General features: G+C 37.4%; 64 protein-coding genes (1 of these 64 only partly in view). 24 read left to right on the forward strand and 40 right to left on the reverse strand.

Annotation, left to right across the window (positions count from 1 at the left end; genetic code table 11):
• Nucleotides 1-435: 435 nt before the first annotated feature.
• The gene (locus GN303_RS05150; protein WP_110438113.1) at nt 436-1,434 is read right to left on the reverse strand and encodes a Gfo/Idh/MocA family protein; all 999 of its coding nucleotides are present in this window, start codon (nt 1,432-1,434) and stop codon (nt 436-438) included.
• Between the two features lie 242 nt (nt 1,435-1,676).
• Here GN303_RS05150 and secD point away from each other — a divergent pair, with 242 nt between their 5' ends.
• Nucleotides 1,677-3,230 (forward strand): protein translocase subunit SecD, encoded by a 1,554-nt coding sequence (secD, locus tag GN303_RS05155; RefSeq protein ID WP_110438114.1) that lies wholly within the window; start codon nt 1,677-1,679, stop codon nt 3,228-3,230.
• Between the two features lie 10 nt (nt 3,231-3,240).
• Nucleotides 3,241-4,179 carry a protein translocase subunit SecF gene (gene secF, locus GN303_RS05160; protein ID WP_110438115.1) on the forward strand — a complete coding sequence of 313 codons (939 nt, stop codon included), beginning with the start codon at nt 3,241-3,243 and terminating at the stop codon, nt 4,177-4,179.
• Between the two features lie 38 nt (nt 4,180-4,217).
• On the opposite strand, the gene GN303_RS05165 is transcribed toward secF, so the two are convergent.
• Nucleotides 4,218-4,550, reverse strand: a complete 333-nt coding sequence (locus tag GN303_RS05165; RefSeq protein ID WP_110438116.1) for a hypothetical protein — start codon at nt 4,548-4,550, stop codon at nt 4,218-4,220.
• Nucleotides 4,551-4,601: 51 nt separating this feature from the next.
• On the reverse strand, nt 4,602-5,072 hold the full coding sequence (gene mscL, locus GN303_RS05170; RefSeq protein ID WP_230880500.1) for a large-conductance mechanosensitive channel protein MscL: 471 nt from the start codon (nt 5,070-5,072) through the stop codon (nt 4,602-4,604).
• A gap of 198 nt (nt 5,073-5,270) precedes the next feature.
• Between mscL and rpmE the strand changes: the two genes are divergently transcribed.
• The 4 genes from rpmE (at nt 5,271) to GN303_RS05190 (ending at nt 8,009) form a co-directional block, all read left to right on the forward strand.
• A complete protein-coding gene (rpmE, locus tag GN303_RS05175) occupies nt 5,271-5,498 on the forward strand; it encodes a 50S ribosomal protein L31 (RefSeq protein WP_110438117.1) in 228 nt (75 codons plus the stop codon).
• A 176-nt stretch (nt 5,499-5,674) separates the two neighbouring features.
• Complete coding sequence (locus tag GN303_RS05180; protein WP_110438118.1) at nt 5,675-6,343, forward strand: DUF1013 domain-containing protein; 669 nt, start codon at nt 5,675-5,677, stop codon at nt 6,341-6,343.
• Between the two features lie 2 nt (nt 6,344-6,345).
• Complete coding sequence (gene purE / locus GN303_RS05185; RefSeq protein WP_110438119.1) at nt 6,346-6,855, forward strand: 5-(carboxyamino)imidazole ribonucleotide mutase; 510 nt, start codon at nt 6,346-6,348, stop codon at nt 6,853-6,855.
• Between the two features lie 26 nt (nt 6,856-6,881).
• Nucleotides 6,882-8,009: a 5-(carboxyamino)imidazole ribonucleotide synthase gene (locus tag GN303_RS05190; protein WP_110438120.1), complete on the forward strand. Its 1,128-nt coding sequence runs from the start codon at nt 6,882-6,884 to the stop codon at nt 8,007-8,009.
• On the opposite strand, the gene GN303_RS05195 is transcribed toward GN303_RS05190, so the two are convergent.
• Nucleotides 7,972-8,634, reverse strand: coding sequence for a JAB domain-containing protein (locus GN303_RS05195; protein WP_197037442.1), 663 nt, complete (start codon nt 8,632-8,634; stop codon nt 7,972-7,974). The two genes, GN303_RS05190 and GN303_RS05195, sit on opposite strands and share 38 nt — an antisense overlap.
• A 154-nt stretch (nt 8,635-8,788) precedes the next feature.
• On the opposite strand from GN303_RS05195, the gene argH reads away from it, so the two are divergent.
• Together argH and GN303_RS08830 are read left to right on the forward strand one after the other, a co-directional pair.
• Nucleotides 8,789-10,189 (forward strand): argininosuccinate lyase, encoded by a 1,401-nt coding sequence (gene argH / locus GN303_RS05200; RefSeq protein ID WP_231504001.1) that lies wholly within the window; start codon nt 8,789-8,791, stop codon nt 10,187-10,189.
• Nucleotides 10,186-10,335, forward strand: a complete 150-nt coding sequence (locus GN303_RS08830) for a hypothetical protein (RefSeq protein WP_196424512.1) — start codon at nt 10,186-10,188, stop codon at nt 10,333-10,335. The genes argH and GN303_RS08830 overlap by 4 nt, the downstream gene beginning before the upstream one ends.
• A gap of 4 nt (nt 10,336-10,339) precedes the next feature.
• Here GN303_RS08830 and GN303_RS05205 read toward each other — a convergent pair whose 3' ends face one another.
• A complete protein-coding gene (locus tag GN303_RS05205) occupies nt 10,340-11,092 on the reverse strand; it encodes a trypsin-like serine peptidase (RefSeq protein WP_158523851.1) in 753 nt (250 codons plus the stop codon).
• A gap of 132 nt (nt 11,093-11,224) precedes the next feature.
• Between GN303_RS05205 and lysA the strand changes: the two genes are divergently transcribed.
• Nucleotides 11,225-12,550 (forward strand): diaminopimelate decarboxylase, encoded by a 1,326-nt coding sequence (gene lysA / locus GN303_RS05210; RefSeq protein WP_110438123.1) that lies wholly within the window; start codon nt 11,225-11,227, stop codon nt 12,548-12,550.
• Between the two features lie 181 nt (nt 12,551-12,731).
• Here the strand turns inward: lysA and GN303_RS05215 are convergent, their stop codons facing one another.
• A complete protein-coding gene (locus GN303_RS05215; protein WP_110438124.1) occupies nt 12,732-13,415 on the reverse strand; it encodes a Fe2+-dependent dioxygenase in 684 nt (227 codons plus the stop codon).
• Nucleotides 13,416-13,441: 26 nt separating this feature from the next.
• Nucleotides 13,442-15,742, reverse strand: a complete 2,301-nt coding sequence (locus tag GN303_RS05220) for a TonB-dependent receptor (protein WP_231504002.1) — start codon at nt 15,740-15,742, stop codon at nt 13,442-13,444.
• 282 nt (nt 15,743-16,024) lie between these two features.
• Here GN303_RS05220 and GN303_RS05225 point away from each other — a divergent pair, with 282 nt between their 5' ends.
• From GN303_RS05225 to hpf, 7 genes are all read left to right on the forward strand, one after another.
• A complete protein-coding gene (locus tag GN303_RS05225; protein ID WP_110438125.1) occupies nt 16,025-16,441 on the forward strand; it encodes an EVE domain-containing protein in 417 nt (138 codons plus the stop codon).
• A 48-nt stretch (nt 16,442-16,489) separates the two neighbouring features.
• Nucleotides 16,490-17,152: a ribonuclease D gene (locus GN303_RS05230; RefSeq protein WP_110438126.1), complete on the forward strand. Its 663-nt coding sequence runs from the start codon at nt 16,490-16,492 to the stop codon at nt 17,150-17,152.
• Nucleotides 17,153-17,240: 88 nt separating this feature from the next.
• Nucleotides 17,241-18,233: a KpsF/GutQ family sugar-phosphate isomerase gene (locus GN303_RS05235; protein ID WP_110438127.1), complete on the forward strand. Its 993-nt coding sequence runs from the start codon at nt 17,241-17,243 to the stop codon at nt 18,231-18,233.
• The gene (lptC, locus tag GN303_RS05240) at nt 18,230-19,003 is read left to right on the forward strand and encodes an LPS export ABC transporter periplasmic protein LptC (RefSeq protein WP_231504003.1); all 774 of its coding nucleotides are present in this window, start codon (nt 18,230-18,232) and stop codon (nt 19,001-19,003) included. Before GN303_RS05235 ends, lptC begins: the two co-directional genes overlap by 4 nt.
• A 5-nt stretch (nt 19,004-19,008) precedes the next feature.
• The gene (locus tag GN303_RS05245; RefSeq protein ID WP_110438129.1) at nt 19,009-19,971 is read left to right on the forward strand and encodes an LptA/OstA family protein; all 963 of its coding nucleotides are present in this window, start codon (nt 19,009-19,011) and stop codon (nt 19,969-19,971) included.
• Between the two features lie 33 nt (nt 19,972-20,004).
• Nucleotides 20,005-20,784, forward strand: a complete 780-nt coding sequence (lptB, locus tag GN303_RS05250) for an LPS export ABC transporter ATP-binding protein (protein ID WP_110438130.1) — start codon at nt 20,005-20,007, stop codon at nt 20,782-20,784.
• A 143-nt stretch (nt 20,785-20,927) separates the two neighbouring features.
• The gene (gene hpf, locus GN303_RS05255) at nt 20,928-21,503 is read left to right on the forward strand and encodes a ribosome hibernation-promoting factor, HPF/YfiA family (RefSeq protein ID WP_110438131.1); all 576 of its coding nucleotides are present in this window, start codon (nt 20,928-20,930) and stop codon (nt 21,501-21,503) included.
• A 59-nt stretch (nt 21,504-21,562) separates the two neighbouring features.
• Here the strand turns inward: hpf and GN303_RS05260 are convergent, their stop codons facing one another.
• Together GN303_RS05260 and GN303_RS05265 are read right to left on the reverse strand one after the other, a co-directional pair.
• A complete protein-coding gene (locus tag GN303_RS05260; RefSeq protein WP_110438132.1) occupies nt 21,563-21,829 on the reverse strand; it encodes a DUF1150 family protein in 267 nt (88 codons plus the stop codon).
• 62 nt (nt 21,830-21,891) lie between these two features.
• Nucleotides 21,892-22,410, reverse strand: coding sequence for an Hsp20 family protein (locus tag GN303_RS05265; RefSeq protein ID WP_110438133.1), 519 nt, complete (start codon nt 22,408-22,410; stop codon nt 21,892-21,894).
• A gap of 212 nt (nt 22,411-22,622) precedes the next feature.
• Here GN303_RS05265 and def point away from each other — a divergent pair, with 212 nt between their 5' ends.
• Genes def through truA form a run of 3 tightly spaced genes read left to right on the forward strand, consistent with a single transcriptional unit; the run spans nt 22,623 to nt 24,877 of the window.
• Nucleotides 22,623-23,147: a peptide deformylase gene (def, locus tag GN303_RS05270; RefSeq protein ID WP_110438134.1), complete on the forward strand. Its 525-nt coding sequence runs from the start codon at nt 22,623-22,625 to the stop codon at nt 23,145-23,147.
• 21 nt (nt 23,148-23,168) lie between these two features.
• The gene (gene fmt, locus GN303_RS05275; protein WP_110438135.1) at nt 23,169-24,098 is read left to right on the forward strand and encodes a methionyl-tRNA formyltransferase; all 930 of its coding nucleotides are present in this window, start codon (nt 23,169-23,171) and stop codon (nt 24,096-24,098) included.
• Nucleotides 24,098-24,877 carry a tRNA pseudouridine(38-40) synthase TruA gene (gene truA, locus GN303_RS05280; protein ID WP_110438136.1) on the forward strand — a complete coding sequence of 260 codons (780 nt, stop codon included), beginning with the start codon at nt 24,098-24,100 and terminating at the stop codon, nt 24,875-24,877. Before fmt ends, truA begins: the two co-directional genes overlap by 1 nt.
• Here truA and GN303_RS05285 read toward each other — a convergent pair.
• Genes GN303_RS05285 through rpmH form a run of 9 tightly spaced genes read right to left on the reverse strand, consistent with a single transcriptional unit; the run spans nt 24,871 to nt 31,763 of the window.
• A complete protein-coding gene (locus tag GN303_RS05285; RefSeq protein WP_110438137.1) occupies nt 24,871-25,518 on the reverse strand; it encodes a hypothetical protein in 648 nt (215 codons plus the stop codon). The genes truA and GN303_RS05285 overlap by 7 nt on opposite strands.
• On the reverse strand, nt 25,515-26,648 hold the full coding sequence (dapE, locus tag GN303_RS05290; protein WP_110438138.1) for a succinyl-diaminopimelate desuccinylase: 1,134 nt from the start codon (nt 26,646-26,648) through the stop codon (nt 25,515-25,517). The genes GN303_RS05285 and dapE overlap by 4 nt, the downstream gene beginning before the upstream one ends.
• Before the next feature lie 28 nt (nt 26,649-26,676).
• Nucleotides 26,677-27,525, reverse strand: a complete 849-nt coding sequence (dapD, locus tag GN303_RS05295; protein WP_110438139.1) for a 2,3,4,5-tetrahydropyridine-2,6-dicarboxylate N-succinyltransferase — start codon at nt 27,523-27,525, stop codon at nt 26,677-26,679.
• Nucleotides 27,526-27,562: 37 nt separating this feature from the next.
• On the reverse strand, nt 27,563-28,495 hold the full coding sequence (gene argB / locus GN303_RS05300; protein ID WP_110438140.1) for an acetylglutamate kinase: 933 nt from the start codon (nt 28,493-28,495) through the stop codon (nt 27,563-27,565).
• A 24-nt stretch (nt 28,496-28,519) separates the two neighbouring features.
• Nucleotides 28,520-29,179, reverse strand: a complete 660-nt coding sequence (yihA, locus tag GN303_RS05305; protein WP_110438141.1) for a ribosome biogenesis GTP-binding protein YihA/YsxC — start codon at nt 29,177-29,179, stop codon at nt 28,520-28,522.
• A gap of 6 nt (nt 29,180-29,185) precedes the next feature.
• The gene (yidC, locus tag GN303_RS05310) at nt 29,186-30,955 is read right to left on the reverse strand and encodes a membrane protein insertase YidC (protein ID WP_110438142.1); all 1,770 of its coding nucleotides are present in this window, start codon (nt 30,953-30,955) and stop codon (nt 29,186-29,188) included.
• 26 nt (nt 30,956-30,981) lie between these two features.
• Entirely contained in the window at nt 30,982-31,215 is a 234-nt protein-coding gene (gene yidD / locus GN303_RS05315) for a membrane protein insertion efficiency factor YidD (protein WP_110438143.1), read from the reverse strand.
• Nucleotides 31,216-31,572 (reverse strand): ribonuclease P protein component, encoded by a 357-nt coding sequence (rnpA, locus tag GN303_RS05320; RefSeq protein ID WP_110438592.1) that lies wholly within the window; start codon nt 31,570-31,572, stop codon nt 31,216-31,218.
• Between the two features lie 56 nt (nt 31,573-31,628).
• A complete protein-coding gene (gene rpmH / locus GN303_RS05325; protein ID WP_110438144.1) occupies nt 31,629-31,763 on the reverse strand; it encodes a 50S ribosomal protein L34 in 135 nt (44 codons plus the stop codon).
• A 373-nt stretch (nt 31,764-32,136) separates the two neighbouring features.
• On the opposite strand from rpmH, the gene GN303_RS05330 reads away from it, so the two are divergent.
• Nucleotides 32,137-32,367 carry a hypothetical protein gene (locus GN303_RS05330; protein WP_146206642.1) on the forward strand — a complete coding sequence of 77 codons (231 nt, stop codon included), beginning with the start codon at nt 32,137-32,139 and terminating at the stop codon, nt 32,365-32,367.
• Here the strand turns inward: GN303_RS05330 and gloA are convergent.
• The 20 genes from gloA to folK all read right to left on the reverse strand — a co-directional run bounded on the left by gloA (nt 32,364) and on the right by folK (nt 51,534).
• Nucleotides 32,364-32,753, reverse strand: coding sequence for a lactoylglutathione lyase (gloA, locus tag GN303_RS05335; protein ID WP_110438146.1), 390 nt, complete (start codon nt 32,751-32,753; stop codon nt 32,364-32,366). The two genes, GN303_RS05330 and gloA, sit on opposite strands and share 4 nt — an antisense overlap.
• The gene (locus GN303_RS05340; protein ID WP_110438147.1) at nt 32,754-33,617 is read right to left on the reverse strand and encodes an LpxI family protein; all 864 of its coding nucleotides are present in this window, start codon (nt 33,615-33,617) and stop codon (nt 32,754-32,756) included.
• A gap of 7 nt (nt 33,618-33,624) precedes the next feature.
• Nucleotides 33,625-34,500 (reverse strand): acyl-ACP--UDP-N-acetylglucosamine O-acyltransferase, encoded by an 876-nt coding sequence (gene lpxA, locus GN303_RS05345; RefSeq protein ID WP_110438148.1) that lies wholly within the window; start codon nt 34,498-34,500, stop codon nt 33,625-33,627.
• Nucleotides 34,501-34,585: 85 nt separating this feature from the next.
• A complete protein-coding gene (gene fabZ, locus GN303_RS05350) occupies nt 34,586-35,041 on the reverse strand; it encodes a 3-hydroxyacyl-ACP dehydratase FabZ (RefSeq protein ID WP_255412353.1) in 456 nt (151 codons plus the stop codon).
• Between the two features lie 98 nt (nt 35,042-35,139).
• On the reverse strand, nt 35,140-36,207 hold the full coding sequence (gene lpxD / locus GN303_RS05355; protein ID WP_110438150.1) for a UDP-3-O-(3-hydroxymyristoyl)glucosamine N-acyltransferase: 1,068 nt from the start codon (nt 36,205-36,207) through the stop codon (nt 35,140-35,142).
• 26 nt (nt 36,208-36,233) lie between these two features.
• Complete coding sequence (locus tag GN303_RS05360; RefSeq protein WP_110438593.1) at nt 36,234-37,085, reverse strand: OmpH family outer membrane protein; 852 nt, start codon at nt 37,083-37,085, stop codon at nt 36,234-36,236.
• Nucleotides 37,086-37,136: 51 nt separating this feature from the next.
• Nucleotides 37,137-39,560, reverse strand: a complete 2,424-nt coding sequence (bamA, locus tag GN303_RS05365; protein ID WP_110438151.1) for an outer membrane protein assembly factor BamA — start codon at nt 39,558-39,560, stop codon at nt 37,137-37,139.
• Nucleotides 39,561-39,759: 199 nt separating this feature from the next.
• On the reverse strand, nt 39,760-40,866 hold the full coding sequence (rseP, locus tag GN303_RS05370) for an RIP metalloprotease RseP (protein WP_110438152.1): 1,107 nt from the start codon (nt 40,864-40,866) through the stop codon (nt 39,760-39,762).
• A gap of 25 nt (nt 40,867-40,891) precedes the next feature.
• Nucleotides 40,892-42,049 carry a 1-deoxy-D-xylulose-5-phosphate reductoisomerase gene (gene dxr / locus GN303_RS05375; protein WP_110438153.1) on the reverse strand — a complete coding sequence of 386 codons (1,158 nt, stop codon included), beginning with the start codon at nt 42,047-42,049 and terminating at the stop codon, nt 40,892-40,894.
• Between the two features lie 44 nt (nt 42,050-42,093).
• On the reverse strand, nt 42,094-42,972 hold the full coding sequence (locus tag GN303_RS05380; RefSeq protein ID WP_158523852.1) for a phosphatidate cytidylyltransferase: 879 nt from the start codon (nt 42,970-42,972) through the stop codon (nt 42,094-42,096).
• Nucleotides 42,965-43,738, reverse strand: coding sequence for an isoprenyl transferase (locus GN303_RS05385; RefSeq protein ID WP_110438155.1), 774 nt, complete (start codon nt 43,736-43,738; stop codon nt 42,965-42,967). Before GN303_RS05385 ends, GN303_RS05380 begins: the two co-directional genes overlap by 8 nt.
• A 25-nt stretch (nt 43,739-43,763) precedes the next feature.
• A complete protein-coding gene (gene frr / locus GN303_RS05390; RefSeq protein WP_231504077.1) occupies nt 43,764-44,285 on the reverse strand; it encodes a ribosome recycling factor in 522 nt (173 codons plus the stop codon).
• Nucleotides 44,286-44,371: 86 nt separating this feature from the next.
• Nucleotides 44,372-45,115, reverse strand: a complete 744-nt coding sequence (pyrH, locus tag GN303_RS05395) for a UMP kinase (protein WP_110438157.1) — start codon at nt 45,113-45,115, stop codon at nt 44,372-44,374.
• Between the two features lie 115 nt (nt 45,116-45,230).
• Nucleotides 45,231-46,115: a GTPase Era gene (gene era, locus GN303_RS05400; RefSeq protein ID WP_110438158.1), complete on the reverse strand. Its 885-nt coding sequence runs from the start codon at nt 46,113-46,115 to the stop codon at nt 45,231-45,233.
• Entirely contained in the window at nt 46,115-46,867 is a 753-nt protein-coding gene (rnc, locus tag GN303_RS05405) for a ribonuclease III (protein WP_110438159.1), read from the reverse strand. The genes era and rnc overlap by 1 nt, the downstream gene beginning before the upstream one ends.
• Nucleotides 46,864-47,724, reverse strand: coding sequence for a signal peptidase I (gene lepB / locus GN303_RS05410; protein WP_110438160.1), 861 nt, complete (start codon nt 47,722-47,724; stop codon nt 46,864-46,866). Before lepB ends, rnc begins: the two co-directional genes overlap by 4 nt.
• A gap of 70 nt (nt 47,725-47,794) precedes the next feature.
• Entirely contained in the window at nt 47,795-48,217 is a 423-nt protein-coding gene (acpS, locus tag GN303_RS05415) for a holo-ACP synthase (protein ID WP_110438161.1), read from the reverse strand.
• 16 nt (nt 48,218-48,233) lie between these two features.
• Nucleotides 48,234-50,501 (reverse strand): RelA/SpoT family protein, encoded by a 2,268-nt coding sequence (locus GN303_RS05420; protein ID WP_110438162.1) that lies wholly within the window; start codon nt 50,499-50,501, stop codon nt 48,234-48,236.
• Between the two features lie 70 nt (nt 50,502-50,571).
• Nucleotides 50,572-50,979: a DNA-directed RNA polymerase subunit omega gene (gene rpoZ / locus GN303_RS05425; protein WP_110438163.1), complete on the reverse strand. Its 408-nt coding sequence runs from the start codon at nt 50,977-50,979 to the stop codon at nt 50,572-50,574.
• Nucleotides 50,980-51,036: 57 nt separating this feature from the next.
• The gene (gene folK, locus GN303_RS05430; RefSeq protein WP_110438164.1) at nt 51,037-51,534 is read right to left on the reverse strand and encodes a 2-amino-4-hydroxy-6-hydroxymethyldihydropteridine diphosphokinase; all 498 of its coding nucleotides are present in this window, start codon (nt 51,532-51,534) and stop codon (nt 51,037-51,039) included.
• 179 nt (nt 51,535-51,713) lie between these two features.
• Here folK and GN303_RS05435 point away from each other — a divergent pair, with 179 nt between their 5' ends.
• From GN303_RS05435 to GN303_RS05450, 4 genes are all read left to right on the forward strand, one after another.
• Entirely contained in the window at nt 51,714-52,259 is a 546-nt protein-coding gene (locus GN303_RS05435; RefSeq protein ID WP_110438165.1) for a LabA-like NYN domain-containing protein, read from the forward strand.
• Between the two features lie 62 nt (nt 52,260-52,321).
• Nucleotides 52,322-52,957: a uracil-DNA glycosylase gene (locus GN303_RS05440; RefSeq protein ID WP_110438166.1), complete on the forward strand. Its 636-nt coding sequence runs from the start codon at nt 52,322-52,324 to the stop codon at nt 52,955-52,957.
• Between the two features lie 385 nt (nt 52,958-53,342).
• Nucleotides 53,343-53,591, forward strand: a complete 249-nt coding sequence (locus GN303_RS05445; protein ID WP_110438167.1) for a hypothetical protein — start codon at nt 53,343-53,345, stop codon at nt 53,589-53,591.
• Between the two features lie 173 nt (nt 53,592-53,764).
• Nucleotides 53,765-55,234: a PepSY-associated TM helix domain-containing protein gene (locus tag GN303_RS05450; RefSeq protein ID WP_110438168.1), complete on the forward strand. Its 1,470-nt coding sequence runs from the start codon at nt 53,765-53,767 to the stop codon at nt 55,232-55,234.
• A gap of 331 nt (nt 55,235-55,565) precedes the next feature.
• Here GN303_RS05450 and GN303_RS05455 read toward each other — a convergent pair whose 3' ends face one another.
• The gene (locus GN303_RS05455; protein ID WP_110438170.1) at nt 55,566-57,059 is read right to left on the reverse strand and encodes a Ppx/GppA family phosphatase; all 1,494 of its coding nucleotides are present in this window, start codon (nt 57,057-57,059) and stop codon (nt 55,566-55,568) included.
• A 43-nt stretch (nt 57,060-57,102) separates the two neighbouring features.
• Nucleotides 57,103-57,671 carry the final stretch of an RNA degradosome polyphosphate kinase gene (locus GN303_RS05460; protein WP_231504078.1) on the reverse strand. The gene runs 1,501 nt beyond the window's last position, so 569 of the gene's 2,070 nt are visible here — the last part of the coding sequence; its start codon lies off the right edge, out of view; the stop codon is at nt 57,103-57,105.

Raw genomic sequence — 57,671 nt, forward strand, 5'->3', positions numbered from 1 at the left:
TATCAAAATAAAAATACTTTCGATAACTTGATTTAAAGACTTCTCATGCTAATTTTTCATTTATTTCAAAAACAATAACCCTGTATTATTATAAATGTCATTTAATCTATATTATGACGATTTTACAGTTCATTTTTTAGTAAATGATTATATAATATTGTCCTGTTTAAAAATCTTAAAATATAATCCTAGATAGCATAAAATCATTTGCCACTGGATCATATCATTTTCACATCAATATTAATTTTTATGGAAAATTAATTGTGAAACTTCGAAAATTAATACTGCAAAACTTTTTATCATGCTGATCATTTCCATAGATGTGAAAAACGCATTATTTACCATTTCTTCATAACAATTAGCACAAACCAACAAAACTGTTTTGTTACATCATGGTAAATTACAGAACCATATCCCTTTAAAGATATATTAATATTAAAAGCTATTTGTTTTAGAATTCAATAATCCAGAAACCTGCATTCGCTCTCTTGATTCTTTTATACTTTTGATCACCGCCAATGCTGCATTCAAAGCCCTTCGCCCCGCAACCCCATCCACGAGAACAGGTATTCCATCAAGACAGGATTTTACAAAAGCATTATGCTCAGCCTCCATATTATCATGATCTTTCCATTTCACCACTTCTCTTCTAAATCCATTGGTACCAGGTAAAGGCATACCCTTTTCTTTTCCAATCATGACCAATTGATTTTCCACAAAATCAGCCGATAAATACCCTTCTTCGGAAAAAATTCGCATTTTACGCTCAGTTTTTAAGGAAATACGACTGGCTGCAATGGTCGCAACGCATCCATTTTCAAAAGTAACCCGAGCATTTGCTATGTCTTCGAATTCTGATGTCACGGATGCACCCAACGCATCCACTTTTCGTATATGAGATGGTACGATAGCTAGAACAAGATCGAGATCATGGATCATTAGATCAAGAATAACAGAAACATCAACCCCTCTCGGCTTGAAAGGTGCAATTCGCATGGTTTCAATATATAAAGGCTTCTTTATACGTTCATGTATAACTTTCTGTTCCGCTGAATAACGTAAAAGATGTCCAACTTGCAAGACAAGTCCACGACTATTTGCCAGATCAATGAGATGATCAGCCTGATCAAGCGTTGAGGCAATCGGTTTTTCTATTAGAACATGTCTACCTTTTTCAAGGGCCTCAAGGGCCAATTCATAATGAAATTCGGCAGGTGCGGCAATAATCAAGGCATCACAAGATTGTAACAGCTGGTCAAGTGGCATATAGGGAACATTACCGGCTTCTTTTCCAACTTTTATTGCATTGCCAATTACTGGATCATAGATACCGATCAAATTTTCCCGTTCTGCTTTAAAAGATTTTAAAGCATGAAAACGACCAAAATATCCCGCCCCAGCAATACCCACACGCAAAATCGACTGTTCTGCCATTTGTTTTCTCGCTTTATATTAAATTTAAACTTACAATTTTTCTTAAATTTGGATAGAAAATAAAATATTCTTAAACGTATTTAAACATTGTTTTTATTTATAATGCTATATATACCTTGCCATATAATAGTATTATAACCAAAACATATTGCATCGAATAACATGACAACGACCCTGTTGTTAAACGTTCCCTTTAACCATTTTCAGTCCATCGGGACAAAAAGGATTTAGTCGTTACTGCGATGATGTATTACAGTCGAACAAAACTTGCCCTGGTTTTTGCCACTTGTTTCATGGGGCTATTATTATGTTTACCCAATTTTGTTAAACATCCATCTTTTAAGATACCTTGGCATCAGATCCATCTTGGCCTTGATTTAAAAGGAGGATCCTATTTACTGATGCAGGTGGATGTGGAGACCATCAGCAAAAACCGTTTACAGACGTTGAGTGACAATGTTCGGCAAACCCTTATTTCCAAAAATCTGGGTTATCGCAATTTACATATGGTTCCCAAAGATCATACCATTGTTTTTAATTTGCGTGATCAAAGTGAAAAAGAGGGTGTTATATCTGCATTGAGATCAATGCCAAAAGCGGTTCCCAATGAATTTGAGGTTAGTAATAACAATGATCAAATTAGAATGGAACTTTCAACTGATGCAATGCAGCACCGCGCAAGCGAGGCGGTAACTCAATCCATTGAAATTGTTCGCAAACGTATCGATGCAACAGGTGCTGTCGATCCATCCATAACCCGTCAGGGTACAGACAGAATCGTTGTTCAGCTACCAGGCGTCAGTGATCCGAACCGGATTAAGCAATTACTTGGTACAACAGCTAAAATGACATTTCACTTATTGGATGAAAATGCAAACCCAAACCTACCTCCACCTGGTGTAACATTTCTCCCAATAGCTGGAAATGAAAATGAAAAATTACCAATACGTGATCATATTGAAGTTGACGGTGCCGACCTAACAGGAGCAAGTGCTGGATTTGATCAGCAAAATGGCGAATATGCAGTAAATTTCAGTTTTGACAATGCAGGCGCACAATCTTTCGCAAATGTTACCCGTGCCAATATCAACAAACGTTTCGCTATAGTATTGGATAATAAGGTTATAGAGGCACCTGTCATTCGGACTCCAATCACAGGCGGGAATGGTCAAATTACAGGCGGATTTGATGCGCAAAAAGCCACTGATCTTGCCTTACTTTTACGAGCAGGTGCCTTGCCTGCTCCGCTAAAAGTGATGGAAGAACGTTCAATTGGTCCATCACTGGGGGCTGATGCTATCAGGGCTGGAGGATTGAGTCTGGTAAGCGGTTTTGTCCTTGTGATTATTTTTATGCTTCTATTTTATGGTCGTTTTGGTCTCTATGCGAACATCGCTTTATTTGCAAATCTCGTATTGATGAGTGCCATTTTATCTCTTTTCGAAGCGACACTAACCTTGCCAGGTATGGCGGGAATGCTTCTAACCCTTGGAATGGCAGTTGACGCAAATATTCTTATCAATGAACGCATTCGCGAAGAAACACGTAATGGCCGTACGCCCCTTAACGCTTTACAAACTGGATTTGATCGTGCTCTCAATACAATCATCGACAGTAACGTCACCGCTTTCATTGCACACGTCATGTTATTCATATTTGGAACGGGTGCGGTCAAGGGATTTGCATTGACTATCACCATTGGTATTGTTACGACCCTTTTCACCACCTTATGCCTCTCCTGGATGCTGACAATTCGCTGGTATGCTGTCACCCGCCCTAAAGAACTTCCGATTTGAAAGAAAGAATATGCTTGGTCGTCCTTTATTACATCTCGTCCCACATGGCACAAAAATTCATTTTATGCGTGGACGCTTTGCCGGCCTGATAACATCAGCGGTTTTATCTATTGCATCAATTATTCTTTTCTTTCATCCCGGCTTGACATTGGGACTGGATTTCCGTGGCGGTATTGTGGTTGAAGCGCAAACTCCTGAACCTGCTGATTTTAGCAAATTGCGCAAATTTTTATCTGATGCCGACATTACAGCAGCTGGATTACAACAATTTGGTGGGAAAAATAATGTCCTGATCCGGCTTGACGCACCCAAAGAAAATAATGGCGATGCAACCCAGATATTGATCAGCAAAGTCAGATCAGCCGTTACAAATTATGAAACTGGTACAAAAATTGTACGAGCCGATGCTGTTGGTGCCTCTGTTTCCTCTGAATTATTCAGAAATGGGCTTTTGGCACTTGGAATTAGTCTTTTTATGATTATGATTTATATCTGGTTTCGATTTGAATGGGAATTTGCACTTAGCGCCATTATAACCTTGCTTCTTGATTTAACAAAAACAATTGGATTTCTTGTAATCACACATTTTGAATTCGATCTGGTCATGGTGGCTGCCATCTTGACAATTCTAGGTTATTCAACAAACGATAAAGTTGTCGTATATGATCGAGTAAGGGAAAATCTAAGAAAATATCATTCCATGCCATTTCAAGAATTGCTTGACCTATCAATTAATGAAACGTTAAGCAGAACCCTTGCCACTTCGTTTACCGTGTTTTTAGCCGCCTTACCTCTTGCTCTGTTCGGTGGTGCATCTCTTTCTGGTTTTGCCTGGATAATGTTATTTGGTATTGTAGTAGGAACTTCTTCCTCCATCTTCATTGCCGCTCCCCTGCTTCTATTTATGGAAGAGGGAAGCTTGAGAAGAAAAACCAAAAGATCATCCTAGAATTATTTCATGAGCAGTTTAAAAGAACTGCTCAATTTTTAACGAATATTATTTTTATTCAAAGACTGTATCAGTATTTCCACAGAATTTTTTGCATTTTTCAAATTATGCTTATTCGGTTTCGATAATGCCATCATAACGTAATGTTTAGCATTTTGATCCTTTAAAAAAATATCCTGGAAATCAGTCAATGAAACAGAAGATAAGCTACCTAGATAACCAATACACATACCATGAGTAAATATGTAATTATAGGCAATAGAATGTGGGGTTACGCGTTCAGATGACTTTAATGAATTTTTTTGTGATTGACAGGCACTCAAGGGAAACAAAAAAAAGGTTAATCCTAATAAAACATATCGCTTAAACATTTAAAACTTCTTTGTTCCCATAGACTTGTAATCAATTTATCAAAAATTGATCTAGGATTGTTTTCTGTTTGCAAGAATATCTCTTATTTCCTGCAGTAAAACTTCCTGTTTTGTTGGTTGTGCGGCTTTAACTTCTTGCTGCGTCTTGATGCGATTATAGATATCATTCAACCCTCTGACAATCAGGAAAACAACAAATCCGATAATTAGAAACTGAATAATCGTGTTGAGAAAAACTCCAAAGTTTAAAGTTACCGCACCTATTCTTTGTGCCTCGGCCAGTGTTTTAACATGAGGTCCCTTTAAGGTGATAAATAAATTACTGAAATCGACACCACCTAGAAACAAACCAATGATGGGATTGAAAATATCATTCACCAAACTTTTAACCACACTTGTAAAAGCGGCACCAACGATAATACCCACAGCCAGATCAACAACATTACCCCGCATGATAAAGGATTCAAATTCATGAATCCATTTAATGCTCCTACTTTTTTTAGCCATATTTTCATTACTCATTTTCATTTCCATTCAATTGCTCTAAAAAATAGTTACGTATCAATTATATTTGAAAAAAGAATTTTAAATAAGAAAAAAATGTCAAACAGTAAAAAATAACAAAGAAGAGATTGATTTCGAGCAGTAAAATGACTATAAATACATTTTCTTTCTCCGTCTGTTAACGGAGTTTTTTTTACAATCTGTTAAGAGAAAATCATGAAAAACGATATCCATCCAGATTATCACGAAATTACAGTCGTCATGACAGACGGTACTGAATTTAAAACCCGTTCCTGTTATGGCTCTAATGGCGATACATTGCGTCTTGACGTAGATCCTAAATCTCATCCTGCATGGACCGGAGTTCAGCGTATCAATGATACACGGGGTCAAGTTGCGAAATTTAACAAGCGTTTTGCTGGTATCGGACAAAAAAAGGTTTAAATAATTAGATTATTTTATTAACCTTATTGATGTAAGGGTGACTTCAGCACCCTTATCTTAATCAAATAAAATTACTAAATTACAGCTTTTAAAATAGTATATATTGTTTTAACTTAAAATTTATAGTTTTAAGTTTTTAATAATATTCTACTCTATTTTTATCATACAGGATTGTCATGACCTTACCTCTTATGCCTAAGGCTACCGCAGTATGGCTTATTGAAAAAACTGCTTTAACCTTTAATCAAATTGCAGAATTTTGTGGCATGCATCCTTTGGAAGTCCAGGCAATTGCCGATGGCGAGGTAGCTCAAAGTATCATTGGCTATGATCCTGTTGCCAATGGCCAGTTAACCCAAGAAGAGATTAATCGCTGTGAGGCTGATCCAGATCTAAAACTAAAACTATCAGCAAATCGCATGCAAATCGTCAAGCGATCAAAAGGCGCAAGATATACTCCCATTTCAAAGAGAAATGATCGTCCTGATGCAATTGCCTTCCTGTTAAGAAACTATCCCCAATTGCTAGATCAGCAAATTGCCAAGCTTTTGGGAACGACTAAAGATACAATTGCCAAGGTAAGAGATAAACAGCATTGGAATTCCGCCAATATTAAACCACGTGATCCAATCATACTGGGATTATGCAGTCAAATGGATTTAAACAGTGCTGTTGCCGAAGCGAACAGACGTGTTGAGAAGGATGAGACGGATAACCCTTCCCTTAATCCCTCAGAAACAACAGAACATCAGGAATCTTCAGAAACAAAGAAAGAAGAGCTAGATATCAATCATATATTTTCTAATTATTCTGAAAAAAACAATCAATCCGACGATCTAAATTAATTATGCCATTATCCCATCCCTCTTCATCAAATATCTCCTTTGCTGTTGGTGTTATTATGGGCAGCCAGTCGGACTGGGATATTATGAGTCACAGTGCTGATATATTAAAAAAACTTGATATATCACATGAAGTAAAAATTGTATCGGCTCATCGCACACCCGATCGATTAAGGGAATATGCAACATCCGCTGTTGAACGGGGAATCAGGGTTATTATTGCAGGCGCAGGTGGCGCTGCACATCTTCCCGGTATGGTTGCCGCCTGGACACATTTGCCAGTTCTTGGTGTACCAATGCAAACCCATGCCCTAAACGGCAAGGACAGTTTGTTATCAATTGTGCAAATGCCTGCAGGTATTCCGGTTGGCACCCTGGCCATCGGAAAAGCTGGGGCCATTAATGCGGCACTTTTGGCAGTATCTATCCTATCCATCGCTGATCAGTCAATCGCCCAACGCTTAGTTTCCTGGCGCAAAGCACAAACAGATTCTGTCGCTATTTCTCCACTTTAATTATAAATTATTAATAAGAGGGACTTATGCTCTTACCTAATTCAACCATAGGAATCGTTGGAGGCGGACAATTAGGCAGAATGTCTGCTGTAGCGGCGGCACGTCTTGGATTTAGAACACATATTTTATCTGACATTATGGATGCCCCTGCCGCTCAAGTGGCTTCTGGCATTACGGTTGGATCTTATCATGATCAATCAATTTTAAAACAATTTGCTGAACAGGTTGATGTCATAACATTTGAATTTGAAAATATAAATATAGAAGGAATAGAATATCTTGCCACCGTACGACCTGTTCATCCTTCCAGCAATGTCTTAAAAATCAGCCAAGACAGGTTTCTGGAAAAAGACTTTTTAAATCAACATGATATTCCAACCACTCAATGGATTTCTGTTTTTCAGTTAGAAGATGGCATAAATGCGGCAGAAAAACTGGGATTTCCTTTTATACTTAAAACCACTAGATTAGGGTATGATGGTAAAGGTCAGGCCGTTATCCGTACCGACAAAGAATTCAAAAAAGCCTTTAAAAATTTAAACCCTCACCCTCTAATTGCTGAAAAAAAAGTAAACTTTTATAAAGAAATTAGCGTGATGGTTGTTCAGAATGAACATGATGAATTACAAACATTCGATGTTACTGAAAACCGACATAAAAATGGAATTCTTGACCTTAGTATCGCACCAGCCCGAATTACCTCAACATTGCAAAATAAAGCCAAAGAGATTGCAGTTAAGATAGCCCAGGCTCTCAAACTTGTTGGTATCTTGGGAGTTGAAATGTTCATTGATGATCAGGATAATATTCTTGTCAATGAAATAGCACCCCGTCCTCACAATTCAGGACATTGGACAATGAATGCCTGTCCCTTTGACCAATTTGAAATGCATATTCGTGCTGTCACAAATCTTCCCTTACCGCCTATAGCTCGACATTCGGATGCCATCATGAAAAATCTTATAGGCCCCCAAACACTGGAATATTGGCCAAAGATTTTAGAAAATGGTCGAATGATAGGACATTTATACGGAAAAAAGGAAGCAAAACCGGGTCGAAAAATGGGACATGTCAATATAAATTTTCCATATAATGGTTTACCCGGAGAATTCGGAATTAAAGCGGCATTATCATTTCTTTGTTCTGGGGATTAAGCAATCCACTTTCCAAAAAAGAAAAATAGATACCATTCCCGATTATTATATGATCGGCGATATCAATATTAACTGCTTCCAAGGCTTCAACTAATATATATGTTAACTTTTTATCCGCTTCCGAAGGTAACGCTATTCCACTGGGATGATTATGTACCAGAATCAAGGATTCAACATCGAATTTAAAAACATATTTCGCTATTTCACGGATATGGATGGATGTGGTACTCACGGTCCCTGAAGCTTGATGACTGATTGAAATGATATGGGCATTCCTATCGAGAAGAATAATATAGAAATGTTCAATCGTTTCTCTTGATAAGAAAGCAATTAGATAATCGGTTAAATATTTTTTAAACCGTAGAATGTTTTTATTATAAATTTCTGATTTCAAAATACGTATGCTTGTTGCATATATAAGGGAAATAAACGCTATATCCTTTTCAGATAAATTGAATTCCTCAATTAACTGATTTTTGTCATAGGTAAAAAGATGCGGAAAAGATCCAAGTTTTGTTAGAATATTTTCTTGCCAATTTTCATTATGTTGTTCAAATTTTATCCATTGGGATAACAAAGTTAAATATTGTGAATCAGATTTTATATTATCTTGTTTTTCTTTCATAAAACTGTGCATTTTCATATTGAAAACATCCTCAATTCTCAAAATGTTGATTCTTTATGTTCGAATAGGATAAGTTCTTTATTAATACAGTTTAAATATTAATTACGTAAGATTATTAAGATTATATATACCAATAAATTAGGAGATTGAATTCTTGAATCAAAAAACTGCCAACAAACAGTGGGGAGGACGTTTCACCTCTGGACCTTCAGCCATTATGGAGCAAATAAATGCCTCTATCGGCTTTGATAAAAACTTATGGAAACAGGATATACAAGGGTCAATAGCTCATGCAGAAATGCTGGCCAAACAGAAAATAATTTCCGAAGCGGATAAAAACAGTATTCATCAAGGTCTTAGGGAAATTGAGCGAGAAATTCAATCTGGTCAATTCGAATTTAGCAGAGCTCTTGAGGATATTCATATGAATATCGAAGCCCGTTTGGCAGAACGTATCGGTGAGGCAGGAAAAAGGCTTCATACAGCACGCTCAAGAAATGACCAAGTTGCGACAGATTTTCGTTTATGGATCAGACAAAATATCGATGAATTAATTCCAATGATAAATCATCTGATGCTGACCCTTGCTTCCCGAGCTCTGGAATATGCGGAAACAGCTATGCCCGGTTTCACTCATTTGCAATCTGCCCAACCGGTGACGTTCGGTCATCATTTACTGGCTTATACAGAAATGTTGAATCGGGATCGAGGACGATTGATAGATGCACGCAGACGACTAAATGAAAATCCCTTGGGTGCGGCGGCTTTAGCTGGCACCTCATTCCCAATTGACCGCCAATTGACTTCTAAATTATTGGGATTTGACCGTCCCATGGCAAATTCACTTGACGCAGTCTCTGATCGTGACTTTGCCCTGGAATATCTTTCCGCTCTTTCCATCATGTCGATTCATCTTTCACGCATGGCGGAAGAAATTGTAATTTGGTGTTCATCTCCTTTTTCTTTTATCCAGCTTTCAGATGCCTATACTACAGGTTCATCCATCATGCCACAAAAACGAAATCCAGATGCCGCCGAACTGGTTCGGGCCAAAGTTGGACGAATTTCAGGGGCGCTTACAGGACTTTTGACCGTTATGAAGGGTCTTCCTCTCGCATATGTTAAAGATATGCAAGAAGACAAGGAACAGGTTTTTGCTGCAACCGAAACTATTATTCTGTGTTTAGCCGCTTGTTCAGGAATGATTGCAGATTTAAAGGCCAATCAAGACAATATGGCCTATTGGGCAGGGTCCGGTTTCTCTACAGCCACAGATCTCGCAGACTGGCTGGTTAAAGAATTAGAATTACCCTTCAGAACAGCTCATCATGTAACAGGAAAAATTGTCAGCTATGCCGAAACACATAATCTTGCTCTTGAGAATGTGCCTTTACAAAAAATGCAGGAAATCGAACCTTTGATTAACAATGATATATATTCAGTTTTAGGAGTTCAGTCCTCACTTGCCTCTCGAACCAGTGAAGGTGGCACCGCTCCCAAAAATGTAAGAAAATCTGCAAAAATATGGATCGATAAATTAAAGGATATATCATGAAACGTTTTTTTTCTCTTTTTTTCGCTCTTGGTAGTCTTGCAATCCTCACAATCACCCTGTCTGGATGTGGCAAAAAAGCATCTCCTAAACCGGTTGGTCCCCCCGAAAAAGTAATTTATCCCCGAGCCTATCCACCTCAAGACTAATCCATTAATCCCTGGGTGGAGTGGTGAGTAACACGGCCATGCCACCGGGACGATCTGAATAAGCGGCAATCTGAATTGCTGTTATAACCCATTCCTTATTTTTATTTACTGTAAACAAAGGGGCACCACTACTTCCATATGTGGCTTGACAGTCATGCGCAAGAATGGTTTTACCCCCATTATTTTTTAATATATCGGTTACATGACATTTTTGATCAGCATATAAGACTTCCTGACGGTCCTGATCATAACCAGCCAGATATATATTCATACCGATATAAGGTTGATTTTTATTAAAACCGAAAAAATCCTCTTGATTTGTTTTTTTATCATTAAGCACAAGATAGGCCCAGTCATGGTGAATATTGTCCAATGTGGCTTTTTCCGAACCCTCTCCCTTATAATTTTCTGATTTAATAATATTAAGGACATTATAAGCTGATCGATAAGTTTGTCGCTGGTATCCCAGAAGAAAATGAACAGAATGTGGGTTGACAAAATGATTGGTTTTTCTAATCCATAAACAATGAGCTGCAGTTATCACCAATCTTGAACTGACAAGAAATCCCGTACAATGCGTACCAAGCTCTGTTTGTACACGTCCCAAAATCTGCCAAGGTTTCTCTGCAGCATTTACCAATTGTCGATGATTGTTTTTTTGGCTAATGCCTGGCAAATCTTTTGCGGGAACGGAATAGGATAAGGTTGAAATCGATATAAATATCGTACATGCAAATATCCTGATAAAAATATTCAATTTTCCATCCCTTATCGCTATTTCTTTTTTCCTTAATAAAGAATAATTATATTATTCTATCCTACTGTTTTTTATAGATTGTTATAAAATCAGTATAATATTATTTTTTTCCGACTAAAGGCTTTTTGATTAATGTCATCTTCTAAAACCGAACCTGAAACAAATTATCAAACCCTTTTACAAACGCATCCAGACTTTATTATTGATGAAAAGAAGGGGCTCTGTTTTGGTAAAGTTCCACTTCAATCTCTTACTGATCATTATGGTAGTCCTGTATGGGTAATCAATGCAGATATATTAACATCACGTTTTCAAAAACTTTCTAAAGCATTTCTGCAAAACAAAATGGACATTTCTATTCATTATGCTGTGAAAGCAAATGATCATCTGGCCATACTTGATCTTTTGGCAAAAGAAGGAGCGGGAGTTGACATTGTCAGTCTGGGTGAATTAAAGAGAGCACTAAAAGTCAATATCAACCCACGAAAAATTTGTTTTTCAGGAGTGGGAAAAAGAGAGGAAGAATTAAAAGCCGCCATTCAATTAGAAATAGGCCAAATCAATGTTGAGAGCCGTGAAGAGCTTCATCTTATTTCTAAAATAGCAATGGATACAGGAAAAAAAGCCGCAATTTGTTTAAGAATCAATCCTGATGTCGATGCCAGAACGCATCATAAAATTACTACAGGTTTGGCGGAAAACAAATTTGGTATCGCTTATGAGCAAGCTCTTCAGGTTTACAAAGAAGCAAGCCAACTGGATAATATTCTCCCATTGGGATTTGATGTCCATATTGGTAGTCAGATTTCATCTGTAGAACCCTATAAAAAAGCTTTTTTAAAAATGGCGAAACTTGTTAAACAAGCACGTAAAGAAGGATTAGAGGTCTCTGTTCTAGACTGTGGAGGTGGTTTTGGCATTTCTTACTATGACGAAAAAGAGTCCGACCCATATGCTCTCGCTAATTTAATGCAAGGAATTTTCTCTTCCCTTAATATCCGTATTTGCATTGAACCTGGCCGCTGGCTGGTTGGTCCGGCAGGCATCCTGATCAGCAAAGTCGTCAGAAGAAAAAACAATGGGCCTGAGGCGCCCCCTTTCATTATTCTTGATGCTGCCATGAACGACCTTTTGCGCCCAGCGATGTACGATGCGTGGCACGGTATCTTACCTATACAGGCTGAAATATATAAGCGTCCCTTGGAAAAACAGAATATTGACGGTCCAATATGCGAATCCAGTGATATTTTTGCTCGCCAACGGTTACTTCCCCAATTAAGGGAAAATGATGAAATTGCCATTCTGGATGCCGGTGCCTATGGACACGTCATGAGTTCCTCTTATAATGCCCGTCCCCAAGCTTTACAATTGATGATCAAGGATAAAAGATTATTTGTTATCAAACCACGACAAACATTTGAATCCTTATGGAATAATGAAACTATACCCAACGGATAATTGATTTATATTATACCGAACATGTAAGCACAGTCAGTCATTATGGCATTCAGATTGGTTTTCTTTTATTTATAAAGGTCAATAAATAAAAATATATTTAATAAATATGTTTTTATTTCATTAGGTTTTAATCAAAAAAAGCACTTTATTTTTTTAGTGCTTTTTTAAAAATTATTTCAGTCTATAGCTCACACCATAATCGCATCAAATTATGATAAACATTTGTCAACTCTAAAATCTGAGGATCATTATCATCCATTCTGGTTCTTAACTTAATAATCGACATATCCAGATCAAATAAAACCCGCCTCTTGTCAGAATCTCGAATCATTGACTGGGTCCAGAAAAAAGATGCCCAACGACTGCCACGCGTTATTTTGCTGACAGAATGCAAGCTGTAGGTTGGGTAAACAATCATGTCGCCAGCAGGAAGCTTGATTGATTGCGCACCACTTGGATCATGCATGATCAGCTCTCCACCATCATAATCCTCAGGATTATTTAAAAACAAAGTCGAGGATACATCCGTTCTGATACGCATATTGGCTTCATGAATTGGACGTAACGCATTATCAACATGATCGGGAAACTCCATGCCTTCATCATAACGGTTGAATAAAGGCGGGCAAACCCGATAAGGAACAACTGCGGAATTGAAAATCGGATTACGTCCCAGAGCTTTCAATATAATTTCTCCCAATTCTTTACTTTCGGATGATTTCTGGTCAATTTGTATATTACGCTTGACCTGGGCAGATTGTTCACCTGCTGTTACCTTACCATCTACAAAAGGCGCCCGTCTATAAACAGACTGAACGTAAGCCAACTCTTCTTTATTTAAAACTTGAGGAATATGAATGATCATCAAACTAACCTAATTATATTTTGAAGTTATTCTAACATGTTCAAACTGAACATAAATGCTCTACCATTAGATGGTGTCACACGATTACTGAATAAAGAGTCATAGTTCAAACGGTTGGTCAGATTGTAAATATTGAACGACACTTTCCAATGATCGTCGAATTTATGAGAAAGCATGGCATCAATCGTTACATTTGATGGTACTTTTGCATTGTTTCTGTTATTCAAATAAACTGGTCCACGCCATGTTACACCTCCACCAATCAACAGGTTGAATGGTGTATTGGGCATTATATTATACGTTGTCCATAAATTTCCCTGATGAGAGGGAACATAGAACATGCGATTTCCCTTGACATTAGGCGTTAAAGAACCTGTAACTTTGCTATGATATGCAGCAAAGGCACCATAAACGCTCCAATTATTCGTAATATTACCGGATATACCCAATTCAATCCCCTGATTGTAACCTTTGTCACCCGTACTTGTCACCGCTCCTGACAATGGATCACTAACCATCTGGTTGCTTTTTTCAAGATGGAACAAAGATGCTGTCAGTCCCAACCGCTGATTCAAAAGACTCCATTTTCCACCCAGTTCATATAAATGGCTTTTTTCCGGTTTCATTCCGTTTTGACCATCCTTCATCGGTGCATACGAATTTGTCAAATACATACCTAATGGCGTTGTAGAAGATGACCATGTGAAATAGTAGGCCTGATTTTCATCAGGATTGAAGAGCAAACTTACTGTCGGATTGAACACATTATCGTTCGTCGACATACGGTGCGTTGTAAAGGATTTGCCCCCTTGGGTATTATAAAACGCTTCCCAGTTGTCATAACGGAAACCACCCTTAATTGACCAGGCTTTGGTGAACCATATCTGGTCATACAAGAAAACACCAACATCACGGGAATGCCCATATCTACGGGATGGATCCCCTACTTTACTGTTGGGATCACCAGGCATGATATGTATTGGATAATCAATCGCATCCGTTGGATGAACAAGATTGTTGTTTGGCAGGGATGCGGAAAATTGCCCGTAATGACGGCTTTCATGAGCATAGGCAATGTCAACACCAGCCGTTAATTGATGTTTGATAAAACTTGTATTGAAATTGGCAATTGTTGATAAAACGTTTTGGAACGACCAAGTGCTCTGTTCATATGGACTTGGACCTGCCGTTTGAATAATAGCATCCTGAGGACGACCATCAAAATATGGGTTACTACAATCTGCTGGCGTACATTTAGGTCGTGTAACAGAAAACTGACGTTGATAATTACCATATCGAGTATCGTTATGGATAACAATATCAGGAGTGATGTTATAGGTTAAGCGTCCCGTAACCTGGTTATCCTGGGTTTGGTCCTTATCCATTTTGTTACCATACCAATTTCCCCTTCTTATTCCATATTCGGTCGCAGGTTTACCAATTGTATGACCAGGTTTTGTAATTACAGGAACGCCATAATCGGGAATTCGATCATCCTGTTGATGTACAAATTGCAAAACATAACTTAAATCTGTTCCCAGACCAAAAGCTATGGATGGCGCCAGACCCCAACGATGGGAATATAAATTATCTCTTCCCACAACATTATTGCTGTTGGCCATACCTTCCATACGAACAGCAATATTATCATTAATCTGCTTGTTCAAATCAAAAGTGCCACGGTAATAATCACCGTTTCCACCAGTAAATTCAGCTTTATATTGATCTTTCAATATTGGTTTTTTTGTTACAACATTAATGGCACCACCCGTAGTTCCATTCCCAAATACAGATGAAGATGGACCCTTAATAACCACAACATTTTCATAATTGAAACTGTCACGGCTATAGACACCGAAATCTCTCAGGCCATCTTCATAAATATCATTCTGGGCCTGAAAACCGCGGATGAGAAACTGATTTCCGGACATGCCGCCACGTCCCTCCCCAACGGAAGAGGTTACCCCCGGTACATTTTTTAATGCTTCATCAAGAGATTTGACATTTTGCTCTTCCATAATTTTGGCCGGAACAAGATTGATATTCTGAGGGGTATGCATGATATCCTGTGGCATCAAACTGACACCTGTATTCTGCGTCAGAATATTATCATTCTTTTTTCCACGAACAAGAATATGCTCATTCGTTGTTGACTGGTTATCTGTTGTTTGATCTTTTGTTATTTGTTGATTTACTTTATTTGCTGATGATGCAACAGCATTGTTCGATTTTTCTGCATTTGCAGATTTGGTGATGGCGGTATTCCCTAATAATCCGACCATTACTGCCAATGATACAGGTTGAAGCGTCCTTTTTATTCCTGACAATTTAAAAATCCATCCAATAAAATACTGATAATGATAATTAATAACATGAGATATTGAGAATCATTATCAGTATACAGATACAATTGCAACTGGCGGAAATCAAATAAATCATGATGGTTTGCAAATGAATAAATGGACAACAAAAATTGTAAAATTGTTTTTTACATATTTTTAAAGAGTTATAATAAATTTCATCCGTTTGAGATTGACTGAATTTTAATTCAAATTTTCAAAATATGTGATAATAATACAATAGGTATAAAAAATAAATGTTTTATAAATATGACAAATTATTGGTTAATTAAATCGGAACCTTCTGCTTTTTCATGGCAGGAACAATTGAGAAACAAAATCGAACCCTGGACAGGGGTGAGAAATCATCAGGCAAAAAAAAATCTACAATCAATGAAAAAAAATGATCTGGCTTTTTTCTACCATTCCAATGAAGGTAAGGAAATTGTTGGTATTGTAAGAATTGATAAAGAGGCCTATCCCGATCCGACCGATACAGAACACAGATGGTTTTGTGTGGATGTAGAGACAATATGTTCGGTACCTGTACCCATTACCCTAAAAAAAATCAAATCCATTCCTGAACTGGAAGATATAGCACTTATTAAACAATCCAGATTGTCAGTAATGCCAATCACATCAGAACATTGGAAAATTTTATGTGATCTTGGAAATGTGAAATTATAAGTCAATTCATTTTTTCTTGCTAAAATTTAATAAACACTTGGACAAGTTATGAAAAATAACAATAAACAAATTCCCGATCATATTCATCTTTACCAGCATGACATACCTTCCGGACTAGATCTTGGAAAAATAATCGCAATTGATACTGAGACCATGGGATTAAATCATGATCGAGACCGGCTTTGTTTGATTCAGTTAAGCAAAGGGGATGGACAGGTTCATATTGTCCAGTTTGTACCGGAATGGCTTGGTGGTAAAGGGTTCAATTCCTGCCCCAATCTAAAAAAATTACTTACTGATCCCTCCATTGCAAAATTAATGCACTTTGCCCGATTTGATGTCGGGATATTACAAAAAACCTTTCAAATAAGTATGAAATCCGTAATTTGTACAAAAATTGCAGCTAAATTGGTCAGAACTTTTACGGATAAACACGGACTGGCTGTTCTATGCAGAGAATTACTTGATATTGAATTAAGTAAACAGCAACAAACTTCAGATTGGGGTTCACCAACCCTGAGCATTGAACAATTGATCTATGCAGCTGCAGATGTTCTTTATCTTCACCAATTGTGGGAAATCTTGAAAGTTTTATTAATCAGGGAAAATCGTTTGGAAATTGCAGAAGCCTGTTTTTCATTTTTACCAACAAGAGCCACCCTGGATCAGCTCGGATATCTAGATCCTGATATATTCGATCATCGTGGTTAAGAATTTAACAGTTTCATTTCATTTTGAAACTCTATATATATTATTATATCTGTTTTAATAATAATTAAATTTAATCAAGTGCATTGAAATGACCAAAATTGCCTCATCAGAGATTGATACAGCTCTTGAAGCTCTATCTATAGAATCTAAAGGCATCCTGGATTTGATTAATGCACTTCGAGACAAAACCGAACTTACTCAATCTTTCTTGGAAACCGCCAATCTCATATCTGAAATTAATGGTCGGGTGGTATTAACCGGAATTGGCAAATCTGGGCATATTGCAAAAAAAATTCAATCAACACTGGCCTCCACTGGTACACCATCTCTCTTTGTTCATCCTTCTGAGGCCTCCCATGGAGATCTGGGAATGATTCAAAAAGATGACATCATTCTGGCTGTATCCGCTTCTGGTGAAACCCAGGAATTATTCAATATAATTATTCATGCAAAACGATTCAGCATCCCATTGATTAGCATAACAACCAATCCACAATCGACCTTGGCAAAAAATTCTAGCATAATTCTCTCACTTCCCCATTCAAGGGAGGCATGCCCACTGGGATTGGCACCAACGACCAGCACGTTAATGCAACTGGCAATGGGAGATGCCCTGGCAATAACATTATTGAAAATGAGGCACTTCACCGCATCAGATTTCGGTATTTATCATCCCGGTGGTAGATTGGGCAGCAGACTTAAGATTGTTGAAGATTTAATGCACACAGACAAGGATATCCCCTTGGGGCATTCAAGGATGCCTATCACCGATGCAATCATGGAAATGACTCAAAAAGCCCTGGGTTGCATTGGTATTATTTCTGAAAATGGGAGGCTGATCGGGCTGATAACAGATGGCGATCTAAGGCGAGCATTCAACAAGGATATAAGAAAATTGACAACTCAAGAAATCATGAATCCCTCGCCTCTTACCATTAAATCCGATATGCTGGCGGCTGAAGCGCTGAAACTCATGAATAATGATAGTCATCCCATTACCTGTTTATTTGTCGTGGATTCCAGAAATCATCCAATAGGAGTTTTGCACATTCATGACCTTTTACGAGCGGGCATTGCATGAATATGTCAACAAACAGTCAACCGAATGAAGAATCTAGTTCAAAAAACAAAATTGAAAGAACCGATTTTCAGGACAAGGAAAAATATTTAAGTCATAGATCACAAAATATCATTGAAAGACGGCATATTCCTAAACCCGCAGAAATGGAACGCCGGAACACCATTATGAAGTGGGTTAAATGGGGCCTACCAATTACAGCCCTTGTTTTGTTAAGTTCCATTGCTGTCTGGCCGGAGATTGATCGGGCTTTGCATACCAACAAGGAAGTGATGAAACAGCTTTCCCGTATCAAGATTGAAAGTGGAACCATGATCGATGCTACTTTTCATGGCTTGGATACACATAATCGACCCTATACCATAACATCTGAAAAAGTTGTTCAGAAATCTAACAATAGCAATCTTATCCATCTAGGCAATCCAAAAGCTGATATTTTATTGCAGGACAATGTTTGGATGATGGTCACGGCGGACAAGGGAAATTATACACAGCATGAACAGGATTTAGGATTGATTAAACATGTTGTTTTATACCGAAATGATGGAGTTTTCATGTATAGCGATATGGCAGACGTTGCTTTAAAGTCCTCTGTTGTGACTGGCAACAACTGGATTCATGCTGAAGGACCATTTGGCATCTTGGATGCCCAAACCTATTTCCTTGACTTGCATACCGGAATTGCCCAATTTAAGGGACCAGGCCGATTGGTCTTGAATGATAATAAAAAAAATAATTCCTCCAATCTTACCCAAGCTAAATCATCGGAATAAAATTGATGAATAAACGCAATTTATTACCTTTTGCCATTTCTAGTATCTTTTATGGCTTTTTCAACATCCATACTATCCATGCTCAAAGTATCGATCTATCACATGGTGGACAGATTACGGTTACAGCTCTTGGAGGATTTGACTGGGATCAAAACGCCAAAAAAGTGACCGCCTATACTCAAGCCAAGGCAGTTCGTGAAAATGTAACGGTCACAGCAGACAGACTTATCGCCTATTATCGAAAAAAAGCTGGCGATACAGAACCAAAGTCCTCTCAAAACCCCAATTCTCAACAAAAAAGCGGTGATATAACACAAAGCGATTCTGGTTCAAATGAAATTTATCGTCTGTACGCTTATGGTCATGTTCATATTTATACGAATACTGATCAGGCTTGGGGAGATAAAGCGGTTTATGATATTGATCAGGCAACCCTGGTTTTAACGGGTAAACATATGAAATTAACCACCCCTCAAAATATCATGACCGCAAAAGATGCCATGGAATATCACTCCCAAACCAGAATGTCAGTTGGTCGGGGTGATGCAACCGTAATTAATATCAAAGATGGTCGACAAATCAATGCGGATGTACTGGTTGGCTATAGTAGCCCTGATAATCAAAAAAAACCTGAACAAAAAAATAACGTGACTGACAGTAAAAAATCTGATGACCTTACCAAATCCGGAAAATTGGAAAAAGTCAACGCATTTGGTAACGTTGTCGTGCGAACCCAATCTGAAACTGTTCGTGGAGACCGCGGTGTTTATGTTCCCAATACAGGGATTGCTCGCATCGTGGGCAATGTGCATATCACAAGAGGCCAAAACCAGCTAAATGGTCATGCTGCCATTATCAACATGCATACCGGTATTGCTCACATGACAGAAATGCCTGGTCAAAGAGTCCAGGGACTGGTCGTTCCGAACCAAGCAAATCAAAATAATCAACCAAGCGGTAAAAAATAGTTTTTTAATTTTTATAAGTGAGTTTCAAATTCCATGCCTGAAACCGAATCTGCTTTCAATAATACATCATCAACCAAAAATTTACCTGATAATGAAGGACTATTTGCCGACAACATAGGAAAAACCTATAAAAAACGACAGGTTGTCAAAAACGTGTCATTACGCGTTCATCGAGGAGAAGCTGTCGGTCTTTTGGGTCCAAATGGTGCGGGCAAGACTACAAGTTTTTATATGATTGTTGGGTTAGTTCAGCCAGATACTGGATCAATTCGCCTTGATAACACAGATATTACGAAATTGCCAATGTATCGGCGAGCAAGACTTGGCATTGGTTATCTGCCTCAAGAGGCAAGTATATTTAGGGGGTTGAATGTAGAACAAAATATTATGGCAGTTCTGGAAGTTGTTGAATCCAATGCCGATAAAAGACATAAAACGCTTGATGGATTATTGGCCGAATTCGGAATTTCACATTTACGACATTCCCCCTCCCTTTCCCTATCTGGTGGAGAAAGACGCCGTTTGGAAATCGCCCGAGCGCTTGCCAGCGATCCGAATTACATTCTTTTAGATGAGCCATTAGCTGGAATTGATCCAATTGCTGTCGGAGAGATTCGTGATCTTGTTTCCCATCTCAAAGATCGTGAAATTGGTGTGTTAATTACGGATCATAATGTAAGAGAAACCCTGGAAATTATTGATAGGGCATATATCATGAACAGTGGACAGCTTCTTATGGAAGGACGTCCTGAAGAAGTGGTCGCTCATGAAGATGTACGTAGAGTTTATTTGGGGGAAAAATTCACATTATAATTCACCTTAACGGTTAAAAGTTAACTATAGATCTTACCGTTAATCAAAATGATAGAACAATTACCAACCATGCGTTGATAAAGCTTTAATTTTGAAAAATTAGATACTAAAATAGTAAGGAATATAACTAAGGGAGAACCGTAATGGATATTTCCATCTTTGGTAATAAAATTGATATTCCTGATTGGTTTAGAAACAAGATTAATCAAAATCTTCAAGAAATCACGCAAAAATATTTTAAAAATATCGTTGATTGTTCAGTAACATTTAACAAATCCCCATCCGATTATCATTGTCAAATACATATCCATGCTTCTCGATCCCTTTCATTACGTGGAGAGGCAAATGCAGATAATGTACAAGAATCTTTTAATATTGCCCTTGAACATTTACATAACAGACTGAAAAAATATAAGGGAAGGTTGATTACAAAAAGAGATCATGCCCCTCCCGCTCATGAATTATTCGAAGGTAACCAATATATTATTGATAATGATATCCCCTTGGAAACATCGGTGGAATCTCAAAAAGATGCAAAAATCATTGATAAAAAAACGACTCATATAGACACATTATCGCTTCAAGATGCCATCATGGTTCTAGATTTATCAGAAAGACCGGTATTGATGTTTAAAAATCTGGATAATAACCGTATCAATGTCATATATAAGCAAAATGAAGATAGGATAATCCTACTGGATTCAGGAATGATATCCTGAACAAAAAAACAGGGATTTATCCCTGTTTTTTATATTGAATATTATCTTGTTATTATCAATTAATGAACCATGATAGGCATCATTTCCTGCTGCAAGATCGCAGCATATGCTGTCTTGGCATTATCCGTCACTGCCATAGGTGTCCCATCAGCCGCATGAATGGCAAATGCCTGTTCACCATTGATCGTGATTTCCTTTACGTAAGCCAATTGGGACACACCCAAGGCTTTTAGCTGATTGTCTGTTAAATGACGAACATCAACAACGTCACTACCTTCCTTGGTCGCAATTAATTTAGATTTTTCTTTGATGTCGAAATCTTTCATAATTGATCAAGACCTCCTTTAAAAACAGATGGCAAGATAATCCTGCATCTTTCAATATAATATCATTCTTTTTCTGTAAGTTGCAAACTTCGTATCGCACCAGAGCGATAGGCATCTGATGTGCCAACTTTCTGTGACATAACTTTATTATATGATTTACGCCTTGCATTGGAATTTTGTAATATTTCAATATGGCGAATTCTTGTCTCCGGTTTGGGACGGATAATATCAATATGAAGCAAACCATTATCCAGCCATGCTCGTTCAACCTTGATACCCTCAGCCAAAATAAAAGCTCTCTGAAATTGCCTTGCCGCAATTCCTCGATAAAGAAATACACGCTCTTCATTATCTTCAAGCTGCCTGCCACGAATGACCAGCTGATTATCTTCCTGCGTTATTTGCAAATCTTCCATCATGAAACCAGCCACAGCCAAGGTAATCCGTAAACTGGAAGATCCAATTTGTTCTATATTATAGGGCGGATAACCATCAGAAGTCGATTTTGCCGCTCGTTCTAAAATCTGTTCCAAATGATCAAAGCCCAGGAACATAGGCGATGTAAAAAGCCTTCCTGACATGAAAGCCCCCTCCTTTAATATATTGAAGCGAGACATATAACTAGGCCCAAAATGGCACCTGTCTATTTTATTATATGGAATAATCGCCAAGGACTACAAGTATTATATCTTTTAAAATTAGATTTCGCACTATAACAAAATATTGTATTAATATATTAAATCTTTATATAGACAATGATAGAATAATTTAAACTATGGCACAAATTTAGAAAATGAATGACGATATTGAAACAAGACCTGTTTTACTTGCAACCAACCCTTTTTTACGTAAAAAAACCAAAATCGTTGAAAAAGAGGATTTGAAAGACGTAAAAGAACTTTTACCCATGATGTTTGAAACCATGTACAAGGCAGGTGGTATCGGTTTGGCTGCTCCTCAGGTTGGAATTGGGCTGAGATTTTTCGTTATTGATCTCATGCAGAATAATCAGTCAGAAAAAATTGTCATTATAAATCCTGAAGTTATTGAGAAATCAGAAGAATTGGAAAGTTATAAAGAAGGTTGCCTGTCTTTTCCAGATCAATATTCCGATGTAATTCGCCCTGAAAAAATTAAAATCAACTATATGGATATTAATGGAAGTCGCCAAGAAATGGAGGCTGATGGATTGCTTGCACGTTGTATTCAACATGAAACAGATCATCTTGATGGAATATTGTTTGTGGATCATATTTCAAGCCTTAAACGTAACATTATTATGCGTAAAATTATCAAAGAGCAAAAAAGACACCGCTAATTATATATACGAGAAGCTAGGATGCGTATTGTCTTCATGGGAACACCGGATTTTGCTGTTCCCGCTTTACAGGCACTTTATCAAGCCGGACATGAAATTGTTGCCGTATATTGTCAACCTCCCCGCCCTGCTGGCAGAGGGAGGAAAATAACTCCCTGTGCCGTGCAAAATATTGCCGAGCAATTGGATATTCCCGTCTTTTCACCCATCAAATTAAAAAACCAGCCAAAAGAATTTGAACAGTTCGCTTCTTTTAATCCTGATATAGCTATAGTTGCAGCTTACGGACTTATTCTACCTGAGGAAATACTTACACTACCTAAATTAGGCTGTATCAATATCCATGCAAGTCTTCTTCCACGCTGGCGAGGAGCCTCGCCCATTCAGACGGCTATCTGGTCAGGTGACCAAAAATCAGGTGTCAGCATAATGCAGATGGACAAAGGTCTTGACACAGGAGCCGTTTATATTGAAAAGTCTATTCCAATTACAAAAAAAACGACAACTCAAATTCTTCACGATCAACTTGCGCAATTAGGGGGTGAACTCATACTTGAAACCCTTTCAGAATTGACAGAAAATCCAAATTCAAAACCAGTTCCACAATTATCAGGGCTCGCAACCTACGCTAGGCAATTGACAAAAGAGGATGGCAAAATTGATTGGAATCAATCAGCTGAATCTATTGATCGACAAATTCGTGCCTTGACACCCTGGCCTGGGACATTCTGCTTTCTAGAAGGAAAATTACTTAAGATTCTTAAAGCTGAGCTCAGCTCTCAATCAAGCATGGCAGAATCTGGAACAATTATACATCCTGATTTTTATGTGGCATGTGGTAAAAATCAGGTCCTTAAAATTCTGGAATTACAATTGACTGGAAAGAAAAAAATGCCAATCAATGAATTTCTCAAAGGTTATCATCTCAAATTAAATACAAAACTTGTCTAATGAATTTTACCATACAGAGATGGGCCGTCAAAATCGAATATGATGGTACAGGTCTTGTTGGATGGCAACGGCAGGATAACGGCCTTTCTGTTCAGCAAATATTAGAAGAGGCTGCCTGCAAACTATGCAACGGTCAATTTAAAATAGCCAGCATTACCGCCGGTCGGACAGATGCCGGTGTTCATGCCTTGGGACAAGTGGCCCATCTTGATTTTCCGGCACATATACCCTTAACAGCCAAAAAAATTCGCGATGGCTTAAATTACTATATGAAACCTCATGCCGTTACAATCTTGCAATCAGGGCTGGTTGATGCAGAATGGAATGCACGTTTTTCTGCAATAAAACGAAAATATATTTATGTCATTCTCAACCGTCAGAGCCGTCCTGCTTTGGATATTAATCATGTATGGCATGTACGAAAGAAATTAAATGTCGATGCTATGAACGAAGCTGCTCAAACCTTATTGGGAAGCCATGATTTTACATCATTCAGAGCTACTGCATGTCAGGCAAAGTCACCAATTCGTATTTTAGACAAATTTAACGTTTATCAAATTGATGATAAAATTTATTTTGAAACACAGGCCCGTTCATTTTTACATCATCAAGTACGTAATATGGTAGGAACCCTTAAAATGATTGGAGACGGATATTGGCCAATAAAACAGGCCTATGCAATTTTACAGGGTAGAGATAGAAAATTGGCAGGAATCAAAGCTCCTGCAACAGGTTTGTTCCTCAAGGAAATAACCTATCCGGATGACCCTTTTCAGTGAACAGCTGACAATTCATGTGATAGTCTGACCAGTGTATCACTGTTACAAATTGACAAAACAAACAACAATATTACTTCAGAAAAAAACAAACTGATAACAACGATTAGAGATTGTTTATTGTTAATCTGTAATCCCACTTTAATTGTCATCCATGATATCCAGATCATGTAAGCCAGATATAAAATCATTAAAACCGCCATAAAGCCCAATATAATTGATGGCGTAAAACCAGGTAACGATACAATCATCATACCTATAATCAAATCTAAAATTGGCATCCATTGACACCAACAATAACTTGAAACTGTTCTTTTCCAAAATCTTTCCTTATGCCAAAGAACGGAAAAAGAATGAATCAAAATCGGTATAAGTAATACTGTACATAATTTATATAAAAATAATGATATGGTAAAAATAAATAAATATGCTTTTTTTGCCTGAACAACACTTAATATATTAAAACCATCAATGACCACTAATAATGCTATCCACGGTGCCAGAGCACTTAACACTCCATCTGTTGAAGAAGGAAACAAATTTATCCCTTCTTCCTTACCACCACCCAGAGCAAGCATCCCCTTGAAAATATCTTTGAGCTTTGAATCAGAAGATTTCTTTTGATTATTTGAATTAAGTGTCATAGGAAATAATTTTTCAAAAACTGTGTGTAAATTGAACTTAATTTTTTTAAATCTTCAATGGGTACAGCTTCATTCACTTTATGCATAGTCTGCCCGACAAGACCAAATTCAGCAACATTACAATAATTTGAAATAAACCGAGCATCGGAGGTTCCCCCCCCTGTATCCAGACGTGGTTTAACAGATGATATTTCTTCAATTGCCAAACGAATTGCCTGCACTTCATTTCCTGGTTCTGTCAAAAATGCCTCACCAGATACAACTATATCTATTTTACAATGTTCTGCAACACGTCTGGCTTGAGTTTCAATCCAGCCTATTAAAGAATTCCCATTATGTAAATGATTAAAACGAATATTTAACCGCGCCGTCGCAGTGGCAGGAATTAAATTTGTCGTTTTATTCCCTACATCAATAGATGTCACTTGAACAGATGAAGGCTGAAACCATTTATTCCCCTTGTCTAAAGATAATGTTGTTAAAGAGGATAATATTTCTATCAATTTATGAATTGGATTATCTGCAAGATGAGGATAGGCGACATGCCCTTGGATACCTTCAACAGTAATAACCGCATTCAAACTACCCCGGCGCCCAATTTTAATTACATCGCCCAACTCCTGTGCTGATGTTGGTTCACCCACCAGACAAAAATCAGGAATATGTTTTTTTTCCTTCATCCACTCAAGTACTTTAACAGTACCATTAACACCGGGCCCTTCTTCATCTCCGGTAATCAAAAAACTTAATGACCCACTAAAATTAGCTTGAAGAGATAGGAAATTTTCAACCGCTGTTACAAATGCAGCAATGCCACCTTTCATATCACAGGCACCACGTCCGTAAATGATATTATCTTCAATAACGCCTTGAAAAGGATTATGTTGCCAATCATTATTTCCCGCAGGAACAACATCTGTATGACCAGCAAAACATAAATGTGGCTTTCCTGTCCCGTAACGCGCAAAAAAATTCAAAACGTTGTCATTACCTTCACCATAAGGCAAATCATATATTTCAAAACCGATCTTTTTCAGTCTTGTTTTTAAAATATCCTGCGCTCCAAGATCTTGTGGTGTAACTGACGGACAACGAATCAGATCTTGCAATAGCTTCACGGGATCGTGCATATTAAATGGAACCAATCTTTTTCAGTATTTAACTTCTTAACAGCTCATTGATTGAAGTTTTTGAGCGTGTCCTTTCATCTACACGTTTGATAATAACCGCGCAAGCCAATCCAGGTAAAGTATTGCCGTCTTCACTTACCGCTTTTTTAGGCGGAAGGGTTCCGGGAACAACAACTGAATAAGCTGGTACCCGTCCCATGAACACTTCTCCGGTATTACGATCAATTACTTTCGTTGACGCACCTAAAAATACACCCATTGAAAGGACACTGCCTTTTTCAACAATAACTCCCTCTGCCACTTCACAGCGGGCTCCGATAAAACAATCATCTTCAATAATGACTGGAGCAGCCTGCAGAGGTTCCAATACTCCACCAATACCCACACCACCACTGATATGACAGTTTTTACCGATTTGTGCACAGCTCCCAACCGTTACCCAAGTGTCAATCATGGTTCCACTATCCACATAGGCACCCACATTGACAAAACTTGGCATCAAAACAACATTTGAAGCAATATAGGCTGAACGACGTACAATTGATCCTGGAACAGCACGAAAACCGGCTTTGGCAAAATCGGCATCCCCCCAGTTGTTGAATTTTAATGAAACTTTATCATAAGCGGCAATGCCAATTTCACTTTTCATCGCATGATTATCGTAAAGACGAAAAGACAAAAGTACCGCCTTTTTAATCCATTCATGTATTGTCCATTTTTGATCGGCTTGTGTTGCAACCCGTAACTTGCCAATATCAAGAAGATTTAATACTTGATCGACCGTTTCCCTTGCAAATCCCTGTGTTGTGGGCGATAATTGGGCCCGATTTTCCCATAATTTATCAATTTCATTTTGCAAGGCATCTATATCTGTCATAAATTTTTTCCCTTATCAAATAATAAAATAATTTATATTATAATACTTTACCAGAACGAATTAAGGTCCCTGATCCACCTTCCGTAAATAATTCCAGTAAACAGGCATGTGGTACCCGTCCATCCATAATTACTGCAGCTTGGGCGCCAGCTTTAACTGCCTCTAGACATGTTTCAATCTTTGGAATCATTCCACCTGTTATAATTCCTGATGCTATTGCTTCCTTGGCTTCTTCTTCCGTTAATTCAGAAATAAGATTTCCATCTTTATCCAAGACACCCGGCACATCAGTTAACATAAATAATCTTGATGCCCTGACTGCCCCGGCAATTGACCCTGCGGCAATATCGGCATTAATATTATAGGTTTGTCCCTGTTTATCGGTTCCAATAGGTGCGACAACAGGAATTAGTCCAGAACCAGATAAAGCATATAAAACCCTAGGATCAATATGAACAGGTTCACCAACCAGTCCCAAGTCAATTGTTTTTTCACACTGGAGAGTTTCATCCCAGACATGTTTAACAAGCTTGTGCGCCTCGATTAAGCCGCCGTCCTTACCTGATATACCCACTGCCAAAGCGCCAGCCTGATTAATGAGGGTCGCAACCTGCTTGTTGACTGTCCCGGCCAGAACCATTTCAATCACATCAATTATAGCCTCACTCGTAATACGCAAACCATCAATGAAATTCGATTCAATTTCCATCCGCTTCAGCATTTGATTTATTTGGGGACCTCCCCCATGAACAATTATTGGATTGATTCCAACCTGTTTCAAAAGCGCAATATCATGACCGAAATCGTTTGACAAGTGATTGTCAACCATGGCATGACCACCATATTTGATAACAATCGTATCACCCGTATAGCGTCTTAAATATGGCAATGCTCTTGCAAGCGTCTTGGCTTGTTCATGCGCCTCTTTGGCAGCTTCCTTAACTGACTCTAACGATTGATGATTACCCATAATAGTTAAATCCTGATGATTCTCTTAGATAAGCTGAGCCAAATCAGCCCGAAGTTCTTGAATACCTATATTTTTTTGACTGCTTGTAAAACGTATATAAGGATAGGCAGCAGTATGTTTTGCAATCAAGTCCTTTATCTCTTGTTCTTTTTGTGAAAATTGAACCGAGCTCAAACCATCACATTTTGTCATTACAATCTGAAATGTAACAGCCGCTCTATCCAATAAATTCATAATCTGACGATCACTTTCTTTAAGCTCTATACGAGCGTCAAGCAAAAGCATAACCCTTAAAAGCGTTGGTCTTCCCCTTAAAAAGGAAAACATCATCTTTTGCCAATCTTTTTTAACGGATTGAGAGGCCTTGGCATAACCATAGCCTGGCATATCAACAAAGACCAAACAACCACCAATATTGAAAAAATTCAATTGTTGAGTTCTTCCTGGCTCTGAAGAAGCTCTTGCCAGCATTTTTTGCCCTGTTAACGCATTAATCAAACTCGATTTACCTACATTTGAACGTCCGGCAAAAGCAACTTCCGGTAATAAGGAAGGTTCAAGCTGATTTAACCGTTGTGCACCAAAGAAAAATTTTGCTTCTCGAGAAAAAAGAAGCCGCCCAGCTTCAATAAACTGGGCATTTTCATCATTTTGATGAGTGGATATGCCATCTTTTGAAAACATGGCTACCTATCCTTTTTTTGATTTAGAAATGGCTTGCTTTTCCTTGATTGCCATATGTTTTTGAATAACAAGCTGCTGAATTGCTGTTAACAGGTTGTTCCAACTATAATAAATTACCAATCCAACAGGTTGCGTAGCCAGTACAACCGTAAAAATAACTGGCATCAATTGAAACATTTTCTTCTGGACAGGATCAATTACGGCAGGATTCAATTTTTGCTGCAAGAACATTGTTGTCCCAAATAACAAAGGCCAGATACCGACATGCAACAAAGGTGAAATAACAGAAGGATCAAAAGGAATAAGACCAAATAAATTCAGTATATTCGTTGGATCCGGGGCTGACAAATCATGAATCCATCCAAAAAACGGCGCATGGCGCATTTCAATTGTGACGTACAAATCCTTATACAAACACCAGAAAATCGGAATCTGAATTAACATCGGCAAACAACCACTGGCAGGATTTACCCCCTGCTCCTTGTACAATAGCATCATCTGCTGATTCATCTGTGCCTGGTCGCCTTTATAGCGTTCACGAATTTCCTTCATTTTTGGCTGCAATTCTTTCATCTTGCCCATCGAATGAAATTGTTTTGAAGCCAAAGGATAAAAAACAAGTTTTACAATCAAGGTAAATGTTAATAAAGCAAGACCGAAATTACCCCATAAACCATTTAACCAATCCAGAACGATAAAAATTGGATAGGTAAGAAATGAAAACCACCCGAAATCAACAGATTTCCAGAAATTGGGAATATGATATTCTTTTTCATAGCGATTAAGAAGGTGAAGTTCCTTAGCACCAGAAAATACATTTCCATCCGTTACGACAACCTCACCGGGTCCTACAGAAATTGGCTGTTGTGAAGTGAAACCAACCTGGTATGTCCCTTTTTGATTTTCTGAATCTCCTGAATTATTCGCATGATCTTCTGGAACAAATCCATAATGAACTGTTACATTCTTATCCTGTTGTGGAACAATGGCATTTAACCAGTATTTATCAGTTATACCCGCCCAGCCCCCTTTACTGTTCTGACTCCAGGCAATATGATGTTCCCCTTTGGAATTTTCCCGCAGATATTTATAGGAATTTTGTTCCAGACGATCATTTATAATTCCTAATGGCCCTTCATGCATTAAATAGCCACCAACCTCTTTTGGTGCATATCCACGATTAACACGTCCGTAAAAAACAAAATGAACGGGTTGACTTGATTTATTTTTAACCTTTTGCTCAATATGAAAAAGATATTCCTTATCAAGTGAAATAATTTTCTGGAATTCAATTCCTGCACCATTATCCCAAGTCAGGGTTAAAGGGTGGCCAGGAGTTAATTTTTCTTCATCTGCCTTCCATACAGAAGTTGAATCAGGAAATTTAACAGACGTATTATCCGTATTAAACCAACCTGTTTCAATATAATTGGGTTCTTTACTATCTGCTTTGTCAAGGACTCTAACCAATGGTGAATCAGCTTTAACCGTTTCATGATAGTTTTTTAAAACCAAATCATCGAAAACAGCACCCCGAAGATTGATTGATCCTTTTACAGCGTTTGCCTCAAAAGGAATTCTTATTTCAGGACCAGTCACTTTTGCTATTGTTTTAATTTCATGAGGAATATTGGACTGGGACTGTCCGGTTTCAGTTTGTTGAGTCACCTGTTTTTCATTTTCATGCACTGAAGACGTTTGAGGCGTAAAATATTCAAATGCAAAAAGAATTAAAACAGAAAGTAAAGTCGCCAGAAAAAAGCGCTTATTATCCATTCAAAGCCAGCCAATCATTCTTTGTTTTAAAAACTAATAACTTGTTTTTTTGGAGGAACAGGGTCATTTCCACCCGCATTCCAAGGGTTACATCGCAAAATGCGCCATCCACCAAATAAAATGCCCTTTACAACACCATGTTGTTCTATAGCTATCTTCATATATTCACTACAACTTGGATTAAAACGACAATTATGTCCCAAAAATGGGCTTATACACAACCGATAAAAATCAATTGAATGAATAAGCAATTTTTTCATTTACGCATCAAATTTCATGCCAGCCTTCTTTAAAGCCTGGTAAAAATCGTGAACGATATGGGGATAAGGTTTTGAAAAAGTTTTGTTACGTCCTATTAGAACCAAATCAACCCCACATAGACATATTTCTTTTCCAGCTTGATAAATCACGGCTCGTAACCGGCGTTTTATACGGTTTCGTACAACCGCGTTTCCTACTTTTTTTGTTACGGTAAACCCTACCCTTCCCGGTTGATTATCATGCCTGTTCAAGAATTGTAATACCAAACTGGATGTAGGGATTTTTTGCCCTTGAGCAGCCACTTTCAAAAAGTGCACTCTTTTTTTCAAGTGTAAAAGCTTAAAATCGGATTGAATTGACTGAACCCTTTGTAACCTTATCTTTCTAAAAAGTCGTTCTGACAAAGCAGATCTTACGCAGAAAGACGTTTACGACCTTTAGCCCTACGACTTGAAATAACCTTACGACCGCCAACAGTAGCCATACGTGCACGAAAACCGTGGCGATGTTTACGAACAATTTTGGAAGGTTGATAGGTACGCTTCACGAAATTTCTCCTTAAAAATATTGCAAATTGTATTTATTCCAGAATAAGCCATCAAAGGTCAACAGAATAATAACTCTTAAAAAGCTGTTTATAATCTGATTATGGGAAATCGTCAATCAAACTCAATAGCCATAAAATGTTTTTTATGATATTTTAAGAGAATTACTTAATATATATATAATGCTTGAAAATGACATTTCATAAAAATCAATTCCATTTATGCAAAAATTTATTAAATTATGTTGTCTATTTGCTTGAAGGCGTTTTGGTTTATTTAATTTTAATGTTACTCTATAAATACAATTTAGATATAAAGCTGATTTTGCTATCTGGTTGCCTGATTTTTTGTGCAACTCTTTTTCTAATGAATTTCTTGTTTCAATCGCAAATATATAAAGTTAAAAACAATCATTATCGACAACTTTCACTTTTAAGACATGATGTTAAGGGCTTATTATCACCAGCCTTATTACAGGCCGATCGCATCATCCTCAATAAATCTGCTGATAAAAAAATTATTCAATCAGCAGAATCAATCGCCAGTTCTATTGAAAAAACTTCTGATTATCTAAATGCCACAAAAAAGATTGATAATTTATTCTAATCATTTTGAATGAGTTCAATTTTGTAACCGTCTGGATCCTCCACAAAAGCTATGAATGTTTTTCCAAATTTAACGGGTCCTGGTTCACGAGTAATTTTGCCACCCGATTGTCTAATTTTCTCAACTAATTGGGTAACATCATCAACACCAAAAGCAAGATGACCAAATCCTGTTCCCACATTATAAGGCGTTTCACATCCCCAATTATAGGTCAGTTCGAGTTCTGCCCCACCTTTGTCATTACCTTGATAGGCCATATAAACCAATGTATACTTACCCTCTGGCACATCTTTACGACGCACTTCATGAAGCCCCAGCATTTTATAAAATGAAATGGACTTGTCAAGATCGAAAACCCGAAGCATTGTATGTAAAAACATTGACATTCAATTTTCCTTACGCAAATATTTTTGTTCAAATGTCACAGGATTATAGCTTAACAGAAACAGGCCTTTTTGATTTGCAATTGCAACCATTTCGTCTTTGTGGATTAATAACGTTCCCTCTGCCTCGAAGGCGATACCTCTTAATCCAGAATAATGGGCATTATATACCGTTTTTGGACCAATGGTTGGCATATCGGCTTTTCGTTCCTGATTCGGTTTGACCTGTTTGATCAAAATGCCGCCCAAACCTGGTTGCTGACAGTCTTTTGCCCGTTTTAACATGGCATCAGTTCCTTCCATGGCTTCCACAGCAATAACCAATTCATTTTGAACAATACAAGCCTGTCCAATATCAAGCTCTCCCATAACTTTATTAATTTTAATTCCTTTAGCAATATCCTGTAAAGCCAATTTATCTGGAATAACATCTCCTAAAATTCCCTCATATACAGGCTGTAAAAATTCATGAGCTCCTCTAACTGTAAACCCTTCCTCATTTAGCACACGAACGAGGGAGGCAAGCAATCCATCATCTCCAGCAAAAAGGGCCTTACCTATTTTTCCTAATATTCTTACCCCTTCCGGGTCTGGACGAAGATCAAAAAACGATGGTCGTTTCACTGGTCCAATCAAGACAAGTTCTTTACAATTATTCTGGCGTAAAGTATTTAGAATATGTCCTGCAGCGGCTAATCTTACATATTCATGTGGCCAAGAGCTGACAATATGAGGTTCTGCAAAATCCTTAAAAGCCACAATAAAAATAGAATATCCTTTTTTCTTTGCAGCTTCTGCAACCTTTCCTGGCAAAGGTCCTCCTCCTGCCAAGATACCTAAAACAGGCTGTTGTCGGTTTTTATCCATCTAATATTTAATCATCATTTTCAGAAGAGGAAATCATGCGTCCAACTTTAACCAATCCACGTCGGCTCGGATTCTGAATAAAATCCAGTATTTCCTTTACACGCTCAATATGTCCATATTTTTCGTGCACTAATTTCAACCGTTCATCAAAAACCATTTCTTGTTCATTTTCTTTCGGGAAAAGAATTCGATAAACGCCTCTTAAAGCATGCAACTCCTGATTTTTAACCCCATTTCGTTTCAGCCAAATCCAATGCATTCCCACCAAACGGGCCCGATTACCTATTACACTACCATAGGGTATGACATCAGATTCAACTCCTGTTACACCCCCTACCAAGGCCCCTCTACCAATTCTTACGAATTGATGAATAGCTGCACATCCCATAATTCGTGCATCATCATCTATGTGAACATGCCCCCCTAGAACAACATTGTTCACAATGATCACTCTATCTCCTAAATAGCAATCATGTGCAATATGAGAGTTAACCATTATCAGACAATCGGAACCTACGCGGGTCATCCCATTTCCGATAGCTGTTCCGCGATGAATTGTCACTTGTTCCCGAACAATAGTACGGGCACCAATAATACAGCTTGTCAACTCACCTTTATATTTCAAATCTTGCGGGGCCAGACCAATTGTAGAGAATGGATAATAGACTGAATCTTTTCCCAAAACAGTTTTTCCCTCGACAATGACATTTGCTATAAGTTTTGCACCATCTTCAACAACAACATCATCACCAATAATACACCATGGACCAATATGTATTCCCTGTCCCAACTTAGCTTTTTCAGACACAATTGCCGATGGATGGATATAACAATCACGAGAGGAACGATTTATTTGTATATTTTTTGTCAGAGTTTCCTCCATCCCCTTAAAAAACTTTAAAACAACTCAATACTTATAATTATGATAAAATTAAGTTTATATTTTAAATATTTCCATAAATGAATTTTTAGCCAACAATCATGGCACTGAAAATTGCCTCAGCCACTGAAACTCCATTAACTTTTGCTATACCGCGAAATTTCCAGACATTTGCACGGTTACGTTCTTTTTCCACATGAATATGCAATTGATCCCCTGGAACAACCGGCTTTCTGAATTTCGCGCTATCCACAGTCATAAAATATACAAGTTTACCTTCGAATTCACTTCCGAGTGTTTTTACAACCAAAACCGCTGCCGTCTGAGCCATAGCTTCAATTATTAAAACACCAGGCATAACAGGATGTCCCGGAAAATGCCCAATAAAAAACTGATCATTTACCGTAACATTCTTAATTCCTGTTGCAGAGCTTCCCAATTTTACATCGACTACACGATCAATAAGTAAAAATGGATATCGATGCGGAATAGCCTTCATTATTCCCTCGATATCAATAACAAGTATATCGATTTCACTATTTATTGTATCTGATTGAACTGTAGAATTTTCTAGATTTTTATTCACGTTTTCAAACCATTATAAGAACGAAAAAATTAATTATTATTGCAAAACAAGAATGTTCATTCTTTTTCTTTTGAAGATGACTTAACAAGACGCCTTAAAAAAGCAACATTTCTGAAAAACTCTCGAAAAGGCATTGCCGGACTACCAATTACATCGGATTTAGCATCAATATCCGACATTACACCACATTGTGCACCTATTCGGGCATGTTCCCCAATATGGATATGTCCAATCAAACCTGCCTGTGCAGCAATTGTAACGAAATCCTCCAATCGGGTCGAGCCGGATATTCCAGCCTGGGCTACCACAATGCAGCATTTTCCCATTTGGACATTATGTCCGATTTGAACTAGATTATCTATTCTCGATCCTTCACCAATAACCGTATCTCTTACCGATCCCCGATCAATTGTTGAGTTAGAACCAATTTCAACATCATCTTTCAGGATAACTTTACCTATTTGAGGCACACTTAAAAAACCATGTTCACTAATGGCAAAACCAAATCCATCCTGTCCTATCCTAACTCCTGGATATAATGTAATTCTATTCCCCAATATTGCACAGCTCAAAGAAACATGACTTCCAATTCGACAGTTTTCACCAATTTCTACACCCTGTTCAATGACAGTATGTGACCCAATAATTGAACCCTTTCCAATTTTCACGTTTGCCTTTATCACTACAAATTCCTGGATTTCAACTTCATCATCAATCTGGGCAGTTGAGTCAATACAGGCAGAAGAATGAATACCGGCTTGAACCGAACTTTTAGGATAAAACAAAGATGCTATTCTCGCCCATTCCAAATACGGGTTTTTTGTTACCAATGCATGAGAATGATGGGGTATTTTATCTGCAAAAGCAGGTGAAACAATTATTAATCCGGCTTTTGTTTGAGATAGCAAGTCAATATATCGTTTATTATCAAGAAAACTAACCTCATTTTGCGTGGCTGATTGCAAAGGTGCAATTCCCATTAAATCAAAAGATTTATCTCGACCATTGTATGCTGGAACAAATTTGGCTTCAGAAGTCCCAATAATCTGTTCCAAGGCAATAGGCGCAGACTTTTTAAAAAAACGAGAATCACCAGGACAATTATTAATCGTATTCAGATTCACTTTATAATAACACCTGATTTTATTAATTATTTAGTTGTTTTCTTTGGTTCAACCGCTTTGGTCTGAGGTTTTTGAAGTTCAGGATTCGCTGTTGTTGGCATTGTTCCACTTTTTGCCAATTCTTCAGGATCGACATTTGCCGCAGGTACAAAAACAGATGGTAGATTTTTATTAAGCTCTTTTAAAACATCATTTGTAATATCGAGCTCATTAACGCTTAATGCGACTTGTTCACGATGTAGTACCAAATTCATATTATGACTGGAAGCCACATTCTGAATAATCTGAATCAATTCACGTTCAATCTGTCCAAAAGAAACTTGTGCCGCCTCTTGAATAATTCTGCTTCGATTGCGAAAATCCTTTTGTGCCTTTAAAACACGTGCCTGTAACTGACGTGCACGCGATTGAATTTGTTCAGAAGTCATTGTTCTAGCTTTTGCCTGAATTTGCTGCTGTTCCGAACGCCAAACTTTTTGTTCTTTTTGAACATCCTGTTGCAGATTGTCCCTACGAGCTTCCAATAATTTTGAGGCTTCAAGATAAGCGGTTGATTGACGCATAACATCCGGAACACTGATTACCCCAATTACAGCCTGTGGTGGTGGATTGGATTTTGCAATAGGGGCTGGTGTCGGAATTGGTGGTAATGGCAAAACAGGCTGATTTTGATTCTGCATATCGGTTTCATCGGAATCATCCGTGTCAGGAACAGAAGCAACCGGTACAGCTTTACTAACATTAGCAGTGGAATGCTTTACTGTTTTTGGCGTATTGATAACAGGTTTTGTCTGACTCCCTTTAGGAATGAACCATCCATTATTCTCGTCTGCGGCATGAACAGAATTATTAAATCCAGAAAATGAAGGAATAATCATTAACCCTGTCACTGCCAAAAAAAGCTTTAAATTTTTTGCCATTATAAATCCTTAAAACTGTTGTCCAAAACCAAACCTTAATAGTTGTACCCGGTCACGTCTCTGTTTGACAATAGGTATACCAACATCAACATTCAACATACCGAAAGGACTTTTCCATGAGATACCAGCACCAGTACTTACACGCGGTGTCATTGAATTTCCCCAAATCGGTGTATAACGATCTCCATCAGTTGCTTTATTGGTATAACGACGTTTAACACGCATTCCTCCCAAAGCACCCATATCCACAAAATAACGACCCATTAAACCCAGATCACGTGAAGCGGGCATGGGAAAATTAACTTGTGCTGAAGCCGTGTACATGAAACGACCTCCCAGAAAATCTTCCTCACCATGGGATTTACCCTCAACCACATGACTGATTGGATGCGTTCTTGGTCCAACTCCACCATCATAGAAACCACGCAAATTGTTACCACCAAGATAAAAGTTATCAATAACGCTTCTATGACTATGTCCTGAAATATCGCTTATATAGCCTGCACCACCACTGATACTCAATGTCCAATCACGATTACCGGTAAAATCATCCAGGGGGAAATACTGGGCAGCATCAATTTTACCTCGAACATATTTCGTGTCACCACCGACACCAGCAAAATCTCCACCCAGGCGAACCAAGGTTCCACTGTGAGGATTCATTCTCGAATCTCTCGTGTCATAAGTAATCGTCGTACCAATTTGCGACAAGAATGAATAACCTTTTTGATCAAGAATATAGAAAGATGAGTGGCTCCAAATATCATGAACCCTTCTTTCCATAATCGAATATGTCCATTGCTGTGACAGTACGTTATTAAATGCGTATCCGATACGAAAAGTTGCACCATATCTGTTTTCGGCATAATTCTGATAAGTCTGATAATTATTTTCAAGATAGAATATATCAATTCCCGCGACCATATTTTTTCCCAGAAAATATGGATCTGTTATCGAAAAATCAGCTTGTCGAGCATAATAGGCCATTGTACCGTTAATTCCCGCATCAACCCCTGTTCCAAGGAAATTACGCTGCCTTAACCCTATATTTCCCAACACACCGGAATCCGTGGAATATCCTCCCCCTAGTGAGAATTCACCTGTTGGTTTTTCCTGAACATTTACAGAAACCATTCGTTTATCAGGAGCGGAACCTTTACTTTTTTCTACTTTGACAGTTTTGAAATATCCCAAATCCTCAACTGATTGCTTTATATATTTCTCGGTTGTATCAGTAAAAGGATCATTTTCAGCTATAGGCAACTCACGACGAATAACCTTATCCTGAGTCACCGTATTACCGTTAATGTCTATTCTCTCAACATAAACCCTCGGCCCTTCCATAACATCAAAAAGCAGATCAACAATCTTTTTTTCCGGGTTACGCGCAATTTCGGGTCTTACCACGGCAAAGGGATGTCCCTGTGACTGCAATGTTTCCTGAATATCTTTAGCTAAATCATCAATTTCCTTACCATCATAGATTTGCCCTTTACGTATTGGAATCATCCGTTGAACTTTTTCAGCTGTCACATTTTCAACATTTGATCGGGCATCAACCTTACCCAGGCGATATTGAGGACCCTCTTCCATTGTATAGGTAATGTAAAAAGATTTATGGTCAGGTGATAATTCACCTGTAGCATTAATCATTTTGAAATCGACATAACCGTTACGTAAATAAAATCTTCGAATCAATTCCGCATCATAACGGACTCGTTCAGGATTATACTGATCGGAAGAGGAAAAGAATCGATACCACGCAGCTTCTTTTGAAGAGGTTACCTGACTTAAGCGTGCCTCACTGAATGCATGGTTACCAACAAAAGTAAGTTTTTTTATTAAAGTTTTAGGACCCTCATCAATTCTAAAAACAACATCAATACGATTATGAGACAGATTGATAATTTGTGGCGTAACAGTTACTGAATAACGTCCTTTTGCTCCATACATGGCAAGGATACGCTGACGATCAGAAGCAATCAGTGAAGGGGAATAAACAGAACGCGCCCTCAAGGAAGTGTATTTCTGAATATCCGTATCCTTGAGTTTGGAATTACCCTCATAAGCAACACGATTGATAATCGGATTCTCTATAACCTTGATTTGTAACGTACTGCCGGAACGATGCAGGCTTATATCTTTGAATAAACCTGTGGCATAAAGTGTTTTTAAAGAACGATCCAATAAATCCTTATTAAATGGATCACCTGGTTGGGCCAGCATATAAGAAAGAACTGTCGGGGTTTCAACTCGATCATTTCCATATACTTCAATTGATTGGATAATACCGCCCTGTTTCGTTACTTGATTATCAACAGAACGCTTTTTATTACGGGATTTTTTTATAGAACTTCGACGATAATCCGCTTTTTTATGATGAGATGCATAAGAAGTTTTACTTGTTGTTTGAGCATGTAACGATACGCACATAAAAGGAAATATGCATACAGAAGCAAACAACGCCGAACGTTTACCGGACAAATCAGCCACCCTTTATTACCAAAACAAATCCATTCAATTCAATATCACAAGAAATACAACAATTAAATCAAATTTTATTTCTTAAACTAAAGGGGTAACGATTTTTAATCCTTTTTACAAGTTTTTGATTACAGAAATTGAATAGAATTTATTTACTGTGGCTTGTAAACCAGCTTATCAAACCCAATTGTGATATATCGTTATATGTTGAAAATAAAAAAAGCAACAAAATCAATCCGAAACCGATTTGAAATGCCCATACCTGAATTTTTTTATGAACAGGTTTACGACATACAGCTTCAATAACATAAAATAATAACCGTCCTCCATCCAACATTGGAATCGGAAACAAATTTATAAGGCCTAAATTAATGGATAAAACTGCCATCATTAAGATTAATTGATCAAAACCTTTTTCTGCAACTTGACCAGAAATCTGGGCTATTTTTATTGGTCCGCCCAGTTCACTCAAGGAACGTTGTCTGGTAACCATCTGCCCTAGTCCAATAACAGTGTCAGCGGTTATATTCCATGTTTCACGGAATGCATACACGACAGAATCTTCGATTGACAATCGATGTTTTTCAACAAAAATTCTGCCCATGACAATTCCCAACTGCCCTATTGATTTATGGTCAATTAATTTTGAACTAATTGTGATCGGCAATGAAACTTCCTTACCTTCTCTCTTCACAATCACCGTTGTCGTCATTCCCGGATGCTTTTTCGCAAATAAAGCCAGGGATTGAGCATCAGGATTTTTATATTTGTCAATTTGAATAATTATATCATGAGGCTTCATACCAGCTTGACTGGCAGCACTATTGGGAACAATATTTTCCACCACTGGTTTAATAAAAGGTTTACCTGAAATTGCGAATACACCGGCAAACAGGATCACGGCTAAAACAAAATTAAAAAAAGGTCCTGCAAAAATAACGATTGAACGATCCAATACAGATTTTGCATGAAATGTCCTCCCCGGAATCCAATTTGCTTTTTGTTCATCCGTGGCATCTTCCGGATCTTCAAATCCATGCGGTTTTACGTAACCACCCAACGGAATAGGACATAACCGCCATTCGGTTCCAACTTTATCACGCCATTTATATAGCGGCTTGCCAAAACCAATTGAAAATACGTCGACATGAACCCCACGCCAACGTGCAGCCAAATAATGACCAAGTTCATGAATGAATACAAGCACTCCTAATACAAATATGAAAGAGATAATTGTTACTATAAACGCATGCATCCAGTCTTACCCTATATTTCTTAGATTAGTTATTGTAATTGTTCAGCCACTCTTTTGCGCAACGTCGAGCTTCCATATCCCAATGCAACACATCTTCTAGTGAATTCGCCGTCGGTGCACCAAGTTTTTGCATGACGGTTTCAACTAGAGCCGCTATATGGAGAAAACGAATTTTTTCATGAAGAAATGCATCAACTGCCACTTCATTGGCTGCTGATAGAATGGTTGGCGCACATTTACCAGCTTTCAAGGATTCACGTGCCAATCTTAAAGCTGGAAATCTTACTTCGTCAGGTGCTTCAAAATCCAACTTTCCTGCCTTGGCAAGATTCAATCGTTCAACATTTGAATACATTCTCTTTGGCCATGCCAGAGTATGAGCAATTGGAATTCTCATATCTGGAGAACCAAGTTGTGCCAAGATACTTCCATCTTCATATTGTACCATACTGTGTACAATGGATTGGGGGTGGATTAAAACATCAATTTTATTCTCGCTTACAGAAAACAACCTAGCCGCCTCAATAATTTCCAACCCTTTATTAAACATTGTTGCTGAATCAATGGTAATCTTGGCACCCATCGTCCATGTCGGATGTTTTAATGCCTGATCTAGTGAAACATTTTTCATCTCTTCAAGGGAAAATTTTCGAAATGGCCCACCAGAGGCAGTAAGAATAATTTTTTCAATTGCATTATATTGTTTGTCCGCCATTGACTGAAAAACAGCATTATGCTCGGAATCAACAGGAAGTAATGTCGCGCCAGCCTCTTTCACGGCCTTTAACATCACATCTCCAGCTGAAACCAAGGCCTCTTTGTTAGCCAAGGCAACATAATGACCGTTTTTAACGGCAGCCAAAGTTGGTTCCAAGCCAATGGCACCAGTAATAGCCGCCATTGTCCAATCTACGGGAATAGCTGCCGCTTCCAATACAGCTTGGCGCCCCCCCATTACTTTTACAGGGAAAGAATTCAGCAATTCTTTCAATTCTGGTAAAAATTGATCATCTGCAATAACAGCATATTCAGCATTAAGCTTAATTGCCTGTTCAGCAAGTCTTTTAAAATTCTTGCCTCCAATCAAGGCAACCGTTTTGAACGCCTGAGGATCTTGCAACAAGAGATCAACTGTCGAACACCCAATACTTCCTGTACAACCCAATATTGAAACCGTCTTCATTTCCTAAAATCCTCTTCATGTCCAAAACCAGAATGCTCCCTTTATTATTTAAACAAATATAAAGGTATATTAGGTTTTATATTAAATATTAATTGATTATTAGCTAGTAATCCACCATTCCATTTGACACCCTCTATTTCAGATGGCAGGAAAAAAGTAAGAAGAGCGACCAAAATTGATACTGTCAACAAAGCATCGCAACGATCCAGAACCCCCCCATGTCCGGGAATGATTTTCCCTGAATCTTTAACACCTAAAATACGTTTAAGTTTACTTTCAAGCAAATCACCAATTTGCGCCATAATACCGATAAGAACACTCAAGACACATCCGATAAGATAGGAATGTTCAATTCCTTGATTCAAATATCCAATGATACAGGCACCGACGCAGCCAGCACCAATCAATCCACCTATAGCCCCTGACCAGGTTTTGCCAGGAGAGACAGAAGGAATAAGTTTGGGACCACCAACAAGTTTTCCAACAAGATAAGCACAACTGTCACTTGCAATAACAACCGAAACAATCCAGATGATCATCCAAGTTTGAAAGCCTGTCATAAACCGTAGCCACAATAAAGATAAACCAGCGCCACCGATAATCACTGATCCCAACCATAATTGTGGTCCAAAGATAAAGGCAAATCCCAATATGATATAAAGCGATTGTGTCCACATCCCTTCAAGGGCGGCGCAATAGGCTATAACAGGCCAAAATAAAAACAGGCACCCCTTAAAATTTTTATAACTAATTTTAAAAAGATTTTCCCATTCATATACCATTACGATACTTATAATGGAAATCATACCGATGTAATACCATTCACCCCATACAATACAAATCAAAGCAACAGGAACAATAATCACTGCAGAAACAATTCGTACAGGCAAATCCTGCCAAGAAGCTTGCTGATTATTATTCACTATCTTCTAATCCCGGTCTGGCACCAAAACGTCGTTCCCGACGAATATAAATATCTATAACCCTATCAAAATCCTCTTTGTCAAAATCTGGCCAAAGCGTATCAATGAAAATTAATTCAGCATAAGCGGCCTGCCATAAAAGAAAATTCGATAATCTGCTTTCACCACTTGTTCGTAAAATAAGATCTGGATCTGGTATATCTGCCGTAAAAAGATATGATGCAAATAAATCTTCTGTTATGTCCCGTGAATCAAGCAACTTATCAACCCGATCCTGACAAATTCTTTTAACTGCCTGAATAACCTCTCCTCTCCCTCCATAGGAAAGAGCCAAAGTCAGGACAAGCGCATCATTATTCTTTGTCAAATATTCCACTGCATGCAAATCGTTTTGAAGATTTTGGTCAAAACGTGTAATATCACCGATTATACGAATACGAATATTCTGCTTATGAAGCTTTTTAACTTCGCTTTTAAGGTAAAATTTCAAAAGTCCGGTTAAATCTGATACTTCCTCTGGTGTTCTTTGCCAATTTTCAGAAGAAAACGCATAAAGAGTCAACCATTTTATCTGTTTTTCAATAGCAAATTCAATACTGCGTTTGACCGCCTGTGCACCTGCACGATGTCCGGCAATTCTCGGCAACCCTCTTGCAGTTGCCCAACGACTGTTGCCATCCATAATGATCGCAACATGTTGGGGTATTTCACAATCATCCATTGTTGATGATATTTTGACATTATCATGAACAGTAGGTAAAACCATTAATTATCAACCTGATGTTTATGATCTATACCTGTTTAATGTCACGTTCTTTTTCAGCAAAAACCTCATCAATTTTATTGACATACTGATCAGTTATTTTCTGAATTTCATCAGACCAATCTTTTACATCATCTTGGCTGATTTCACCTTTTTTTTCAGCAGCTTTGGTTTTGTCCATTCCATCACGACGAACACCCCTCACCGCAATTTTTGCATTTTCAGCATACCGACTTGCAGCCTTAACCATTTCATTACGTCGCTCTTCAGTCAACTGTGGAATAGGCACTCTAATTAATTGCCCGTCAGGAATAGGATTTAATCCCAACCCACTTTCCCTTATCGCCTTGTCTACAGCGGATACTAACGTCTTGTCCCATATTTGAACAGATAACATTCGTGATTCTGGCGCTGTAATGGAAGCGACCTGAGTAATTGGTGTAATGCTTCCATAAGCATCAACGCGAATAGGCTCCAGCAAGGCCGGAGTTGCACGTCCCGAACGCAACCCTGCCAGATCATGCTTAAAAGATTCAATAGCGCTCTGCATACGTCGTGTCAGATCCTGCTTTAAACTATTAATATCATCAACCACATCAACACCTTTAAAATTATTAAGATTATTTAATTTATCTTTTACTTATGATTTGAAGAAGAAGCAACCACTCTGGTACAAACACCATTCCCCAATAACACATTTTCAAAATTGCCTTCTTTGTGTACATTAAACACTATCATTGGCAACTTATTATCCTGAGCCAGACTGAAAGCCGTCGCATCCATGATATTTAATTCCTTGATGAGAGCCTCAGAATAGGTGATTGTATCATATCTTTTGGCATCAGGATTGTTCTTGGGGTCGCTATCATAGACACCGTCAACCTGTGTCCCTTTCAGCATAATATCACATCCCATCTCTATGGCTCGCAACGCTGCGGCTGTATCCGTAGTAAAATAGGGATTTCCCGTACCCGCCGCAAAAATAACCACCCGTCCCTGTTTTATATGTGAAATGGCCTTGTTTCTTACATAATTTTCTGCAATCTGAGGAATATCAATCGCCGACATGATACAGCTTTCAATATGATGCTGTTCCAAAACATTATGCAAAACAATTGCGTTAATCACTGTAGCCAGCATTCCAGCATAATCACCATGAACACGATCTATTCCCTTGGAGGCTGCAGTCATGCCACGAAAAATATTGCCACCACCGATTACCAAACAAACTTCCACACCAGACTTAACAACATTGGCGATATCGCTTACAATAGCGTTTGCAACTTTTGGATCGATACCATAACTACCTTCACCCAGTAAAGCCTCACCTGAAATTTTCAATAAAACTCGTTTAGGAACAATTTTTTCTGAAGAAACCATTATAAATTCACATTGTAAATAAAGTTTTTTTTAAGTGGTTAAAGATATTATATCAGCCATTAAAATTTTGAAAGAATGAAAATAAATTTTAATTGATTAACAAACAATGCTTACCCTATGAAAGATCAAGCCCTATGGCTTTTAATCGATTATTTTCACTATCCCAATTCTTTCTTTCCTTAACTGTTAAAAAAACGTGACATGGCCGTTCCAATAAACGAGAAAGTTCTTTTCGGGCCCGTTCACCGATCATTCGTATTTTTTGTCCTTGATGCCCAATTATAATCGCTTTGTGATTGGGTTTAGAGACATATATTACCAAATCAACCCGTATTGAATGATCAGATTTTTCTTTGAAACTTTCTGTTTCAACGGTTATTGCATAAGGAATTTCTTCATGAGTCTTCATAAAAATTTGTTCACGTACCAACTCGGCAGCAAGCAACCGGTCTGGCAAATTGGTCAAATCATCATCTGGATATAGCCATGGCCCTTCAGGAACCTCTTTTGCCAGTGCTTCCATTAAATCATTTACACCATTCCCCTTTTTCGCACTCACCATAAAACTACGTTCTATTGAAAGTAAACTATTAACCTGATCTGCAAGAGGCAACAGTTTCTGGGGGATAATTTTATCAATTTTATTTAATACCAACCAAATACGGCGGCTAGTTTCCTTCAATTTTTGAATTATATGGTTAATCTCTTCATTTAATCCATTATGTGCATCCAGAATAAAAAGGGTTATATCTGAATCCACCGCACCGGTCCAGGCATTTGAAACCATCAATTCGTCCAGACGTCTCTTAGGCTTAAATATACCTGGTGTATCGACCAAAAGAATTTGAGATTGCTGATGCATAACAATTCCCAATATCCTCATTCTTGTTGTTTGTGCCTTGGGGCTGACAATTGACAATTTCGCCCCTACCATTTGATTTAACAAAGTTGATTTACCAGCATTTGGCGCGCCTATTAATGCAACAAAACCGCAACGCATCACTTATTACCCTGTCTCTTGATTTTATTAACCTTATTTAGTTTGCCCAGCAAATCCTTGGCTGCCGCACTCTGTGCACTTCTTTTGCTTCCCCCTTTACCTTGTCCCTCCATATTTTGTGCCTTGACGTTTATAATAAATACAGGCGTATGGGACGGACCCTCCTGGGAAACCAATTCATATACTGGTAAAGGCAATCCTCTTGTCAACAGCCATTCTTGCAATGCTGTTTTTGAATCTTTGGGAGGCAGCGCCTGCGCTTTCATAATATCAACCCATAATTTACGGACGAATTTTCTGACAGGTTCAAGTCCTCCATCAAGATACATCGCCCCCAAAATAGCCTCTACAGCATCAGCCAGAACACTTTCGGTATAATTGACCCCGGCTTTTTCTTCATGTGACGCAACATGAATACTGTTATGAATTTCAAGTTTTGATGCTATTTTTGCCAAAACTGTTTTGGACACAAGATTGGCATGACGAGGTCCAAGATCACCTTCCTGCTCATCCGGAAAACGTTCCAATAACCATTCCGCCATCACCAATCCTAAAACACGGTCACCAATAAACTCCAACCGTTCATTTGACCGGGCTCTTTTCCTTTTTTTATGTGCATATTTTTGCTCATACACTGCGGAACGATGGGTTAAAGCCTTTCGGAACAATGACTTTTTTACAAATTCATATCCCAGTTTATTTTCAAGTTCTTTTTCAGAAGAATTCAGGGAGTTAATAGTTATTTTTGTCATTTTACCGCTTTAAACAATCTATCCCAACGTATTTCAACTGGCCAATACCAAAATTGCCAAACTGGATGCTGACTATCATAAGAATAAAAAATAAACTGCACTTTCCCGATTAAGTGATCAATTGGGACATATCCAAGATAATCTGGCGAATTAGGATCTGTGAATCGACTGTCCGCACTATGTTCACGATTATCACCCATAGCGAAAAAATGTCCCTGAGGCACCTTGTAGAGAACAGTATTATTTACGTTTAATTCCCCATTCCATAAATAGGGAGATTGTTCATATTCATCAAAATCTTTTTGCAGAATATCGTGTTTAACAATTTTACTATTGGCTGGTAGGAATTCAGTAAATCGATGATCCACTTCAACAGGAACAGAAGAATTCTCTTTATAGTGATATTTTCCTCTAAATTGACGTTCAACGGCCTTGCCATTTACGTATAAAACACTATTTTTTACCTGAACAGTATCTCCCGGTAAACCGATAATTCTTTTTACGTAGTAATCGTAGGGAGGCTTAGTACTTCTAAAAACAGCTACATCTCCTCTTTTCGGAGCTTTATACCATAGCCTGCCTTTAAGATCCGGATGATAGAAAGGTAAGGAATAGCGAGAATACCCATAACTGTATTTACTAACAAAAATATAATCCCCAACCAAAAGGGTCGGGATCATAGAACCAGATGGGATATTGCAGGGCTCGAATAGTAAAATGCGTATAACAAGAATAATAAGACCACCCCAAAAGATAGTAAAAATCAATTCCTTGATCTGATGCCATATTGAAACATGTTTTTCATTATTTCCTGTATCTTTTACAGGTTTATTTATCTTATCCTGATTATTTTCCATATAAACATTCTATCTTGTTAAATTCCTGATTAGGTGCCCGATTTAGATGCGGTATTTCAAAGTTTCACGATCACTGTTCATTTACGATATTCATTGGAAGCATTTCAATAATAACTTGCGCAAATGCATAAGGATATTCATCACTCATGGTCAGTAAAATATTCGTTTTTTTATTTTTATCAATTAATTTTTGTAAAGATCTGAAAGCGCCATTATATAATCTTAATGTTGGTTTACCTTTTTCGTTATTGACAATTTCAATATCCTTGTAAAAAACCTCTTCTGTAAATCCCGTACCCAATGCCTTGGCACAAGCCTCCTTTGCTGCCCACCGCTTGGCATAAGTTCCAGACTTAAGTTTGTCTGATCGCATTTCAGCCTTTTTTATCTCTTTATCAGTAAATATACGATGAAGAAAACGTTCCTTATGGTGTGTAATGACTTTTTCAATACGACGAATGTCACATAAATCTGACCCAATACCAATAATCACTTTATTTCTCCATTAATCATGAACATGATCGTTCAACATGAACAATTCCCTTGACCATTTGCAAACCATTGATAACCTGATTTAAATGTGTAAGGTCTTTAACTTCCACATCCAAAAGAATTTCGATGAAATCCATATGTCGGTTAACAATTTTCAAATTTATCAAAGAGCCATCATACTGAACAATACGATTGGCAATAGTTGCCAGAATGACGTTGTCGTTTTCCGCTACAATTTTAATACGCGCTGTATAATTTTTCTGTCTATTCACCTGGTTTAATATATCATAGTCCCAATCCAAACTCATAAAACGTTCTGGGGTAGCAGAAAAACTGTTTAATGTTGAACATTCCTTGCGATGAATAGTGATCCCCTTGCCTGTTGCAACAATACCAACAATGGCATCATCGGGAATTGGATGACAGCAACCCGCAAAATGAACCACAATTCCCTTATCCATACCTTTCAATGGGGAAGAGAATTTATGATCGTCTTTATTTTTATTTTGGCTAATACGGCCTTTATCGCTTAACCCGGGCACAAAACGAGGGGCACGTTTAATAGGTTTTAATTCTGGATAAGCAACATATACTATATCTTTGGCAGAAATATTATCGCTACCCACCGCTATATATAATTCATCAAGAGAGGTTTGTTTAAAATTCTTTAAAACAGTTTCAAGAATTTTTTGTGATCCATCAACACCTTCCTGCCGAAAAGCCTTAGCCAACGCAACGCGTCCAGCTTCCATTTTCAATTCTTTTTGTTGATTACTTACAAAATGACGAATTCGAGCTCTCGCTTTTCCAGTAACTACAAATCTTTCCCAGGATGGAGAAGGGTTACCTTCCCGTGCAGTCATAATTTCCACTTGATCACCATTTTTTAATTTTTGGCGCAAGGGGATAAGTCGTCCATTCACTTTTGCACCAACACAACGATCCCCAACCTGACTATGAACCGCATAGGCAAAGTCGACAGGTGTCGCTCCTCTTGGTAGCTGGATCAATTCCCCTTTCGGTGTGAAACAAAAAACGAGATCCTGATATAATTCCAGCTTCGTATTTTCCAAAAATTCATCTGGGGCTGTTGAATCTTCAAGAATTTCAAGAAGATCCTGAACCCAGCGTAATTTTTTCATCTTGGCAGCAATGCCAATAACCTGGTCATTATTTTTACTGTTTTTGTTAATAATCGGCAGCTGCTTATATATCCAATGAGACGCAACACCATTTTCAGCAATATCATGCATCTCTCTTGTACGGATTTGAATTTCAATTTTCTGATTGCGAGGAAAACGCAAGGTTACCCCCGTATGAATACTCTGATAACCATTGGCCTTGGGCGCTGAAATATAGTCTTTAAAACGTCCGGCTACAACAGGGTAATGACTATGCACTATACCAAGGGCTGTATAACAATCCTCTTTGGTTTCAACCACAATTCGAAATGCCATTATGTCGGAAAGCTGTTCAAAGGTAACCTGCCTTCGCTGCATTTTTTCCCAAATAGAGTAACAAGATTTTTCCCTTCCCGTTACCTCGACCTGCTTCAACCCACCCTTTTGGCAGATTGCCTTAAGCTCGGCACAGACTTCCTCAATAATATCTGCACCCTGTCCACGCAAGAAATTTAAACGCGCTTTAATAGAAGCATCTGCCTCAGGTTCCAAAACAGAAAATGCAATATTTTGCAATTCCCTTTTCACATTATCCATTCCGATACGTTCGGCCAATGGCGCGTAAATATCCATTGTTTCACGAGCAATACGCTGCCTACGATCCAGTCTTTGAACATAGTGTAAAGTACGCATGTTATGCAGACGATCAGCAAGCTTGACAATCAATACACGTATATCCTTGGACATCGCCAAGACAAGTTTACGAAAATTTTCAGCTTGTTTTGTCTTATCAGATTGTAATTCAAGCCTTGTCAGTTTGGTAACGCCATCCACCAAATCTGCAACAACCTTGCTGAATTCTTTTTCTATAAATTCTCGGGTAATTTCTGTATCTTCTATCGTATCATGCAAAAGACCTGTTACGATAGAGGCAATATCAACTTTCATATGAGCCAAAATATTTGCCACAGCCAAAGGATGTGTAATATATGGGGCCCCATTGTCACGATACTGTTTCTCGTGTGCTTGAACAGAAATTCTAAAAGCTTTCTCTACACAAGCAACATTCGCCTCCGGCTCATATTTCCGAATACGATCAATTAATCCAGCGCAATCAATTTGATTGCTTTCACTCAAGGCTATGGGAAAGCTGATATTTTCCACTTATAATCCAAAAATTAAATGACACTCTTATTTAATTTTATAGATTATAAAACTGAAAAATAAAATTAAATTATTCCTCTTTATTTTCAGAAGCCATACGACGACGATCCAATTCATGCATGATCTGATTAATGTTCTCAAAGGAATTTGTCGGTTTGGCCTGCTCTTCCTCGATTGAAACATCTTGAAGGCCAAAGATATTTTTTTCCGCTGGGATCAGATCTGCAACCTCCTCCTCCACTGGTTCAGGTTCAGGAGCACGAGTCAGGGTACGGATAATATCATTTTTAATTGTTGCAAGATCAATTTTTTCATCTGCAATTTCTCTTAGGGCAACCACTGGATTTTTATCATTGTCACGATCTATAGTTAACGCCTCACCTCTTGAAATGTTGCGTGCTCGTTGTGAAGCATAAAGCACCAATTCAAAACGATTAGGAATTTTTTCAACACAATCTTCTACAGTAACGCGTGCCATTCAAATTAATCTCCAGATTCAAAAGGATTTCACCAATATCATATTTTTATCAAGAAATCAAATATAAGGTTCAATACCCTGATCAGGTGGTAGTTCTGATATTAATTCATCAAGTGATTTCTTGCTTTCGGGATGAACCCAATTTGGCAATACATCTCTTAAGGGATATAAAACAAAAGCCCTTAAATGTGCCCGGGGATGCGGCACGATCAATCGTGATGAATCTTTGATGATTTTGTCATGATATGCGATTATATCGAGGTCAAGCGGGCGAGATTCATTTATCTTTTGACGTATTCTACCTGCTTTGTCCTCCAAATCATTTAAAATTGACAGTAAATCTTCGCATGGAATTTGACTATCAAACAATATGACACCATTTATATATAAAGGTTGAGATGACGGCGGAATTGGTGTAGTTTGGTACATTGGAGAAACGACCATGGAGGTATCATTAAGTTTTTTACCCAAATAATAAAATGCTTTTTGACACATTTCATAAGGGTTGTCTCCCCATGCTCCTGGAAGGTTGCTTCCGACTGAAATAATAATCATAGTTTTGTAATAATTACCTAAATAAATAAATTTACATCACAAGGATACAAAATATCTCGCCTTTTAATGTAAAATTGATATAACCTATAAAATGTTGATATAACTGATAAAACAAATTATGTATAACGATTTTTATTCTTATTTAACTCCTGCTTTCAAAAATTTTAAGGTGCTTATAAATGTTTCTTAAAAATAATGAAAAGGTCTGCTTATTTATCGATGGAGCAAACCTTTATTCCGCATCACGTAATCTGAATTTTGATGTCGATTACAGAAATTTACTCAATTTTTTTAAAAAACAATGTAACGTCATTCGTGCCTATTATTATTCTGCCGTCCTAGATACAGAAGAATATTCTCCATTAAAACCCCTGACTGACTGGTTGGCCTATAATGGATTTCTTCTGGTTACCAAGAATGCCCGTGAATTTACAGACCAAAATGGTCGGCGACGGGTAAAAGGAAGCATGGATATTGAATTGGCTGTCGATATGATGGAAATCGCTCCAAAAATTGATCATGCCATATTATTCAGTGGTGATGCCGATTTACGACGCCTTGTTGAATCCGTTCAACGACAGGGGGTACGTGTTTCTGTCGTATCTTCTATCAAAACCAACCCACCCATGATTGGTGATGAATTAAGAAGACAAGCCGATCAATTTATTGAATTAACAAGCATTGCACCCGAGTTCACTCGACGGCCAAATGAAGCCCAACAATAACTATACATAATCTTTATATCCAATTTTATTACAGTCTATTTTTTCAAAAAATATTTAATTTCATGATAAATTTAACACCTGACATAAATTGTAGCATTTGTCCTCGTCTTAAAAATTTTAGAGAAGAAAATAAAGAAAAATTTCCCACAGGCTGGAATGCACCTGTTCCAACCTGGGGGAATATTGATTCAGAATTACTTGTTGTTGGTCTAGCTCCGGGATTAAAAGGGGCAAACTTGACCGGGCGTCCTTTCACGGGAGATTATGCAGGCATTTTACTCTACAATACTCTTATCAAATACAAATTTGCCTCTGGAACTTATCAGGCTGATCCCAATGATGGTTTGACCCTGATCAATTGTAAAATCTTAAATGCCGTTCGTTGCGTACCACCTCAAAATAAACCCACAACGCAAGAGGAAAAAAACTGTCGCCCTTATTTGAAATCAGCAATTGCAAATATGATGAATTTAAAAATTATTTTGGCGTTGGGTGTAATTGCACATAAAAATATTTTGTCATGTTTTAACATTTCGAATTCTAAAGTGAAATTCAAGCATGGACAATATATTCAACTAAATAAAAAAATATCGCTGGTCGACAGCTATCATGTATCAAAATATAATACAAGTACCAGATTATTAACAACGGAAATGTTTGAAAATTTGATAGAATCTATTCACGTCAAACTTGATTAGGATTACTTTCTCTTTTTTAAAAAAAATTGAAAAATAATTATCAAGATCATTATTACAACTAATAATCCATAAACAAATAACGGGAATATTCCAAGAGCCATCTCTACTGTCATAACTTAAATTCTACAGTTTTTTACAAGTTATAATATTTTCTAAATAAAATAACCCATTTCAATTAAAATAAAAAATTTTGTTTCTAAAAATTGCAATAGATTTTGCTGATATTTTTATCTACTCATTTTATTTAAAATATTCAAATATACTCTTTAATTTTATTAAATAAATACCTTTATTAAAAGAAAACAAATATAACTAAATTAAAACTACAAACAACCTTTATAAAACAAAACACAAATCTTATACTTACACTATGATAGGAAATACTATGCCTTCTAAAATAAATGTAAGAGATATCCCCGTACAAAACATTAATTGTGGAAATATCATTTTTTATCTTGATCAACTATGGAAGGTCATAAAAATAAGATATTCCCTTAAAAATTCATGCATCAATTTTCATGCCATAAGACAAATCAATAATACAGACACAACATCTCTTGAAAATATAGACAAGGATATTATCCAATTGCAAAGAGTTCCCGAAGCTTCCATCACAATTGTTGAAAATACCTAACTTATTACTTATCAGCCATCTGAATTCTTTTTTATATATAAATATTTCATTATTATTATAATTATTATTTATATATAAAAAATTTAAATTCCTCTATAATAATGTCAAGACTATTGCTTTTTTATTATTTCTGATAATAATAATTATTATCATTAAGCGTTACAAATCATATTATGCATCAAAAAACTTTATTCTTGATAAAATCCATTCATCGCTGGATAGGGCTGGCAGGTGGATGGTTTCTTTTTATAATTATTATTTCAGGCAGCCTAACCTTATTTGATAGTGAAATCAATCAATGGATGCGGCCAGAACTTGCACGGGTCAAACCGGCCCCCCTTTCCTCCAAGGCACTGGATAATGCCTACAAAATTTGGACATATAGCCAAAATATGCCCAAAAATTTAATTAAACTTCCCTCTTCTCGCGATCCCTATCTATATGTTTCCTATTTAAAAGGCAATATAAAACGCAATATTGTTCTTGACCCTCATGAAGGGAATATTATTCCAGTCCGAAATACAGCAGGCGCTTCATTTATCGTTTCCATTCATAAAAAACTATATATGAATCCTAGATATGGACAATTTATTTTACTTATTGTCGCTTTTTTCTTTATTCTTTCAATCATTACTGGTGTGATTTTACATTATAAACCCTTTATCAAAATGCTTTTTAACCTTCAGGTCAAGGCTGCCCCCCTTCGACAACAACTTAATTATCATACGTCCATTGGAATAATTTTCTTGCCATTTCTTTTTATAATAGCATTAAGCGGTTTTTTATTCATCATTCCTCATTATCTACCTTCTCCTCATCCTCAATCAAAACCTGAAAATATATATAAAGACAATCTGAACACATTATCTAAACAAAATTTACTCAATTTAGTTAATGAAACTGAACGTTATTTTAATAATCCCGCAGGATTCATTTTTTTTACTCCTAAAGAAATAAAAATAAGTGAAGCGAACAATAGTCATCTAACCAGTTTTAAAAATCTAGTTGGTTTTGATAAAACTTCAGGAAAATTAACATCACATTCTTCCTTATCCCCCATGTTTGGTTATCCTGAAAAAGTTATTTTTGGCATTCATATGGCCAGGGCAGGTGGAGCCATATTCAGAACTATCAATTTTATATTAGGATTGGGCAGTGCGTTTTGCATAGCTTTTGGTCTTTTATATTATTCTAATCGCCATAAAAATAAACTTTTTACAAACAAAATAACCTATATTGGATATAAAACAATTGAAGGAATTAATACTAGCGTCATTATGGGAACTCTTATAGGATTCATATCCCTTTTATGGATCAATCGATTTATTCCCTTTGATTTTCCAAACAGAATCCATAATGAAATTTTTTTATTTTTCACAATATGTCTTCTTGTCTGCATTTACGGTTTTTTATCAGCATATTTTAACTATACAAATCATGCCTTAAAAAAATTAATGACAATATTCAGCTATCTCTGTCTACTTCTTCCTATTGTGGATCTGTTATTCAATAATATCCTGATAAAAGCCTCGTTACTGAATGGAAATTTCCTTTTTATAAAAATGGATGGCACAGTTTTTATTTTAGGTATTGTTTCATTATTGTTTTGCTCATATTTAAATAAAAAATCTTATCTATCATGATCATACTTATTATAACGTTAAATATTCTTGGCATATTCGTTTTTGCTGGCAGTCTGAAGAAATTTCAAGATAAACTACCAAACCAGTATTCAAACGAACAAATAAAATATTATTGTAAAATTATCAGTGTGTTGCTTATATTTTGCAGCTTTATACTTTGTCATTTATGTTGGAGGAAGATAGGCTGGATAATTGGGGTCAACCTGACCTCCATCAATATGCTTGCAGTCACTATCGTGATAAGTTACTTTCCTCAATTTTTTTTAAAATGGAATGATAAATTTCATTCTATATTTGCTTCATAGTCAGGCAAGTATCTATATAAATTTATTCATTTATGGTCAGGCAGTAATTTCGTATCAAGACCCATCAATTGACCTAATCGGGACAAACGACGTGAGACTGTCTCACTGATAACAGCATCCAGATGATGATAATAATATAATGTAAGTTTCTTTTTCCCAACTTTTAACCGTGTTCTCAACAAAAGATTGGGAAGATTTCCTGATAATGTATATGCCAATCGAAATGCCAGTCCCAATATCACAGCCTGTTCATAATGTTTAGGAGAAAGAATTTTCTTGGAAGCAGACAGAAATTTATCATTCATGGTGGCATCATAACGTATCGCAATTGTCAAGGCCAAAAAGGCTCGCAACTGATGGTCAAACGCCATGCCGGCCATTCGTAAAATACGATAATAAGCCTGCTCTTTACGATAGGCTGGATGGTCATGACAACCACAATCAGAAATCATACAGGCTACCCAGCGTTTTTGCTGCATATCCTGATCTTCATTATTAAAAAGTGAATCTGTCCACTTGATCAGAGCGGAAGGAAATTCCTGTACACGACCCAATCGTTTACAAATATCTAAAGCTGCAGCTTCTTGTGGGTTTTGATTACGATTATTTTCGGCAATAACATTTCGCATATACCAACCTTCCCGAACCCCTTCTGCGCAAAAAATAATTTTTGACGGTTTCAAAATCATTAATAACTGTTTCAACACCGTGGCGGCATATGGTAAATCGTTTAACCTTTTATGAATTAAGGCCTGTGTATTTAAATTTCCATCTTTTAGCTTAAGTAAAATCCAATCCACAAGAATTTTTGCTTCATTATAAGAAAGCGTATAATAATGAACGATACAAATCGGATAAGAAGTGTATTCCATATATAATTGTGCCATTGCCCGAAAAGCACCACCGACCAAATATAATTTTTTCTTTTTGGATTCATGCAACCATTTAACCGATTTTATATCCCTACCCGCAATAACATTCGCTTTTGGAATTTTCTTGCCTGCACGATCCATCAGGCGAATAACACCCAAAGACAAGGTTTGTGCATTATATCGCTGCTGATTTGAAATTTGCACCAGCTCCATAGAGCCACCACCAATATCCGCAACAACACCGTCCGCATTCGGAATACTGCACATTACACCTGCAGCGGCATAATCTGCTTCCTGTTCGCCAGTCAATATTTGAACAGGTACACAAGGCATCCATTTATGCAATTTTTTTAAAAATTCATGTCCATCATCTGCATCTCTAACCGCTGCAGTCGCTAGGACAACAAATGGATCCGCCTTCATTGTCGTGGCAATTGCATAAAACCTTTTAAAAACATCTTCGGCTAACAAGACACCTTGCGGATTGAGTTTACCTGTTTTTTCCAACCCGCTTCCCAATCTAAGTGTGGCTTTTTCATTAAAGATAATTACGGGATTACGCTCCCTTCCTTCAAAAACAACTAAACGAACGGAATTCGAGCCCAAATCAACAATTGCTGATCGTATTGAGGAAGAAGAATGGATCATTATTATTTCCTTTGAGGCAAAAAAAATTATAGCAGATTATAGTCTAATCCAAAGGTCTTGTATCCAACGAGGGATTCTCCATAAAATAGTTATGTGCGGAAAAAGGAGGTTCCGAAGATTCAAGACGTTTCCATTTTTTATCCCTCCCCAATTGCCAAGACTGCATATTATCTTTCAGATTTGCAACCATTAACTGATTTAAAATTTTATAATGAATATCTTCTGGCAAGATAGGTATCATTTCCTCGATCCGACGATCCATATTTCTTTCCATCCAATCTGCAGAAGACATATAGACTTTAGCCGATCTTGAAGGAAGCTCGTACCCGTTTCCAAATACAAAGACTCTGGCATGTTCAAGAAAACGGCCAACAATTGATTTGACAAATATATTTTCAGAAAGATTTTTGATACCCGGACGAAGACAGCAAATTCCTCGAACAATTATATTTATTTTTACACCTGCACAAGACGCCTCATATAATTTGTCAATTAATTGTGGATCCACAAGAGAATTCATTTTAAGCCACATCGCACCCGGTTTGCCTGCTTTTACGAAAGCAATTTCATCATCAATCAATTCATTTAAGGTTTTACGGATGGTTAGAGGTG

This window comes from Commensalibacter melissae, assembly GCF_009734185.1.
Taxonomy (GTDB): Bacteria; Pseudomonadota; Alphaproteobacteria; order Acetobacterales; family Acetobacteraceae; genus Commensalibacter; species Commensalibacter melissae.

Coding starts and splice junctions, on each gene's coding strand:
- fmt (WP_110438135.1), top strand. CDS start 23,169: ATGCGTATTGTCTTCATGGGAACACCGGATTTTGCTGTTCCCGCTTTA.
- lptC (WP_231504003.1), top strand. CDS start 18,230: ATGAATATGTCAACAAACAGTCAACCGAATGAAGAATCTAGTTCAAAA.
- GN303_RS05450 (WP_110438168.1), top strand. CDS start 53,765: ATGCATCAAAAAACTTTATTCTTGATAAAATCCATTCATCGCTGGATA.
- secF (WP_110438115.1), top strand. CDS start 3,241: ATGCTTGGTCGTCCTTTATTACATCTCGTCCCACATGGCACAAAAATT.
- GN303_RS05225 (WP_110438125.1), top strand. CDS start 16,025: ATGACAAATTATTGGTTAATTAAATCGGAACCTTCTGCTTTTTCATGG.
- GN303_RS05435 (WP_110438165.1), top strand. CDS start 51,714: ATGTTTCTTAAAAATAATGAAAAGGTCTGCTTATTTATCGATGGAGCA.
- truA (WP_110438136.1), top strand. CDS start 24,098: ATGAATTTTACCATACAGAGATGGGCCGTCAAAATCGAATATGATGGT.
- argB (WP_110438140.1), bottom strand. CDS start 28,495: ATGGGTAATCATCAATCGTTAGAGTCAGTTAAGGAAGCTGCCAAAGAG.
- yidC (WP_110438142.1), bottom strand. CDS start 30,955: ATGGATAATAAGCGCTTTTTTCTGGCGACTTTACTTTCTGTTTTAATT.
- def (WP_110438134.1), top strand. CDS start 22,623: ATGAATGACGATATTGAAACAAGACCTGTTTTACTTGCAACCAACCCT.
- lepB (WP_110438160.1), bottom strand. CDS start 47,724: ATGGAAAATAATCAGGATAAGATAAATAAACCTGTAAAAGATACAGGA.
- GN303_RS08830 (WP_196424512.1), top strand. CDS start 10,186: ATGAAACGTTTTTTTTCTCTTTTTTTCGCTCTTGGTAGTCTTGCAATC.
- GN303_RS05265 (WP_110438133.1), bottom strand. CDS start 22,410: ATGTCAGGAAGGCTTTTTACATCGCCTATGTTCCTGGGCTTTGATCAT.
- lysA (WP_110438123.1), top strand. CDS start 11,225: ATGTCATCTTCTAAAACCGAACCTGAAACAAATTATCAAACCCTTTTA.
- gloA (WP_110438146.1), bottom strand. CDS start 32,753: ATGTCAATGTTTTTACATACAATGCTTCGGGTTTTCGATCTTGACAAG.
- GN303_RS05150 (WP_110438113.1), bottom strand. CDS start 1,434: ATGGCAGAACAGTCGATTTTGCGTGTGGGTATTGCTGGGGCGGGATAT.
- dapE (WP_110438138.1), bottom strand. CDS start 26,648: ATGCACGATCCCGTGAAGCTATTGCAAGATCTGATTCGTTGTCCGTCA.
- GN303_RS05445 (WP_110438167.1), top strand. CDS start 53,343: ATGCCTTCTAAAATAAATGTAAGAGATATCCCCGTACAAAACATTAAT.
- hpf (WP_110438131.1), top strand. CDS start 20,928: ATGGATATTTCCATCTTTGGTAATAAAATTGATATTCCTGATTGGTTT.
- GN303_RS05245 (WP_110438129.1), top strand. CDS start 19,009: ATGAATAAACGCAATTTATTACCTTTTGCCATTTCTAGTATCTTTTAT.
- yihA (WP_110438141.1), bottom strand. CDS start 29,179: ATGTTTTCAAAAGATGGCATATCCACTCATCAAAATGATGAAAATGCC.
- pyrH (WP_110438157.1), bottom strand. CDS start 45,115: ATGGTTTCTTCAGAAAAAATTGTTCCTAAACGAGTTTTATTGAAAATT.
- lpxA (WP_110438148.1), bottom strand. CDS start 34,500: ATGGAGGAAACTCTGACAAAAAATATACAAATAAATCGTTCCTCTCGT.
- GN303_RS05440 (WP_110438166.1), top strand. CDS start 52,322: ATGATAAATTTAACACCTGACATAAATTGTAGCATTTGTCCTCGTCTT.
- rpmE (WP_110438117.1), top strand. CDS start 5,271: ATGAAAAACGATATCCATCCAGATTATCACGAAATTACAGTCGTCATG.
- bamA (WP_110438151.1), bottom strand. CDS start 39,560: ATGTGCGTATCGTTACATGCTCAAACAACAAGTAAAACTTCTTATGCA.
- rseP (WP_110438152.1), bottom strand. CDS start 40,866: ATGCATGCGTTTATAGTAACAATTATCTCTTTCATATTTGTATTAGGA.
- GN303_RS05235 (WP_110438127.1), top strand. CDS start 17,241: ATGACCAAAATTGCCTCATCAGAGATTGATACAGCTCTTGAAGCTCTA.
- secD (WP_110438114.1), top strand. CDS start 1,677: ATGATGTATTACAGTCGAACAAAACTTGCCCTGGTTTTTGCCACTTGT.
- GN303_RS05190 (WP_110438120.1), top strand. CDS start 6,882: ATGCTCTTACCTAATTCAACCATAGGAATCGTTGGAGGCGGACAATTA.
- rnc (WP_110438159.1), bottom strand. CDS start 46,867: ATGACAAAAATAACTATTAACTCCCTGAATTCTTCTGAAAAAGAACTT.
- GN303_RS05340 (WP_110438147.1), bottom strand. CDS start 33,617: ATGGATAAAAACCGACAACAGCCTGTTTTAGGTATCTTGGCAGGAGGA.
- mscL (WP_230880500.1), bottom strand. CDS start 5,072: ATGAGTAATGAAAATATGGCTAAAAAAAGTAGGAGCATTAAATGGATT.
- dapD (WP_110438139.1), bottom strand. CDS start 27,525: ATGACAGATATAGATGCCTTGCAAAATGAAATTGATAAATTATGGGAA.
- GN303_RS05260 (WP_110438132.1), bottom strand. CDS start 21,829: ATGAAAGATTTCGACATCAAAGAAAAATCTAAATTAATTGCGACCAAG.
- folK (WP_110438164.1), bottom strand. CDS start 51,534: ATGATTATTATTTCAGTCGGAAGCAACCTTCCAGGAGCATGGGGAGAC.
- yidD (WP_110438143.1), bottom strand. CDS start 31,215: ATGAAAAAATTGCTTATTCATTCAATTGATTTTTATCGGTTGTGTATA.
- GN303_RS05195 (WP_197037442.1), bottom strand. CDS start 8,634: ATGAAAGAAAAACAAGATAATATAAAATCTGATTCACAATATTTAACT.
- purE (WP_110438119.1), top strand. CDS start 6,346: ATGCCATTATCCCATCCCTCTTCATCAAATATCTCCTTTGCTGTTGGT.
- dxr (WP_110438153.1), bottom strand. CDS start 42,049: ATGAAGACGGTTTCAATATTGGGTTGTACAGGAAGTATTGGGTGTTCG.
- GN303_RS05285 (WP_110438137.1), bottom strand. CDS start 25,518: ATGACACTTAATTCAAATAATCAAAAGAAATCTTCTGATTCAAAGCTC.
- GN303_RS05360 (WP_110438593.1), bottom strand. CDS start 37,085: ATGATTATTCCTTCATTTTCTGGATTTAATAATTCTGTTCATGCCGCA.
- rpoZ (WP_110438163.1), bottom strand. CDS start 50,979: ATGGCACGCGTTACTGTAGAAGATTGTGTTGAAAAAATTCCTAATCGT.
- GN303_RS05385 (WP_110438155.1), bottom strand. CDS start 43,738: ATGGTTTTACCTACTGTTCATGATAATGTCAAAATATCATCAACAATG.
- GN303_RS05455 (WP_110438170.1), bottom strand. CDS start 57,059: ATGATCCATTCTTCTTCCTCAATACGATCAGCAATTGTTGATTTGGGC.
- era (WP_110438158.1), bottom strand. CDS start 46,115: ATGCGTTGCGGTTTTGTTGCATTAATAGGCGCGCCAAATGCTGGTAAA.
- lptB (WP_110438130.1), top strand. CDS start 20,005: ATGCCTGAAACCGAATCTGCTTTCAATAATACATCATCAACCAAAAAT.
- GN303_RS05165 (WP_110438116.1), bottom strand. CDS start 4,550: ATGTTTAAGCGATATGTTTTATTAGGATTAACCTTTTTTTTGTTTCCC.
- GN303_RS05215 (WP_110438124.1), bottom strand. CDS start 13,415: ATGATCATTCATATTCCTCAAGTTTTAAATAAAGAAGAGTTGGCTTAC.
- GN303_RS05230 (WP_110438126.1), top strand. CDS start 16,490: ATGAAAAATAACAATAAACAAATTCCCGATCATATTCATCTTTACCAG.
- frr (WP_231504077.1), bottom strand. CDS start 44,285: ATGCAGAGCGCTATTGAATCTTTTAAGCATGATCTGGCAGGGTTGCGT.
- GN303_RS05180 (WP_110438118.1), top strand. CDS start 5,675: ATGACCTTACCTCTTATGCCTAAGGCTACCGCAGTATGGCTTATTGAA.